Here is a 50,819-nt window from a genome sequence, read left to right as displayed (position 1 = left end):
GTGTTCGGGACTTGCACCCTATAGCTATCGCCCATGCTGGGCACACCGAAAAAAGCCCATTCCGCAATTGGAATAGGCTTCGATATCGTTCACAAAAAACCATACTCATCCCATTCCTTCATTGAAGCGGATAGTGAGAGTGATGAATATAGGTTCTTGGGGTTGGATTCACGCTGTGAATTTACAAATGTAAATGGCCTTACACAAGCCTATTTTACAAATGGCCAAAAGTTTCTGGTTTTGAGATTGGAAAGCGGGAACTAGGAAGCCTTTTGAGGCATCCCAAATTTCAAATAAATCAAATCTTGTTCCTTAGCGGAGATCAAACCTCTAGTAATCGACAAGTTTTCCTTTTGAATTCATCGGGTCAGGGTTTTAGCAAAAATCCCAAATTCCTCGGCGATTTCTTTTCTGGATTTTAAAAAAGGAATTCTATTTCTAACATTGAAATTAACAATTTTATTCCAAGAAATGCAGAGAAAGCTTCTACCATTCTTAAGTTACATTTTCTTCCAATTTTATTCTTGTGAAAACAATTCATTGAAAAATACCGAAAAATCTTCACCAAAACAACCCAATTTCCAGTTGCTGGCAGAACTTCAGGATAATTTATCTTTACTGGGAAGCCCTTTATCTTTTGACATCATAGAGGAGGGTAGGATTGTCCTGACTGATCTGAACTCGCCCAAAATGATCATTTACGATCAAGGTGGAAATCAAGAAAAAGTAATTCAGGCCGAAGGAAATGGTCCTTTGCAGTTTCAGAATCCCTCCATCGTAAAGTACTACAATGGGAAAATTTATCTTTGGTGTAGTCAACAATTAAAACTCATCACTTATACTCCAGACGGTGATCCGATAGAAGAATTTAAAATTTTTGATCGAGCCATTAGTAATTTTACCCCTTTTGAAGACAAACTCATCGCCTACACCAAAGGTGGCTATATGGACTCATATATCCAAGTCTATGATTTAGGTTTAGGGAAATTAGAAAAAAGCCTGGGTGAAGTCAGTAATGAACAAGTGTTGTTAGATATTTTTTCCTGCTCGGGAGGGATAGATTTAAAAAACAATGATTTGATTTACATCGCTTCGGATGAGCTTAAAATCAACAAGTTTGACCTTACTACTATGCAATCTATCGAAGAAACAAGCCTTACAGATGAGGAATTTCAGGTTGGAGAAATCAAAACCAACCCGGTGGATATGGTCAATTCGGATTTTAATCAGGCAGTGAAGTTCATCAATGAAAATAGCACTGTTACGGGGATTTACGCTTTAGATAAAGGGATGGTTTTGGTATCCGAAGTGGGATATTACGAAGGCGATGCTCAAAAGGGGATCACCAACAGTTCGAATAGATTTGATAAGTACTACGTCTTAAATGATAATTTTGACCTGACCCAAGTCTATAAATCCAATAAAATTTTGGGAGCAAGTCCTTGCCTGATGACTACAACAGGAAATTCCCTTTATCAACTTATACAAGGTCAAAAAGAAAATGATGAAGGTTTTGTAATCAAAACTATTGATTTTTAATTGATCCTTTCAGCATCAAAACCTAAGATATTGAAAGTGATTCAATTTTGATGGATTTTTACATCAAATAAAAGAACCATGGCAAGACAAAGTATTTCACTGACGGAACCAAATGATGAATGGCTAAAAGCACAAGTGGAAAATCAGGAATATAGCAGTAAAAGGGAACTGGTTAATGATTTGATTCGACAGGCAAGAAAGCAACAGGCAGAAATTGATTGGCTGAGAGCCAAATTAGAAAAAGCCGAAAATAGCGGCTTTACCAATCGTACCAAGGACCAAATCTTGAAGGAAGCCAAGAAATTGATCAATGGCTGAATATAAATTAAGCCAAGAGGCAAAAAACTATTCCAATTTATTTTTTGAATTAGAAAATTTGGCAGAGCTAAAGACGAGTGGATAGGAAAGAACTTTCTCAATTTCGTTAATAATGATACTTGCAGGCAATAATCAATAATTCTGAATTTTGATAAGAGTAAACCAGGCGGTGTTCACCATCAATCCTCCTAGACCAGAATCCCTGTAAATCGTGTTTGAGCGGTTCAGGATTTCCAATTCCATGAAAGGGATCTCTAAGAGACGCTTTAATTAGTTCATTAATACGTTTGAGTTTTTTCTTGTCGATTCGTTGCCAATACAGGTAATCGTTCCAAGCAGTAAGCGTCCAAACAATTCTCATTCTTCAATCAAAGGTCTTTCAATGATTTTTCCCGCTTTAGCTTCTTTAAGGGACTTCATAAGTACATCCCTGTTTTTACCACTGAGCAAATAGCTAGTTTCTTTGAGCGCATTGTATTCATCCAAGGATATCAAGACCAAGTCTCGGTTGTCTTTCCTTTTTATAATCACTTCCTCCAGATCATCTACCACCAGATCAAACCATTTCTTCAAGTTCACCCTCAAGTCCGTGTAGTTTACTACTTTCATAGCCAAATATTTTTATAAATGTACTTAATTCAGTACGTAAATAAAATAATTCAAGTTTCCTTAAAGATAGAATCACGCCCTTAAAGCAAATCAAACCCTTTCCGCATCGCAAAACTTTCCCGAATCCAAGCAGCCAATCGTGCGCTTTGCGCAAAATCTAAGGTCTGCTGTCCATCCGAATAGGCTTTTTCCGGTATTTCATGAGATTCATAGATGATACCATCAGCCCCAGCCATCACTCCGGCTAAGGCCATCTGTGGCACATAGGCACGAATCCCAATTCCATGAGAAGGGTCTACGATCACCGGAAGATGGGACTTGGCTTTGAGAATTGGAATAGCATTAAGATCCAAGGTGTTTCGAGATGCCTTTTCGTAGGTTCGGATGCCGCGCTCACATAAAATCAGCTTTTCATTTCCTCCGGAGAACACATACTCCGCAGACTGTAGCAATTCCTCAATTGTTCCAGAAATTCCACGCTTGATCATGACAGCTTTGTCCACTTTTCCAAGTTCGTCCAGCAGGTTGAAATTCTGAGAATTTCGCGCCCCTACTTGATAGATATCTACATACGGATACATTTCCTCGATTTGGGAAGTTTGCATCACTTCGGTGACGATCTTCACCCCGGCTTCGGAGGCGATAGAATGCCAAAGTTTCAAACCATCGATACCCATTCCCCGAAAGGCATACGGGGAAGTTCGGGGTTTGAAGACCCCGCCGCGCATCATACGGATTCCGTTTTCTACGCAATGGTTGACTACGTTACGAATTTGATCCTCAGACTCAATGGAGCAGGGCCCGGTGATGATGGCCATTTCTCCGTCTTTGATAAAAACTCCGTCTCCCAAGTCCACGGAAGTAGGTTTTGCTTTCCATTTTTTGGAGACCAGTTTATATTCGTCAGAGACGATATGAATATCTCGAATACCATCAAGCTGGCCGATTTTACGGATATCAAATTCTTTTTTTCCGATGCCGATGATGTAATCCCCCAGTTGGGTTTTTACTTCGGTAGTTTTATAGCCGATTCCATTGACCTTTTCGATCAGGGTTTCCTTTTGCTTGGAAGAAATATCGGGTTGTAGTTGGATAATCATGGGGAAATGTACGAGTTACGAATTTTGAATTACGAGATTGCAACTAGATAGTGAACTTTTCCAAAGTTTAAAATTTTGGAAAAGGTATTATCGAATTACTGATTGAATGTAATCCTGAATATCTTGAGATTGATTTTGTGATTCTTTGATTTTCTTAATGAACGCAGAACCGATAATGGCTCCGTGACTATAAGTTGAAGCGATGCTAAAGGTCTCTGCATCGGAAATGCCAAAGCCTATCAGCCGGGGATTTTTAAGGTTCATCTCCTGTACGCGTTTGAAATAAGCGATTTGCTCTTCGCTGATTCCACTTTTTGCTCCTGTGATCGAATGCGAGGAAACCATGTAAATAAATCCATCGGTGTTTTCATCGATTTCCCGAATCCGCTTTTCGGAGGTCTGAGGTGAAATCAGAAAAGTATTGACCAATCCGTATTCCTCAAATACGCTTTTGTACTCATCCAAATACTGCTGCATGGGCAAGTCGGGAAGAATCAATCCATCAATCCCGACCTCCTTGCACTTTTTGCAAAAGTCCTCCATTCCAAACTGAATAATGGGATTCAAATACCCCATCAAAACCACAGGAATATGGATTTTGGCACGGAAGCCTTTCAGTTGCTCAAAAAGCTTCCTCATGCTCATGCCATTATCTAAGGCAATCTTATTGCTATCCTGAATGGTCGGACCATCGGCAATCGGATCAGAATAAGGCACGCCAATCTCGATAATATCGGCACCGCCTGCCTGAATGGCTTCCATCACAGGAAGGGTATCTTCCAAATGAGGAAATCCAGCCGTGAAATAGATCGAGAGTACTCGATCCTTCTTGTTGTTAAATAAATAGTGTATGCGATTCATGGATTTTTTGTTTGATGTCCTGTGTCAGATGTCCGACGTATATTGTACTGGTATACATCGTTCATCCGAAATCCAACATCGGACTTTTAATCAGTATCCTCCCCACTTAATATACGTCTCCAGATCCTTGTCTCCCCGACCGGAAAGGTTGATTACAATCACATCGTCCTTTCGGTATTCAATCATATTTAGCGCATGGATAGCATGAGCGGTTTCGATGGCTGGAATGATTCCCTCGGTGCGGCTGAGTAAGATTCCAGCTTTCATCGCATCCTCATCCTCAACAGCCACAAATTCTGCCCGACCTATTTCATGTAAATGCGCATGAACCGGTCCGATTCCGGGATAATCCAATCCGGCAGAAATGGAATGTGGCTCGACCACTTGTCCATCTTCGGTTTGCATCAGAATCGTCTTCGAACCATGCAAAATACCCGGTGTACCCAAAATAGTGGTTGCCGCAGACTTCCCACTGCTAACTCCCAATCCTGCAGCCTCCGCGGCAATCAATCGGACTTCGGGGGTATTGTAATAATGATAAAATGCTCCTGCGGCATTGGACCCTCCACCGACACAGGCAATCACCAAATCCGGATTTTCACGTCCTTCTTTCTCTTTCAACTGCCATTTCATTTCCTCCGATATCACCGATTGAAAGCGAGCCACCATCTCCGGATAGGGATGCGGACCTACTACCGAACCAATGATGTAATGCGTATCCACGGGATTATTGATCCACTGACGCATGGCTTCATTGGTGGCATCCTTGAGTGTGCGCGAACCGGAAGTTGCCGGTACCACTTTCGCACCGAGAATCTTCATCCGTTCTACATTGGGTTTTTGCCGTTCAATGTCTAACTCCCCCATATAAACCGTGCAATCCATCCCCATCAAGGCACAAACCGTAGCCGTAGCCACACCGTGTTGACCTGCTCCAGTCTCAGCGATAATTCGCTTTTTCCCAAGCTTTTTGGCCAAAATGATTTGACCCACAGTATTATTCACTTTATGCGCTCCGGTATGGCAGAGGTCCTCACGCTTTAAGTAAATTTTGGCTCCGAATTTTTCTGAAAGCCGATTGGCAAAATAAAGTGGTGTCGGCCTTCCCACAAAATCTCGCAACAACAACTGAAACTCCTTCTGAAATTCCTCAGAAGCCACAATAGACTCGTAATTTTCCCTCAGCTCCTCGATATTGGGATGGAGCATTTCAGGAATGTACGCACCCCCAAAATTGCCATAAAACCCCTTTTCGTCCACTCTGATCATATCTTCTCCCGTTTAAATCGCCTCTAGTGAAAGAAGCTTTTGTTTAAATTTTTTCAGTTTTTCAATATTTTTCAAACCCGGTACATCTTCAAATTTTGAGTTCAAATCTACCCCTTCGAGTTGAGGGATTTGCTGGCGCAAAGCTGCAATTTCCTCCACACATTCTTCATCCAAACCCCCACTCAAGAGAAAGCCTTTGTCGAAGGGATAAGTTTCCAAAACAGACCAATCAAATTTTTGCCCGGATCCGCCATGCGCTTTTGTCGCTGTATCGAAAAGAAACTTACTCACATAAGGCAGGTAAGCTACCAAACTTTTCCAATCAATTTTTTCCGAAACGGAAACTACTTTCCAAAGCTCGCAGGAAGTTCGTTCCGAAAGTTTTTCGACAAATTCTGCCGATTCATTTCCATGAAGCTGAATGGCCGAAAGCTGAAATAAGCCTACTTTTCTGAGAATTTCATCTTCAGTCTCATTGACAAAAACCCCGACTTTTTTCACCGCAATTTCTTTCAATTCTGTCGCTCGATCCTCGGAAACATAGCGCGGGGATTTGGGATAAAAGATCAATCCCATCCAATCCGGCTTCACCTCAGCGATCAAGCTTTGGATATTTCCCAACTCACGCATGCCACAGACTTTGATTTCCATTAGGATTCGGAGAGTTCGCTAGCTGCCATTCGTTTAAATTCCTTGATAAAGTTAAAGGCGGCCTGCTCCGGACGACTGGATTTCATAAAGTTTTCCCCAATCAAAAATCCATCAAAACCCGCTTTTTTCAATTGGATCAAAGTCTTTGGATCAGAAATACCACTTTCGGAAATTTTGATAAAGGAATCCGGAATCGCAGTCACCAGCTCCAATGAAGTATCAATGGAGACTTCGAAAGTTTTCAGGTTTCGATTATTCACCCCCACCAAATCCACGCCATCATTCAAGCTTTTTTCTAATTCTTCTCCATCATGCACTTCGAGCAAAACCTCCATGCCCATGCTTTTGGCAAAATAGGCCAAGGACTTTAATTTCTCCGGTTCCAATGCAGCCGCAATCAATAGTATGCAGTCTGCACCGATGGATTTGGCTTCGATGATTTGATATTCATCCACCACAAAGTCTTTTCGGAGAATCGGACAGAAATTGAATTTTCTCGCAATTTTCAAATCATCATTACTACCTCCGAAGTATTCCTGATCGGTCAAAATAGACAAGGCCGAAGCTCCAGCCTGCATGTAACCGATACTGACCTGCTCCACTGAAGCTGAGCCATTTATCATTCCTTTGGAAGGTGATTTACGCTTAAACTCTGCAATAATTCCCGATTTCTCCGGGTCAGTCACATACTTTTTCATCGAAACCACCTTGCCATCAAAAAAGGCGCTTTTTTCCAGAAGTTTGACGGGAATCAAGCTCTTTCGCTCAGCTACTTCCTGATATTTATCTGTAATTATTTTTTCTAAAATATTCATAATCAATGTTTAAGCAAATGAAACAGAAGTTTTTGGATTGACTAACCCATTAAAGACATCAAGTGCCTTACCGCTCATCAAGACTTCTCTTGCCCGGACCACTGCCTCTGCAAAGGTTAACGATGGATTTGCAGTGACTAATGCAGCTGCCGAATTGGCTAAAACGACTTCATTTTGAGGGTTAGTTCCTTTTCCTTTAAGGATGTTTTCGAAAATTTTAGCAGATTCCTGAACCGTTGCTCCCCCTTTAATTTCTGCTGCCTTTAGCTTAGAAAGACCGATCTGCTCCGGATTAAAAAGCTTTTCCCCTGAATTAGAAATCATTTTAAAATCTCCTGTAAGCGAAATTTCATCATAACCATCCAAAGCATGAAGAATGGAAAATTGCGCATCACTTTCCTGATAGAGGTAAGCATAAAGACGGGCTAACTCTAAACTGAATACGCCGACCAATTGCTTTTTGGGAAAGCTCGGATTCACCATTGGACCTAGCATGTTAAAAAAGGTTTTGACGCCGAGTTCTTTTCGAATCGGAGCCACATTCCTCATCGCGGGATGGAATAGCGGGGCATGCAGAAAGCAAATCCCTACCTGGTCAAGCGAACGTCTGATTTCGCTAATATCATGGGTAAACTCATAGCCAAAATAAGCCAACAAATTTGATGAGCCGCAAATTGAAGAAACTCCTGTGTTGCCATGTTTGGCAACATGTTGACCGGCACCTGCGACGACAAAAGAAGAAAGTGTTGAGATATTAAACGTATCCTTTCCATCCCCTCCTGTGCCGCATAAATCCATAGCGTCATATTCAGAAATCTGGACTGGAACACAGAGTTCGAGCATAGCTTCCCTAAACCCACGCAACTCCTCGACCGTAATCGAACGCATCAGGTATACGGTCATAAATGCAGCCACTTGAGAGGAATTGTATGCCCCCGTCGCCAGGTTTTTGAGTACTTCCCTGGCTTGGCCTTGACTCAGTGTTTTATGCTCAATCAGTTGATTTAAAATCTCTTTCATTTTAGGAATGATTTTGGGCAGAATTCAGGATTCCAACCAGTTTTGAATGATTCTAACTCCATTTTCGGTCAGGATACTTTCCGGATGAAACTGAACTCCACGTACTGCAAACTGTTTGTGGCGAACGGCCATGATTTGTTGATCGGGAGTTCTTGCGATCACTTCTAAATTTGATGAAAGGGTAGATTCATCGATGACCCAAGAATGATATCTTCCAATGGGAAAAGTATTGGGGATTCCCTCAAAAAGCAAATCTTTTTCCACCTCCACAGCAGAAGCTACGCCATGTAAAACTTCAGAAAGATTAATCAAACTTCCGCCAAAAGCTTCGCCAATCGCCTGATGGCCTAGGCAAACTCCCAAGATAGATTTTTCGGCTGAATATCGTTGGAGCAGTTCAGGCATGATTCCCGCTTCCGAGGGGACTCCCGGACCGGGGGAAAGTAGAATTTTATCGTAATGAGCAACGTCTTCAATCGAAATTTTATCATTTCGAAAGACATCCATGTGATCTCCATAGCCCAGCTGTCGAATAATATACACCAGGTTATAAGTGAAGGAGTCGTAATTATCAAGTACCAGTATTTTCATGGTTCAATAGGTTCAAATAGTTTCAGCAGCTCGAAGGGCTACTCTTAATGCTTCCAATTTATTGGCTACTTCTTGAAGCTCGGAGGGGATGGAAGATTTGGCCACCACGCCAGCACCCGCCTGGAATCGCAGTTGATTATTTTCTGATACAAAGGATCTTATCAAAATGGCATGATTGAAATCACCGTTAAAACCTAAGTAACCAATCGCTCCTCCGTAAAACTGCCGGCTGATGTTTTCTAACTCATCAATGAGTTCCATTGCTCGGTATTTGGGAGCACCTGAGAGCGTTCCGGCAGGAAAAGTATCCGCTACAAGTTGAAGGGGATTGGTTCCTTCTGGCAATTCTCCGGTCACCTTGGATACCAAATGAATGACATGGGAATAGTATTGGATTTCTTTAAAAACGTCCACGTTAACTACATCTGAGGAACGAGAAAGGTCATTTCGGGCCAGATCCACTAGCATCACATGTTCTGAATTTTCCTTGGGATCATCAAAAAGCTTTTTTGCCAATTCTGCATCATCTTCATCATTTCCTGTGCGTCGGAATGTTCCAGCAATGGGAAAAATGGTGGCCTTTCGGTTTTTGACCACGATTTGTGCTTCTGGCGAACTTCCAAATACCTTGAAAGAACCATAGTCAAAATAGAATAGATAAGGAGATGGATTGACCGAACGCAAGGCACGATAGACATTGAATTCATCCCCTTTAAATTCAGTGGTAAAGCGTCTGGAAAGCACAATTTGGAAGACATCCCCCCGGAAACAATGTTCCCGACCTTGATTCAGGATTTTGAGAAACTCCTCGTCGGTGTAGTTGGAAACTTCCTCCCCTACTTTTTTGAAGGAATAGGCGGGAATATTTTTATTGTTAAGTAATTGCTCTATTTCAGGCATGTATTCGGGATTTTCCGCCCCAGCTACTCGATGCTCAAATAGATGCAATTCATTTTTGTAATGATCCACCACAATGATATTTTGATACATGGAGTAGTCCATCATCGGGATTTCATTGGGCTGAGTTTTACTTAGCTTGATATCCTCAAACCAGCCCACGGTATCATACTGGATGTAGCCAAAAAGTCCATTGGTACTAAACTTAAATTTATCCGGAGTAGGATCAAATTTATTCCCAAATGCTCTCAAATGATCCATTAGCGGTTTTTCTGAAGTTACTTCATAAGCTAATTCATCTCCATTAGGCAACTTCTCAGAGACCTTTCCATTGTTGAAAGAAAAAGTCGCCAGCGGGTTAAAGCAGATGTAAGAGTAACTATTCTCTTGACCATGATAATCGGAGCTTTCCAACAAAATGGGATTGGCAAATCGATCTCGAATTTGAAGATAAATACTCACCGGAGTGATCGTATCAGCCAGTCGCTTTTTGTAAGTGGTCAGAATCGGAAATTTAACGTGGTTCATGGGTGGTTAATTTTAGACATAAAAAAAGGCTTACCGGGGAAACCAGTAAGCCAATTATATAGTTCTTGCTTTCAATTTTAGGCAAGGGCTTTCTGTGCTTTCCCCGGGAAAGTTTCAGTATGCCACCACCAATAGTTGTTTGCAGTTGTTTTCATAAGACTTCGGCAAATTTAGGAAGGGAACCGAAAAGAAAAAGCAAATTCAACATATTTTGATCATTTTTTTTTCAATCCACAATCATGGACTTGAAATCCTCAATTTGGCACCGAAAACTTTCTTATTTGCTCCTGCGTAAAAACTTTGAATCCAAACTCTTTGACCATGAAATCCAAAACCATCCTCTCGACAGCTGTACTCCTTCTCTCTTGTTATTGGGTAAAGGCACAAAGTTCCTCTACTTGGGAAATCCCGATGATTGAAGTTAATTATCAAAATCCTAAAGGGGAAGAGGCTAAATTAAAAGTTGATCCGGGATTTCGCTATGCCGAATTGGAGTCAGAAGAAAAGAATTATCGTCTTTTTTACCATCGCAATAGGCCTTTCATTAAAGATATCCGTATCGTGGATCAAATGTCTGATCTTCAAGTTGCCCGAGGAAGGGGTGGGTTTTTCTTTGGCAATGCGAGAATTGAGTTTCAAGATGGTTCGGAGATCAAATTAAAGCGAAAAAAATCAGCTAATGGGTATGAAATTACTGGAACCTATGGACCGGTTTTTTTGGTCAAAAACCACGCTTTTACCCCTACAAAAACCTATGAGGAAAGTGATTTTTTAGCTCAGGCCATGTTTTTATTTCGAAGAATCCAAGAAACCCAAAATCCCCCTACAGCAGTCATTTATCAAAATAATGCGATCACATCCAATCGCTAATTTGTAGTTTTACAAGAAAATCATGGCCAAAGCGATTGCACAGTATTTTAAGCGCATTTTTGACGATTATCAGGTTTTAGTGATGGTGAACCCTGAAGATTTCACCGGAACCGAACTCATCGTCCATCCAGATGGGAAAATCGAAAAAACAGAAATGGAATTTGATGAAGAGATTTTTGAGGATTTAGCCGAGGATGAATTTCAGCCCTGCGGGGCATTGGAATTTCAGCTGCTTTTGGCGAAAAGTTGAACTTCAGAGGCTAATCAGGGCATTAAACCTCAAAATACCCTAACTTAAACCTGTAAAAAGAATCCTTTCCATGAAGAAAAGTCTATCCCTATTTGTTTTCTTGTTTTACATCCCTATTGCCTTAGCGCTAGGGCAAGAAAAAAAACTCAAATTAGCTGTTGCCGGCCTCACCCACGGCCATGTAGGCTGGGTCCTTTCAGCTATTGATCGGGGCGATTTTGAATTGGTAGGAATTTCCGAATCAAATCAGGAATTAGCAGAAAAATATGCTCGTCAATACGGGTTTTCAATGGATTTGGTCTTTGAGGATTTGGAAAAAATGCTGAAAGAAACCCAACCCGAGGCGGTGACTGCCTTTGGAAATACCTTTGACCATCTTAAAATCGTCCAAGCCGCTGCTCCACGAGGCATTCACGTCATGGTTGAAAAACCGCTTGCAGTCAGTTTAGAGCATGCCCAAGAAATGGCAAATCTGGCCAAAAAACATCAGATTCACCTACTCACCAATTACGAAACAAGCTGGTATCCAACCAATCACCAAGCCAAGGAAATCTTGGAATCAGGCGAATTTGGCAAAGCAATAAAAGTCATCGTCCGAGACGGGCACAGAGGTCCCAAAAAAATCGGGGTCGGCCCGGAGTTTTTAGAATGGCTGACCGATCCCAAACTCAACGGTGGTGGTGCTTTGATGGACTTTGGCTGCTATGGAGCAAATCTGATGACCTGGCTTACAAATGGGGAGCGCCCCCTGTCTGTCACCGCCATCACTCAGCAGCTCCAGCCTGAAAATAATCCTAAGGTAGAGGATGATGCCACGATCATCGTCAACTATCCGGACAAGCAATTGATCATTCAAGCTTCTTGGAACTGGCCCATGGGCAGAAAAGACATGGAAATCTATGCGGAAAAAGGCGCTCTTTACGCGGATAATCGAAATCAACTTCGAACTCGATTGGCAGAGGGCTATGATGGTTTTCAAGAAGAAACCGTTGAACTACCCGAACTCGACCCTCCTTATCCCGATCCTTTTTTATTACTAAAAGCTGTTGTCAGAAAAGAGATTCAACTTCCTGAATTTGACCTTTATTCCTTGGAAAATAACCTGATCGTGATGGAAATCTTGGATGCTGCTAAGGAAAGTGCCGAGAAAGGGAAAACGGTGTTACTCGATTAAAATAACTTAAATTTCAAAACCCAAACTCCCCACGCTTATGAAACTCGGCGCCTTTTCCATTAGCCTATCCGTCAAAAACCTCCAAGCCTCCAAGGAATTTTATGAACACCTAGGGTTTAGCGTTTTTGCTGGAAGCGAAAAACAAAACTACCTCATCATGAAAAATGAGCAGACCTTGATCGGTCTTTTTCATGAAATGTTTAAAAAAAACATCCTCACCTTCAATCCAGGTTGGGATCAAAATGCGGGACTAGTCGAAAACTTTGATGATATAAGAAGTATCCAAAATGAACTCCAATCCAAAGGCATCAAGCTCGCCCAAGAAACTGATCCAACTGTCAGTGGGCCAGGGAGTATTCTTTTCTTTGATCCCGATGGCAATGCCATTTTGATCGATCAACATATTTGAGAGCGGATCATTCTTTTTAACTTTACTTATGAAAGCTGTTTACCGGACAGAATACACTGATTTTTCAGCAATCTCCATTAAAGAACTCCCGATTCCCGAGCCGAAATCTGATGAAGTTCAAATCAAAGTTTTGGCCTGCTCGGTAAACCGAACAGACCTTGCAGTTTTGACAGGCTGGCCATGGATTATGCGGCTTTTTGTAGGATGGCCCAGACCCCGAAACCCGATTCCGGGAACCGATTTTACTGGTAAAGTCACTAAGGTGGGAAATCTAGTCAGTGACTTTGAAGAGGGCGAAATGGTCTGGGGAATGAAAGACAATGGGATAGGAAGTCATGCAGAGTATTTTTGCACCAAGGCTTTTAATCATATCCAAAAACTTCCAGCAGATCTAGATCCAATCATTGCCGCTGCGTGTATTGAAGGAGCCCATTACGCCATCAATTTTATCAATAAACTCGACTTACAACCTGAGGACAGAGCCTTGGTTATCGGCGGAACGGGTGGAATTGGTTCGGCTGCAATTCAGCTTCTCAAAGCCAAGCGTATCCATGTGACCGCGGTAAGCTTAGGTCAGGCGGATCGGGTGAAAGCCTTAGGTGCTGATCGGGTAATTGATGGATCCAAGGAAAACTTTTTGGAATGCGGAGAACAATTTCACGCCATTTTGGACTCGGTAGGGAAAAGTAGATTTACGATTTGCAGGCCCTTACTCTTTCCAAAAGGATCCTATCTTTCATCCGAGTTAGGCCCTAATTGGGAAAATATTTTCCTTTCACTGATTACCCCCATTTTAAGCAAGAAAAAAGTCATTTTCCCCATTCCGCAAGACCTACAAGGATCGCTTTCACTGATGAGCGAACTTCTGCTTAAAAAGCAGTTCAATCCCTTGATTGATCGGGTGATTTCATTGGCTGAAATCCAGGAAGCCTATTCCTATGTTTCTCAAGGAAAGAAAATCGGAAACGTCATCGTAAAAATGGACCCTGAAATTTGATCCTAGATCACAACCCGTTTTCCAATCTCCGCTGATTCCAGAATCGCCTCTACAATTCGAATATCCCGTTTTCCTTCTTCTCCGGGCACCTTCATGGGTTGATTGTTCATGATGGACAACGCATCCTGATCCATCTGATTGGCTTGCTGCCAAGGCACCTCATAGGGGAAATTGATCTCTCCGAGTGGGCTTTTCCCCTTGATTCCGGCATAGGCCTGAAAAGGGGCTATTTCAATATCTCCCTTTTCACAATGAATATTCAAGAAATTGATATTCTCTGCAAAACTCGTTTTTATCCAAGCGGTCACTCCATCGGGAAATTCCAATTCAGCTTCTACAATTTCACCTAAGCCATTTTGGTAAATTTCTGGTCGTTCGGTCCAAATTTTAGCGGATTTGACTGCGATGGGCTCGAGATCTGATCCCAATCGAGCTCCTTGAATAGAATAGACGCCCATGTCATAAATTACACCTCCTCCCATTTCACGTTTTTGCTTCCAGTGATTGGTTCGATTTTCCCGATAGCCTGCGGCACATTCTACGCGGTTTACAGAGCCTAACAAACCTTTTTTGACAATTCGCTGATACTCCAAAGTGTTTGGCTCGTGCTGACAGCGATACCCGATGGCCAAGCTCACCCCATTGGATTGGCAGGCATCGATCATGGATTGGCATTCCTCGGCAGTGACAGCCATGGGTTTTTCGCACCATACCTCTTTTTTTGCGGCAGCGGCACGCTCCACATATTCGCGGTGCATGGATGGAGGCAAAACCACATACACCACATCGATGTCCGGATTGTCCTTGATCGTGTCAAAGTTGGTGTAGTTGTACACGTTTTTCTCCGGAATCCCATATTTGTCCATCCAGATTTTCTCTTTTTCCGGTGTGCCCGTCACTATTCCAGCCAGGTAACAATGGTTGGTCATTTGTAAAGCAGGAGCTAAAAGATCCGTGCTGTAATACCCCAAGCCGACCAAGGCCACCCCAAGTTTATCTTTCATCTTCTTGTTTTTTGCTGGTATAAAAGACATCGGATTTAAATAGGTGACACCTGCTGCTAAACCAATGGTTTTGAGGCTATTTCTTCGGGAAAAATCAATCATGGCGGAAAATTTTCAGTAAGATGGAAAATACAATTCTTTTCGCTTTTAATCAAAAATTCAATTTTCCAACCCATGAAATAGGATGATTTCCTCTTCAAGAATTTCGCTTTGTCACTATCCATAAAGTGAAGGTTCAACTGGTAGGTTCATTTTAAATAAATAAATAATAAAAACACGTAATAATCAGCTTATTATGTGACTTTTATCATAGCAAAAGCCTTGGAATCAACTTAGCTTTAACTCAACAAAATGAAATAAAGCTATGGGCACGTTAGCTAAAAGAAACGGAGGTTTCTGGCCCAAAATGGTTCAGGACTTCTTTGGAGCAGAAAATCCCTTTGATTGGGAAGAGAAATTTTGGTTCCCGGATAAAACCGTGGAGGTTCCCTCTGCCAATGTGATCGAGAATGAAAAAGAATTCAAACTCGAACTATCGGCACCGGGATTTGAAAAGAAGGACTTTAAAGTAGAAGTCAACGAGGGCGTACTGAGTATTTCAGCCGAAAAGGAGCACAAAAAAGAAGAGGAAAAAGAAAACTATCGAAAGAAAGAATTCTCTTACTCCAGCATCCGTCGTGCATTTGCGCTACCAGAAAATATCCGGCAAGAAGCGATCGACGCCACTTATGAAAATGGACTCTTAAAAATCGTCCTTCCAAAAAACGCACTGAAAGTCAGTGAAAACAAAAAAGCAATCGAGGTCGGCTAAAAGGACTTCAAGATTTCTCATAGTAATATTTTTAATTGGTTTGAGTGAGCCCCGGTTGGAATAGCCGGGGTTTTCTTTTTTCAAGAAAGCATCCCATCCATCACATTTTCTTTGGAAAGGAACTGGATAAATCAAATATTCCGTACCAAATTGATCACCTATGAACACAAAATCGCTACTCTTCACGCCTCTTCTGATATTTTCTTTCCTGCTTTTTTCTTGTCAGAAACAAGAAAACAAAAACAGCATCCAAGGGCTAAAAGAGGAGGTCGAAGTTATCAGAGATGTGAATGGCATCAATCATATTTTTGCGCAAAACGAGGAAGATCTCTTCTTTGCTCAAGGGTATTTGGCGGCGAAAGACCGGCTATTTCAATTTGAGCTCTGGCGAAGACAGGCTACTGGAACGCTTGCTGAAATTCTCGGTGAGCGGGAACTGGAACGAGATCGGGGAGTGCGACTTTTCAAATTTCGAGGAGACAAGGAAACCGAACTCAGACATTATCATCCCCGCGGGGTGGAAATCGTAGATTCCTTCGTCGCCGGAATCAATACCTACATCGAGGAAGCGCGACAAAATCCAGAAAGTCTTCCGATCGAGTTTCAAATGCTGGGCATCCAACCCGAGCCTTGGACCTGGGAAGTGGTGATTTCCCGCCATCAAGGCTTGCTCGAAAATGTCAGCGATGAACTCAACATCAGCCGGGTAGTCAGTCAAATCGGTGCCGAAAAAGCCAAAGAACTTTACTATTTCCACCCCAATGAACCCGTCTTGGATTTGGATCCGGGAATTCCGGATGAATTGCTGATGAAGGATATTTTGGCGCCTTATCGGGCTTTTCGCCGAGGAATTCGTTTTCAGCCTGAGGATATACGTGAAGAATTCCGAAGAGAAGCCGAAGAATTTGAAAAAGCTACGGCCTACTTGGAAGAGGAATTAAACTTCACCTTGGAGTCAGACGCTTTTGCTCAGGGTAGCAATAATTTTGTGGTTTCCGGGGAAAAGTCAGAAAGCGGATTCCCCATGATGGCCAATGATCCGCATCGTCTGCAGGCCATTCCTTCCTTGCGCTACTGGGTACATTTAAATGCGCCGGGCTGGAACGTGGTGGGTGCAGGCGAACCTGTTATCCCGGGAGTTTCCATCGGACATAATGAACATGGGGCTTGGGGACTGACGATTTTCTCCACTGATAATGAAGATTTGCGGGTCTATGATATAAATCCCGATAACCCATCCCAGTACCGATACAAGGATGAATGGCTAGAGATGGAAAGCATCCAAGATACAATCCTGGTAAAAGGCCGAGAAGACGAGGTAGTTACACATTACTATACCATCCATGGTCCAGTGACCTTTATCGATGAAGAGCTGGATAAAGCTGTTGCTGTGGAATGCGCTTGGTTGGAACCCGGTTCAGCGCCTTATCTGGCGAGTCTAAGAATGGATCAATCCACCACCTGGGAGGAATTCAGAGATGCCTGTACCTACAATAATATTCCGGCCGAAAATATGGTTTGGGCAGATAAAAACGGAACGATCGGCTGGCAGGCAACCGGAATCGCACCGATCCGAAAAGGCTTTTCCGGATTGATCGCTACCATGGGGGACGGACGCTACGAATGGGAAGATTATTTGCCTATCGCCGATCGACCACATGCTGTCAATCCCGAATCCGGCTTCATCGCTACAGCCAATCAAAACGTGGCACCGGATGATTACGCATATCCTGAAGCCTTAGGTTTTGAATGGGCCGATGATTTCCGTGGAGAACGGATCGAAGAGGTACTGAGTCAGGATAAAAAATTCTCCCTCGAGCAATTGGGAGCTTTGCAAAATGATTATTTGGCTTTACCCGCAAGAAAATTGATCCCCCATCTCAAGGATGTATCCCTAGAAACTGAACGAGCAGATTCCTTAAATCAAGTACTACAGTCTTGGGATTTTGTATTGGACAAAAACTCAGTAGCAGCTGGAGTTTATGTCATGTGGGAGCGAATATTGCGAAGGACCATTTCCGAATTGATGATTCCTGATAAGGCGAAACCCTGGTTGGGAAGTATTCAATTGACCCGGGTTTTGGAATGGATGGACAAACCCGAAATGATGTATGACCGAAACCCAGTCGAAAACCGAAATCAGCTCTTGGTAGAAAGTTTTGAGCAGGCCATCGAAGCTTTGGAAGAAAAACTAGGGAAAAACCCATCAGTTTGGCAATACGGACAGGCAGACTACAAACATGCGAAAATCCGTCATCCCTTGGGCGAAGTGGTCAATGCCGAATGGCAAGCCAAACTTAATACCGAAACCTTGCCCAGGGGAGGATACAGCTTTACTCCGGGAGCCAATGCCTACGGAGACAATAACACTTCGGGGGCTTCCTTTCGCATCGTGGTGGATACCGAAGACTGGGAAAAAACCATCGGGATCAACAATCCCGGTCAGTCCGGCAATCCGGAAAGTCCGTTCTACAAAAACCTATTTCCTAAATGGGCCAATGATGAATTTGTGGGTATTCCCTTTGCCAAAGAACATGTGTTGACGCAGAAGGCGGAAGAAGTATTGTTGATTCCCAAAAGGGAATAGAAAAAGTCCGAGATTTCCCGGACTTTTAGTATGATTTCAATCTCTTTCCTTCCCAGAATCAAACCGATAATACAAGGTTAACCTTGTCGTATTTGTCCTTCGTTGTGATAACTCAGGAAGGGCATAGGGTAATCTGTAGATCCGTTTGTTTGTTCATATCCTATTAAAGTATCCAAAGAGATTTGAGAAGCGAACCATCTTTGCTCATCTACGAGTCCAAAACCCACTTTAAAACTCTGGGAAAAGACTGCCTGCCCGGCAATTAAAACCAGACAGGCAGTAAGTAAGAATTTGACTTTTACCATCTAGTTCTTTTCTTTCTTTTGCATTCCAAAAAAATAATATAAGCCGATTCTCGTCGATCGGATTCTTCTTTGGAAATTATAACTCTGACCATAAAGCTCATAATCCGTACTGATCGATCGACTCATATTTGCCGTACGGAAGAGTGTCAATCCAAAGCGTTTATATTCCACCGATATTCCATACTGATAGTTCATATAGAAAGGGTCTGGAATTGTTTCAACCGCATTAATTACATCCAGTATTTCCTGTGTCCAGTCTATTCCCTGTGGTACTTCGAGATCGAAGGGCTCAAAATCCTGAATCGACCAGACCGGAACTGCTGATAACTCTAAGAATAATTTGAATTGATTCTTCTGTACAAGTAAATAACTTATTCCAACAGGAAATTCGAAATTATTGACTGGACCAAGCCAACCTTTTGAACTATATGGGATATGTTCGGGGAATGATTTTGAAGTATATTTTGCCCTAAGGTCAACCCAAGATTGATAAAACTGAACACCAATACTCGAATAAAACCGTTTAGAAAATGGCAATTCTATTTTGATAAAAGGCATCAAATCAGAAGACCCTTGACGAGGATCTTCAAAGACAGTTACAGAATCGATCTGAACGACAGAATTGCTAAACGAAGTTTCATCGACAAGACCAAAGCCTATCCTTAGGTTTTGCCCAAAGGATTCAAAGCTCAGTCCTAAAAATATAAAAATTAGAAAATTAATCTTCATAGTATTAGTCAATTTGAAGATTTGAATTGACTACGCTCCAATTTTGAATACCAAAGGAAAATCTAAATTTAGCCCCGTGTGTGTATAATTGTTCATAAGATTAAAATTTGATTAAATAATGGCAGTAATCTAAATTTTATAATTTAAACGAACAAGAATTTATTCAAATATTTATAAATCTTTATTAGCTATTCGATGACGATTGAATAGTTTGCTATAAACAATCATTTAAAAAATAAGTTACTATCATTCAATAACCTCCTTCCACCAAAAATCCTATGCTTACTTCATTTTTTGGATTGAGGATGGCTTGAACTCATTGATTTTCTCTTTGAATCTTTTTAACATGTAGCAAATTCGCTACTTTTAACAAATGGAAGTAAAAGACTTGCTCAAATTACTTCATCAAAAAGGTTGGGTCATCAAAGCTCAAAAAGGCAGTCACCCTCAACTTATTCATTCCGAAAAGAAAGGAAAAATAACTGTTCCAGTTCATGGCGGAGATATCCCGATTGGGACATTAAACTCAATTTTGAAGCAAGTAGGACTCAAATAATAAACAGCCAATTCAGAAAGTATAAAAAAATGAAAATTGTTAAAATCCCGCTTATTATTGAAAGAGGCAAAGACAAATTACTCTGGGGCCGAGTAGTGTTTGAAGAAAATCTGATTACCGATTTTGGAAGTACCATTTCAGAACTCGAACAAAAAATCAAAAATCTGCTGCTGGAATTTGAAAACTTAAATCCGAATGCCGTTGAATTTGAGCACCATTTTGATATTTCAGCTTTATTTCAGCGCTTTAATTTTTTAAAGATTTCTAATGTGGCTCAACAAGCAGGAATGAATCCTGGACTTTTGAGGCAGTATGTATCTGGAATTAAAAATCCTTCACTCGAACAGGCTAAAAAAATCGAACAGACATTGCACAAATTAGCCACTGAACTCAAAGAAGCAAGTATTTTTGTTTAAAGAAATTAGTTGAATCAAACCCACCACCAGTCGGTCCCTTCCTTCATCCCGATCAACACCAGGTATTTATGGATTTCGATACGTTCTTTTTCAGCCGGATACACCGCCACCAAAAGCTGGGGATTCTCCAGTTTTTCGATACTTTCATAGTCTTCCAAATCCTGGATTTCAAATGCTACTCCTCTTTTTTTTAGAATTTTGGAAATCAACTTGGATTTGGGATTTTTTCCCCAAATGGCCAAAGGCCCTCCACGATAGTCCAGTTTTAAAAAAGCGTTGATTTTTAGCTCAAAAAATGCTTTTTGACTGTAGGCATTCGAATTTCTAGATGTTCGACCTGGATGCTCCCGCCAATAAAGCGTCAAGTCCTGAATGGCCTCAAACTTCACCCCTTTTTCATACCACTTGATCGCCAGATCGTAATCCTCAGGATAATTCAAACTCCCAAATCCCCCCACCAAATCGATATTCTCCCGATAAGTCAGCCAATTGGGCGAAGCAATTACGCATTCCCTATAGATATTGGCGTATTGATCACCGTGCATATTGATATCATTGAGCCAACTCTGATAGTCCAGATAGCCTGGACTTACTTCATGCTCGGAGAAGTAAAGCACCTTTCCGGTTACCACGGTACGCAAATCACATCGCTTCAAGCGATTGCTCATCAGCTCCAGTCGCCTCTCCGGCATGGTGTCATCGGCATCCATGCGGGTGATCATTTTTCCTTTGGATTGAGAAAAAGCAAATTCCAGCGCGGGAATAATTCCATCTCCTGGGTTTTGGAAGATTTGAAACCGAGCATCCTTGGTTGCATAGCGCTCAAAGATTTCACTACTCTGATCTATAGAATGATCGTCGATTCCTATGACTTCAAAATCCGTAGAGGTCTGAGCCAAGATAGAGTCCATGCACTCTTCAATCCAAGGATCGGCGTCTTTAAACGGAATTAAAATACTGATCAGCGGACTTTCCGATTTTGAAAAGGTCATTTGGGTTTTAAACTTTATCAAATTTAAGGTTTAGCCCTGTTAGAAAAAACCAGAAGATTTTAATCTTCATCCTCCACCTTTTGCCGGTAAATTTCACTTCTGTCAGTTTCCAAAATCCACCCATTTTGTGCAGCATGGGCACTTGCCTCCATCGTATCTTTGACCAGGACAAAAGGAACTTCCAACCTTTGATAATCCACCCGGAGTTGCTTGAGTTCTCGATTGGCTACATTTCGAATATAAACTGCCAAAATTCTACCCGGAAACTCCTCAATTATTTCCCGATAAATCACCGGGTCTTCTTGGCCACTATCCCCGATGAGGATAAAATTCAAGTCGGGATAAACGCCCAAAATATGGCGAATTTGCTTCAATTTGTGGTCTCGATGACTTCCCGCGATCAATTGATCTCGCGACAGGCCCAAGTCCCGCAGCATCAGTGGACCGGGAGGAATCTGATGAATTTCCATGAGTTCGGTCAGAAAATCATAGAGATTCCATGGACTGCTGGACACATAAAATAAAGGATTGCTGTCCACCCCATCCAAACCCTTCCGTAAAGCAGCATAAAAAGCTGATACCCCCGGAAAGGGAATTCTGGAATGGGCATTTTTGGCAAATGTGGTCTTCAACATATCCCAAAGTCGTTGGGCCCCTGTGGGCACGATCGTATCGTCAATATCCGAAATCACCCCAAAATCAGCCTGAGGAGTGGGAATAAAAATCACTCCCTCGGCAGTTACCTCTGCCTGCTTTTTGAGAACACCTCTCTCAAGCGAAAGGAAAATAGAATGCCATCCTGCTTCTGGGATGGCTCGAGGATGTATCCGAATTTCAAAATAGCCCTCCTCGTCTGTTTCGGTTGCAAAGGTTTTTTCTCCCCATTTTGCCAAGACTTTTTCTTCGGGAATCACAATGGTAAAAAACCGCTTTCGCATGGTCCCAAAATTCCTCCAAAACCGGTCCTCAGGTTTTGCCGGAGCGATCCCTCTATCCACCAAAACCCTTCCAGCTAGATAAATTTCTTTCTTGCTACCAAAACCCAAATAAGGCTGAATCATTACCGACTTGACTAAGCCTAGTCGGATCCACAGCCAAAGTTTGACTTGGGAAAATTTTCTTTTGAAAAAATAAAGCACGGGAAGCAGACCGGATAAATTCATTCCTTAAACAGCTAAGAATTTTGGAATTGAGCAAAATAGGAAGAAAAAATAAGTAGGATTTTGAAGTTTATTTTAGAAAAAATTAAAATCGATTTCGTTCTACCCTTTTGAAGGCCTTTACTAAGGCAGCCGCATTAACAATTGAAAAACAGCTTTTTACACCAATAATCCTGTTTTCCTACCTCCTATTTATTAAATTAAACCGATAGCTTTTTCCTACGTTTTAAAAAGGATTCTGAATTAAACCTAAAACTCACAAATTAACTCTTACACCTATGAAATTATTTAACATTTTAGTTATTGCTTTATCTACAGCTTTTACGCTAGAGACGGCCAAAATCCCTGCGACTGTTAATCTCTCTGAAAGCCAAGTCCGCTGGGAAGCTTCCAAAGTCACCGGCACGCATTGGGGCTACGTCCCGATAAAAAATGCCGAATTAGACTATTCGGATGGAAAAATCATCGGAGGAACCTTCGATATGGACATGGTCAATCTTACAGTCGAAGACCTCACCGATCCCAAGTCCAATGGCAATCTGACCAATCATCTGAAATCTGACGATTTCTTTTCCGTAGAAAAATTCAATACCTCCACCTTTGAGATTACCGAAGCAAAAACAAGTAATGGCACGGATTACACTATTTCGGGAGTTTTGACCATCAAAGGAATCAGTCATCCTGCTTCCTTTCCTGCAAAAGTGACTGTGGCTGGCACCACGATTACCGCAGTCGGAGCCCTGACTTTTGACCGAACCGATTATGACATCAAGTTTCGCTCAGGAAATTTCTTTGAAAATCTGGGAGACCGAATGATTTACGATGAAGTCAAACTGGACGTAAAGTTGGTGGCCACAATTTGATAGAAAAGAAATACGGTCTGGAGTGAATTCCAGACCTTACTTTTCTATTGGGATTTTACCTATTAAAACTCAATACCTCAAACTCTTCAAGTACGCAATACTTTTGGGTAAGGCTTCGAGTTCATGCTCGCTTTCATCTTCGATAAACATGTGCTTGATCCCGATTTTATTGGCTTCTCTCAAAATAGCGGGAAAATCAAGTTCCCCTTCACCAAGCGGCACATCATTTTCAGGCCCAGTTAATCCGGTCATATCCTTTGGAGCACCTTTTTTGAAATCTTTCAAGTGCAGGGAAACCCAACGATTTCCGTATTTTTTCAGCAATCCGGCGGGATCTCCTCCACCGAAATGTGTCCACATCACATCCATCTGTAGGGAAACGTATTCGGGATCGGTATTTTGCACCAAATAATCGAATAGCGTTCCATTTTCATAAGGCTGAAATTCATAGCCGTGCACATGGTATTTGAAAGTGATACCGTTTTCTTTGAGCACTTTTCCCCCTTCATTAAATGCCTTAATGGCCCGATCTGCATCTTCTTTGGAAAACTGTCCTCGCTGATGAGGAATCCAGGCGCACATCACATATTTGGCACCCAAGGCTTTGGCACGATCTGCTACCGCCTGAGGGTCGGATTCGATCTGTTCAAATCCTGCACCCGTTGATGGAATAGATATCCCTCGATCAGCCAGCATTCTTTTAAATGCGGCAGGCTCCACTCCCTGAGGGGTACCTCCTTCGAATTCCTTGAACCCCATTTCTTCAATGATATCAAGGGTCTTCTCCACTCCATGCTCCCAATGGTTTCTAAAGGTATAGGAAGCGATTCCAAGTGGAGCTTGGAATAAAGGTTCCCCTTTCTTCTGGGCTTGGGATTCGTTGGGTAAAATCATCCAAACAAGGGCCAGTAGTGCAAATAACAGGTTCTTTTTCATAGGTTTTTTGGGTTTGGTTTCCCACCAAATCAGCGGGAATAAGTTACAAATTAAGCTTATTCAATTCCTCCACTGCATAGTTTGCAGCCCGGGCGGTCAGAGTCATAAACATCAGCGTTGGATTTTGGGTACTCGTGCTCGTCATGCATGCACCGTCAGTGACGAAGACATTCTTGCAGTGATGCAACTGATTATGCTTATTGAGCAAAGAGGTTTTCGGGTCTTTCCCCATGCGCACGCCGCCCATTTCGTGAATATCCGATCCAGGAGGAGCCTGGGAGTCCGAAACGCTGATATTTTTAAAGCCCATTCGCTCGTACATTTCGGTCTGCTGATCGATAAAATCCTGCGTCATCTTATCGTCATTTTCGGTCCATTCGACAGACATGATAATTTTAGGAATGCCATATTTATCGGTTTCACTTTCACTCAAACGCATGTGATTGGATTCGACAGGAATCATTTCTCCTTGCATCCAAGCGGCCATGGTCCAAAGTCCATATTCCCGATTGAGGAGATTGTCACGCAACTGATGCCCAATCGCATCGGTATCTGATCTGAGTTGGCGACCTCCAGCCATCCCAATGGCGTAGCCTCTGAGGAAATCGGTATCCTGTTTGAAAACATTTCGAAACCGCGGCACATAGGCATGCCCTGGATGCTGTCCTTCAGTCTTTTTATCTTCAAATCCTTCAAAAGTAGCAAAGCCTTTCCCCCGATAATTATGGGAGGCCATAAATTTACCCATCAGGCCATTGTCATTCCCCAGGCCATTGGGAAAGCGATTGGATTTGGAGTTGAGCAAAATTGCGTTGGAATTAATCGTAGAAGCATTTACAAAGATGACTTTGGCATAAAACTCGATTTGCTCATTACTTAATCGATCGATGATACGCACACCAATTGCTTTTTCTTTTTGCTCGTCATAAATAATGGACTCCACCACCGAGTCCGGTCGAAGGGTGAGATTGCCGGTTTTCTCAGCCCAAGGAAGAGTAGAGGCATTCGCTGAAAAATAGCCGCCATACACACAGCCTCGATTACACATATTTTGATGCTGGCATTTATTTCTTCCCTGCTCCCGGTGAATATCCTGAGGGTCGGTGAGATGAGCACAACGCCCTTGAATCAAATGCCGGTCACCGTATATTTTTTTTAACTGCTCACTGTAGTGTTTCTCAATACAACTCAGCTCAAAGCCGGGTTGCACGATTTGATCGGGAAGCTCGGGCAAACCATCCCTACTACCTGCAAAGCCCACAAATCGCTCCACATGCTCATACCAAGGGACCAAATCCTGGTATCGAATCGGCCAATCCACCGCAAAACCATCCCGAGCCGGACCCTCGAAATCATAATCCGACCAACGCTGAGTACCTCTCGCCCAAAGTAGGGATTTCCCGCCTACGTGATAGCCACGAAACCAGCGGAAAGGTTTTTCCTCAATGTAGGGCTGTTCGTCTTCTGCCAACGCCCAGTGCATCGTTTCTTCTCTGCCCCAGCGGGCAGCACCGATTCCGGAGCGTTTTTCAATGGGTACAGTTCCTCGGAATTCAAATTCCCAAGGTGCTTTGGATGCGGTGGGGTAATCTTCAATATGGCGAACCATCCGTCCCCGCTCAAGAACTAGGGTTTTCAATCCTTTTTCGCAGAGTTCTTTCGCTGCCCATCCTCCACTAGCACCCGACCCGATGACAATGGCATCGTAGGTATTTTCTTTTTTGACCTTAAGGTTGAGGTTTGACATGGTAATTTTGGGTTTGAGAAAATATGGGAGAAGCAATTAAAAACAACACAAAACTCCCAGTAATTTCCATACAAAAGGTAAGAAATTGGTTTGAAAGCAGAAAGATGAGAGTTATTGTTAAAACTCCCCAAAAACAAAAACGGGAAGCAATCTTTCGATCACTTCCCGTTTCACAACTCAGGAATCGTAATTCCTAAACTGCGCCAAGCTACAGTTATTATGAATTCCCCCAGTTACCCAGGTTCTTCATCTTTTGACTGAAATCATCTCAAAAGAGAACGTCCGTCAGTTATATCAATCTGCATGTGCTTCTGTGGTTTCCCCTCTCAGACAAAATCATAACAATCTTGCCCCTTCGCTAGCATCATGAGTACTTCGGAGAAGTACACTTCAGGCCAGTCTAAATAACATTTCTGCGGTTGCCCGTCTCAAAAACTTACTCAAGAGTAAGCTTTCCTTCATGTCCGACTTCATATTTCAATCCAAGATGCAGGAGTCGTATCTCCTTTCTTTTATCTCTGACTTGGTATTTTAAATTTGCACTTTAATACCATGGAAAACAAGTTTTTACCTAATTTTTTATTAACAATTTTTCCCCACATAAACCTCTATAAAAACACAACTTATCAACATATTTTAGCGGTTTATACACAAAAAATAGATGTTTTATTCCTTCTCAGACTCAAAAAGCGGAAAAATCGAATTGGGCAGGTGGGCTTCTTTGATTTTTACCGTCAATTCCTCCACTTTCTCCGGAAAATCCTCCGCCAAATCCCGCTCTTCTCCCGGGTCTTCAGCAATATTAAATAGTTCTACCTTTGTTTCCTCCGGATTTTTCACATTCAACTTTATCAGCTTCCAGTCCCCTTGTCGAACGGCTTGCCTGCCACCTAGTTCGTGAAATTCCCAATACAGGTATTCATGCCCCTTCTGTCCTTCCTGATTCATTAAAGTTGGCAACAAAGAAATACCATCTGTTTTTGGAGGTTCCTGGCCAGTCAGTTCTGCTAAAGTAGGCAGCATGTCCCAAAAGGCTGACGGATGGTCACTTTCCCTTCCTCCATCGATTACCCCAGGCCAATTGGCGATCAAAAAAGTTCGAATTCCCCCTTCATACAAATCCCGCTTGTATCCTCGATAAATCCCATTACTATTAAAAAAATCCGGATCATGGCCGCCTTCCCGATGAGGACCATTATCGCTGGCAAAAAATATAAGCGTGTTTTCCCGAACTCCCAATTCCTCAAGTTTGGCAATAACTTCACCTACATAGCGGTCTATACGCTCCACCATGGCCGCATGTGTGGCGCGAGGATAAGGCTGGGATTGATAAGCCCCGATATTCATATCCGGACCGTAGTCTGCGGCTTTCCCTCCCAGGTGGGGCTTTTCTTCTCCGATCTTCCTTCGGTATTTTTCAAAGATTTCATCCTGTGGAGCTGCCAGTTCAGCATGAGGCATAATGATCGGTAGAAAAAGAAAGAAGGGATTATCCTGGTTTTCTTCCATAAACTCCAAAGACTGTTGATGAATCAGATCTGGGGCATAGGTGACTTTATTTTCCCAGCCATTTTCGGGAAGTTCCACTTTTTGATCATTATCCCAAATATGTCCCGGATAATAACGATGCGCATAGCGCTGGCAGTTGTAGCCATAAAACTGATCAAAACCCTGGCTCATCGGATCTCCACTTGTCCCGATAAATCCCAACCCCCATTTCCCAAAACCCCCAGTGACATAGCCTGCCTGTTTCATCAATTTGGGAATGGTCATCAACGTATCCGGCATAGGGTATTGTCCTTCGGGCTGAACTTCTTTATTTCCCCGAATCGGTGTATGCCCAGTATGCAAACCTGTAATCCAAGCCGACCTTGAGGGAGCACAGACGGTATTCCCGCTATAATGCTGGGTGAACACCAAACTCTCCTGAGCCAGCTGATCGATATTAGGTGTCTCAATGATTTCATTCCCCATAAACCCCACATCTCCATAACCCAAATCATCGGCTAAAATGAAAATAACATTGGGTTTGGATTGAGCTTGAGCTTTAGAGCTTGGCTTAGAATCACAAGAAAAAAGGAAACTAAGAAGTAAAACTAAAATTAATCGAAACATGATCGGAAGAATTAAAATTTCTCTGCTTTTGATAATAGAAAGGCCAAGATACTGAAACCTAAATCAACTTAGGGTATAAACCTTATTTACCGACCCCTGTCTTTATCTCCCCATTATCACCTGAAAATCAAATTTGATACAGAATAATATTGGCTTTAATCATTGGATAACAGATATTGAACAAGAAAACAAAGTTAAAGTAATCAACCCTGTACTTTTTATCAAGTCAGGATAGATTTAGTGCTCACACAAAATGCCTGAAAACAAAAACATTGGTTTATTTATTCCCTGTTACATTGATCAGTTTTATCCTCAGGTGGCCATAGCTACGTTGGAATTACTTGAAAAATTGGACTGTCAGGTAGGTTATCCGATGGGACAAACCTGCTGCGGACAGCCCCTGGCCAATTCAGGTTATGAACGTGATACCGAAGGAGGTTCCCGGTATTTCATTGAACAATTCCAGCATTTCGATTACATCGTAGCTCCATCCGGCAGCTGCGTTCTCCATATCAAGGAGCACTTTCCCGTTTCTGCAAAATCTCACCCATCTTTCCCTGAAATCAAAGACAAGATTTTTGAACTCACAGAGTTTCTTACTGATGTTTTGCAGGTGAAGATCCAAGGAAAATTCCCTCATCGGGTAGGCTATCATGCTTCCTGTCATGGGTTAAGGGGCTTAAGATTGGGAGCTAGCAGTGAATTAAATGTGGCCGATTTTAACAAGCCTAAGAATCTATTAAGTCAGCTGGAAGGGCTGGATTGGGTGGAACTGGATCGTAGAGATGAATGCTGTGGATTCGGGGGAACATTCGCGGTGAGCGAGGAAGCCCTATCCGTGCAAATGGGCAATGATCGTCTCCGAGACCATATTTCTCATCAAGCAGAAATCATCACAGCAGGAGATGTTTCCTGCCTAATGCACCTAGAGGGATTGGCCAAAAGACAGAATAAAGGACTAAAATTCATGCATATTGCTGAAATCTTAAACCAAGCTATATTGTGAGCCATTCGGAAAAAGCAAGCATATTTATCCAAGATGCCGAAAAAACCCAGTGGCATGATGAAACCTTATGGTTTGTTAGAAAAAAACGGGACCTGATCACCAAAACTATTCCAGAATGGGAAGAATTGCGGGAAACTGCCTCCCAAATCAAAGATCATGTACTAGATCACTTAGGGGATTATTTGGAGGAATTTGAGCGAAACGCAAGCAAAAACGGTATTCAAGTACACTGGGCAAAAGATGCGGAAGAACACAATCGAATCGTCCTGGATATTATCCAAAAAAATCAATGCAAATCCATCGTTAAAAGTAAATCGATCTTAACCGAGGAATGTCACCTGAATCCTTATTTGGAAAAAAACGGCATCGAAGTCGTGGACACGGATCTTGGTGAGCGGATCGTTCAGTTTCTCAATCAACCGCCCAGTCACATTGTTTTACCGGCAATCCATTTGAAAAAAAGAGAGATTTCTGAGCTTTTTTACGAAAAACTCCAAACCGAAAAAGGAAATGAAGACCCTTATTACCTCACACAAGCGGCCAGAATTCACCTCCGAGAAAAATTTCTCAACGCTAAAGTCGCCATTACTGGGGTCAATTTTGCAGTAGCTGAAACCGGGGAATTTGTCGTCTGTACCAATGAAGGAAATGCCGATATGGGTGTCCACTTGGCCGATACCCATATCGCCTGCATGGGGATTGAAAAAATCATTCCTCGCAGAAAAGATTTAGGCGTCTTTATGCGGATTTTGGCCAGATCAGCCACGGGGCAACCCATCACCAATTACAGTTCTCACTTCAGAAGTCCGGCATCAGGAAAGGAAATTCATTTGGTCCTTTTGGACAATGGAAGGAGTGCACAGCTCCAGAGAGAAAAGTTTCGAAACTCACTCAAATGTATTCGCTGTGGAGCGTGTATGAATACCTGCCCAATTTACAGAAAAAGTGGGGGGTATAGTTATGATAGCACAGTCCCAGGCCCTATTGGTTCCATTCTGTCCCCAGGCACTGATCTTAAAAAGCACAGCAGTTTGCCCTTTGCCTCCACCCTTTGCGGTTCATGTAGCGATGTATGCCCTGTAAAAATCAATATTCATGAGCAACTCTATGAGTGGAGGCAAGAAATCACCAAAGCCAATCCTGATCGAGCAAAAAGTCTAAGCATGAAATTGGCAGCAGGAGTGTTCAAAAGTCCACTTGTCTACCGATTCTCAGGAAGCTTAATGCGAAAAGCCATCAAATCGCTACCGGCTGCTATCCTCTATCACCCATTAAACAGTTGGGGAAAACAGCGGGATCTCCCCAATGTACCCAAAGAAAGCTTTCGTGAGTGGTTTAAAAAGAATAGATTATGAGCAGTAGATCGTTGATTTTAGACAAGCTGAGGCCATCAAAGAAGTCTGACAAAAAACCTTTACCCAATTGGGAAGGCAAACCCGAAAATGGGGATTTAGTCGAAAGTTTCTCCTCTGCTATCCAAGCCAATAAGGGCGAAGTCATGACGGCTCAAGAGTTTGAAAACTGGCTGAAAAGTCAGGAATTTGCGCAGATACTATGCAAATCTCACCATTTTCAGCTCCCCAATTCTATCCCAATCCCCTCAAATGCGCATGACTTGGCCCTTTTGAATTTAGCCATTCTGGACGGACAATTTGGAACTGCAGAAAACGGGGCTATTTGGCTGGAAGAGGAGGATTTACAGTTAAGAGCTATCCCCTTTATCACCGAGCATCTAGTCATTATCCTTAGCAGGAAGCGGCTTGTGGCAACTATGCACGAGGCCTATAACCGAATTCAAGATTCGAGCTCGGGTTTCGGGCTCTTTTTGGCCGGACCTTCCAAAACTGCAGATATCGAACAATCTTTGGTCATTGGCGCCCATGGTGCAAAAAGTCTTCGAGTTGTTTGGCGCGAGGATTAATTATTGGTTTTCACGAATAAGGAAGAAACAGTTCTCGCCTTTGATAGAGAGATCAAACCCCAGATGGATCCCCAGGCTATCGGCAATCTTTTTACACAAATGAAGGCCTAAGCCAGTACCTTTTTCCCGCTTGGTTCCAAAGGAAGATTTTACCTGAAATTCAAAGAGGTTTTTTCGAATTTCTTTAGGAATTGTTACGCCACTATTAATCACATTCCAACGGATTTGCTGCTTTTCTACACTCAATTGAAATTGAATTGTACTTCCCTCTGGAGAAAACTTGATGGCATTATCTAAGAGATTTTTGAGAATAATCCTGATTTCATTTGCCTCTAATTCAAGAATCCTATCTTGACCGGAAAGATGAAATTGAATGCGTTGATTTTTGCGATTAGCTTGAGTCTCCATGGTTTTGACCAGTTCCTCACTAAACTTCAATAGACTAGTGGAAACCAGTTCCGCCTCCAAATCGGATAATTCTGTTTTCACCCAACTTAAGGTATTGTTTAAAACATTGTTGAGATGAAAGCTTTGATTTTTAAGGTCTTTAAAAATAATTTCCAATTCTCCTTCGTCCATTTCCATAGAATCCATGAGCTCAAGGGTGGTGCTCAAAGTCCCAATCGGATTTTTCAGATCATGGGATAGCATGGCTAAGAGTTGGTTTTTCTTCCGATTGATATCCGACAGCTCTCTCAAATTCTGTTCATTGGATTTGCGGAGGTTTTCAAGTGTGACATTTTGTTTTTGATAATTACTTACAAAAACATACACCCCAAAGAATACAAACAACCCACACCACAGCAAAGTGACGATATGGTCCCAAAACAAATTTTCCAGACTGGAATAGTGCTGCTCTACGACGATAATATTTTTGATCTCTAAATAAAAAAATGCTGAATACAACAAAATCGCGCCAATAAGCCAACTAAACTGAGCTAGTTTTCCTTTGATAAAAATCCCAACAGATACGATCACAATAAAAATGGTGTAAATCGTGGGTCCCTGATATCCCTCATTATTGAAATAGTTTAAGGTCACCGTCAATAAACCCACTACTAAAAGTAACTGAATCACCAAATTATGACTCCCCTTTCTTTTCATCCAAAAAAAACCTAGAAAAAAGGGAAAAGCGAGAATAAACTTAACGGTAATAATGAAGACTCCTAGCCCGAGAAAGTAATCTGAAATTCCTAAAAAGAGCAATAAAATACCTGCAAGCAAGGCAAACGTCTCGGATATTTTAGCTTGTAAATCATGTAGTGAATCAGGCCAGTCAATTTTTGACAAATTCATAGATTAAAAATATTTGAACAGTTAAAACTAAGATATAAAAATCATTTTTGATAGTCTCAACGAAATTAAACTCTGATCAATTTTAGTGGATAAGTTTTACCGGCATTCCATTGGCAAACGTAGATGTTTTTGTCTTGGTCTATGCAAACGTCATGGCAATGCTGAAACACAGGGTTTTCCTGTTTAATTAACTGCAATTCTCCATTTACATAGGTAGGGGGCGTACCACCCGGATTGGAAACCACCTGGTTTTCTTGATTTAAAATAGTCACAAATCCCGAATTATCCATTTGCTCCAAATACTTAAGCCTGGACCAGCAAACGCCTGCATAGAGCTCATCCCCATCAATGACTGGGCGACAGACAAAAGCACCGGGTAAAAAAATCGTTTCCAAATAGTTACCTTCCATTGTAAAGCGCTTGAAAGAATTATGCCCTCTCGAGGTGCATAATAAAGTAGGCTCCTCTTTTCCTCGCTGATCAATGGTGATTCCGTGAGCGGTTTTAAATTGGTGATCTTCATGCCCATCCCCACCAAACTTCCGGATAAAATGACCATTCGAGTCGTAGTGTAAAAAGTATTGGGAACCATAACCATCCGCGATATACACATCCCCATTGGGAGCGACGGCGGTTTCGGTAGGCACATAGGGCATCGTCTGCTCATAAATCCCTTCCGAAACTGGAGAAGAAATTTGGCTAACCACTTTCCCACCGAGGGTAGTTTTGAGCACTTTCCCTCCATTGTCAGCGATCCACAGGTATTCAGCATCTCCCTCATCGACCAAAGTAAGTCCGTGGGCAGCAGGCAGGTTCAGCGTCCAAGAATCCAGGTACTTCCCAGATTGATCGTAAATAATCACATTATTTTTCGCTTCGTCGGTAAGAAGAATCATTCGCTTTTTTCGATCCATCACCATTTCATGACAATTATTTACCGGAAATTTACTCGAGTCGAGCACTCCCCAATTTTTATCTATTCGATAGGTAAAGTCACCATGACCTAAAATCATCGATGCATTCGGTAAAATAAAACTGGGTTTAATGCTCATGGCTAATCCAATAAGTGATGAGGTTTGAATAAACTGACGGCGGCTGGACATAATGAAAGCGTTTTTTGAAGTTAAGCTATTGGTGAAAAATTAACAAATCCCAATCGGACCCAAAAAACTGGGATAAATAATCAGGAATTCGCCTTTAAAGGCTACGAATTGATAGTGGCTTGCTTATCTTCGAGGCTTAATCTAAGTCTCGCAAGTATGAAATGGACCAATCAGCCGGAAGGAATCTTATTGCAGCGCTCCTTTTTATTTGGAATTACCGGAATTGTCTTGGGAACTATTTCCCTGCTTAATTCCCACTTTATATTTTATCAAGCGCCCATGGGCCCCCTCAATGGAGTGGCTATTTTACTGCAACTGATCGGTCTGAGTCTTGCTGTATTGGTGCTTCGAAAGCGAAAAATTACCAAAGAAACCCTAGAAAAAGCCAAAGTAATGACCTTGATTTTGGCGGTTTCGTTATTGTTTTTTATTCTGTCGATTTGAATAAAAGGAAGAGTTGTTAGGAATAAAAACTGCAGCCAAAAGGATTGGGTCCTAATCTGAATACCTTCAACGAAATGGCTATTAGGAAAAAATCCCTAAACTTCAGCAGTCTAGGGATTTTTTACTTTTGTCAAATTGACTATTATTCCTCAGCTTTCTCTTTCTTTTTCACAGAAATAGTTAATTCAGATCCTTCTCCCGGATAGTCAGCTGTAATTACATCTCCTTCGGACAAATCGCCTTTTAGGATTTCCTCAGCTACCGCATCCTCCAAATATTTCTGAATCGCACGATTAAGGGGTCTTGCACCGTACTGCTGATCGTAGCCTTTTTCGGCAAGGAAAGCTTTTGCTTTTTCAGTCAGCTCGATTTGATAACCCAAGTCAGTTATTCTATGGAAGAGTTTCTTCAAGGAAATATCGATAATCTTGAAGATATGATCCTGAGTCAGTGAATTGAATACTACCACATCATCCAATCGATTGAGAAATTCGGGACTGAAGGCTTTTTTCAAAGCAGACTGAATTGTGGACTTCATGATTTCATCTTGATTGTCCTGCTTTGCTTTGCTTGCAAACCCTATTCCTGCACCAAAGTCCTTTAAATCACGAACCCCAATATTAGAAGTCATGATAATGATGGTATTTCGGAAATCAACTCTTCTACCCAATCCATCAGTTAAAATGCCGTCGTCCAACACTTGAAGTAGAATATTGAAGACATCTGGATGAGCTTTTTCGATTTCATCAAGTAGAACCACAGAATATGGCTTTCTTCTCACCTTCTCGGTTAGCTGTCCACCTTCCTCATAACCCACGTATCCTGGAGGTGCTCCCACCAAACGGGAAACTGAGAATTTCTCCATGTACTCAGACATGTCAATTCGAATCAAGGAATCCTCCTTATCGAATAGGTAAGTGGCCAGCATCTTTGCCAATTCGGTTTTACCTACACCGGTTGGTCCTAAGAAAATAAAGGATCCGATTGGTTTTTTAGGATCTTTTAATCCAACCCGAGTTCGTTGAATGGCTTTGGTTAGCTTCTTAATCGCTTCATCCTGACCAATTACTTTATCGGAAAGCTCAGTATTCATGTTCAACAATTTCGCTCCTTCATTTTGAGCGATTCGCTTGGCAGGAATTCCAGTCATCATGGCGATCACTTCGGCTACACTGTCCTCATCCACCGTAAATCGTTTCGATTTACTTTCCTCTTCCCAGCGAAGTTTGGCTTGTTCAAGTTGCTCTAACAATTTTTTCTCTTTGTCTCGCAACTGTGCCGCTTCCTCATATTTCTGAGACTTGACTACTCGATTTTTCTCCGTTTTGATATTTTCCACTTCTTCTTCAAGCTTCAAAATATCTTCAGGAACGTGAATATTATTAATGTGAACTCGCGCCCCTGCTTCATCCAAAATATCAATGGCTTTATCCGGAAGGAATCGGTCAGAGATATACCTGTCTGACATTTTTACACAGGCTTCTATCGCTTCGGGCGTATAATTTACATTGTGATGATCCTCGTATTTATCCTTAATATTATTGAGGATTTGAATGGTTTCTTCCGGAGAGGTGGCGTCGACCATAACCATTTGAAATCTTCGTGCCAATGCTCCATCCTTTTCAATGTATTGACGGTATTCATCTAGCGTAGTCGCTCCGATACATTGGATTTCTCCACGGGCGAGTGCTGGCTTAAACATATTAGAAGCATCCAAAGACCCCGAAGCTCCACCTGCACCTACAATGGTATGCAGCTCATCTATGAATAAGATAACATTCGGAGACTTTTCCAGCTCGTTCATGACAGCCTTCATCCGCTCTTCAAATTGCCCCCGGTATTTTGTTCCTGCAACAAGTGAGGCCAAATCCAATGTTACCACTCGCTTGTTAAACAATACTCGAGATACTTTTTTCTGAATAATCCGAAGAGCCAAACCTTCAGCAATTGCCGTTTTACCTACTCCGGGTTCACCAATGAGGATTGGGTTGTTCTTTTTTCTTCGTGAAAGAATCTGCGCTACCCGCTCAATTTCTTTTTCCCGGCCAATAATCGGATCCAATTTGTCATCCTCAGCCATTTTGGTGAGGTCTCGTCCGAAATTGTCCAATACTGGAGTCCGTGATTTTTCTGCACCAGCTTTGGACGCTCCTCCCCCACTACCTGGATTTCCAAATAGCTTGGATCCATCGTCATCTGAATCCTCCGCCTCAGCACGTCCTCTTGGGTTCATTCCTGGGTCAGATTGCATTTCAAGCATCTCTTTCACGGCTTCATAGTTAATGTCAAATTTGTTAAGAATCTGCGTTGCAATATTTTCTTCATCTCTCAATATAGAGAGAAGCAAATGCTCCGTTCCAATCAATTGACTTTTAAAGATTTTAGCTTCCAGATACGTTATTTTCAATACCTTCTCTGACTGTCGGGTCAGAGGAATATTTGCCATGTTCTTTACATTATGGTTTGCTGTACCCTTCACGGCTCGTTCGATCGAAGACCGAAGCTCATCCAAAGGCACTCCAAGCTTTTTAAGAATGGAAACAGCCACACCTTCTCCTTCACGAATCATCCCCAGTAAGAGGTGCTCTGTACCGATATAATCGTGACCCAGGCGAAGCGCTTCCTCGCGGCTGAGTGAGATCACCTCCTTGACTCTGTTCGAAAATTTTGCTTCCATTAAATTCCTTTCTGATTGTTTAATAATCCTGTACGTATGTTACCGAATTTGTTTTAAAAACACAATCAATTTAACGATTGTTCATTCTTTTTTTATTGACTTTCGGATAAGACCTCCTGCGGAAGGCCCTTCACAAAAGAGCAAATCCAGCACAGAAAGATTTGGCTCAAAGTCTAAGCCAAATAGCTGCATGTAAGGCACTGCCCGATAGTATTTGCGCTCCAAAAAGTCCTCTCCTGGCCTAAAGAGCCCCCTAAGATCCCTATCCACCTCTGCAATCTGTTCTTTTTTGACCAGCCGCAATTTGACAGGTCGCTGGACAAGTTTAAGACAGATTGTCAGAAATTCCATATTGAGATCCCACAAATAGGCAGGTTTTTTTTCAAAAACATGTTCCAGATAAGGAAAAAAAAACTCAAAAAATGGTGCTTTGCCATACGCACTTTGAATTCCCCTGAGATGATTTTTTTGCCAATTTTGGCTATAGTCAATCGATACAGCATCTAAAGCAATTCTAGGCCTTCTTCCAACAATGGGCACCGAAAGGGTTTCTACTTTATTGGTCAGCTTAATTTGCGTTCGGTTAAACCAAGATTTCCGTTGATAAGTATCCTCAGGACATAGCCAAATTTCCTCAGCCTCCCAAATTGCACAAAAGAATTCGAGATTGGGCAGGTAATGAAGGTCAATGGCGAGGGTGGACATAGGTTTACTTTAGAACAGGTAGATCTGGATTTACAAAAATAAGGGGAAATTGAATAAAATAATCCGCGTCTCACAGAAGAAGAAGGGAGATAAAGTTTTGTGAGCTGAAAGCATAAATTTTAAAAAATTTAGCGGTTTAAATTCTCAAAAGAACTAATCCAACGCTTAAGGTGAACAGCCTAAATATGAGCTGCCAAAGAAAATGAATTTGATTCTTCATAGGATTCCATAGAAATGATGAATTGCGATTTATCTACTCGCATCAAACTATATCCTCCAATTGCCCCAAACCTTCTCGCTTGACCTCCACTTCTTCCCCAGTACAATCCAAAATGGTGGAACCTACATTTTGGCCGTAACCTCCATCAATGACCACATCGACAAGATTTTGGTATTTTTCGAAAATCAATTCCGGATCCGTGCTGTATTCGACGACTTCATCTTCGTCATGAATTGAGGTAGTCAAAATAGGTTGCCCTAATTCCTTGACCAACATTCTTGGTACATTATGATCGGGAACTCGTATACCCACCGTTTTTTTATTCATCTGCATGATTTTAGGCACTTGAGAACTCGCTTCTAAAATAAAAGTAAAAGGTCCTGGAAAGGCTTTTTTCATCATTTTGAAAATGGGTTTGTCTATCACTCGCGTGTATTGAGCGATATCACTCAAGTCGGCACAGATAAAGGAGAAATTATGTTTTTTTGGATTGATTCCCTTGATTTTTGCAATTCGCTCCACTGCACGTTGATTGGTGATATCACAGCCCATTCCATACACCGTATCGGTCGGATAAATGACCACTGCCCCGTCTCTGAGTAGCTCGGCAATATGTCTGATTCGCTTAGGGTCAGGATTTTCTTCGTACAATCGAATAAATTCAGCAGCCATTTTTTTGGGAATTTTAGTTTGTAAAGAATTCACTCCATATCTGCTTCAATTCCTGTACAATGGGAATATCTGCAGGAGCCCAATTTAGTTTAAAAAGTTCATTTTGCCCGAGCCAAGCAGCGTTTTCATGTTCTCTGAGAAGAATTTTACCTGACTTAATTCGTGCCAAAAATGGGATCAATTCTACCTGCTTTCCCGGATAATCAAAAATCACAGGAGTAAGTTTTGAGACCAACTCAATAGTCAAGTCAAGCTCTTCTTTAATTTCACGGACCAAGCATTGCGTTGGGTTTTCATCGCGTTCGACCTTACCTCCAGGAAATTCCCAAAATCCAGCCAAATCCATCTTTTTGGATCGCTTCACCGCCAAGACAAGTCCATCCTGGACAATCAGTGCACAACTTACCGCAATTGGTGTAATTTTATTGAGATACATTTGATAGAAAATAAATGACGGTAAAGAACAAACTTAGCCAAAAGAGTAAAACTTTATTCATTTCAATCAAATTCGAATGATCAAAAGCTCACTGACTGCGTTCTATTCAAGAGGATTATTTATTTTTGCCCACTATGCTTGAGGATAAAAAGAAAAAACTGCTACTCATCCTGATTATCACGTTTTCGGTACTCGGGATTTCCATGTCCTTTTATTTTTACCAGGTCTTTTTTAGCCCCAATGTCCTGACAAGAGGGGATCAACCCCAGGCTTTCCGAATTCCGAGTAATGCTAATTATCAATTTGTCTCCAATAAACTTTTTGAGGAGGAGTTAATCAACGATGCGGTTAGCTTTGCCTTTGTGGCTAAAATTTTGGATTATCAGGAATTAGTCAAACCGGGACTTTATACCATTCAGCCCAATATGACCAACCTTGAACTGGTTCGCCTGCTAAGATCCGGGAATCAAACGCCAGTCAGAATCACCTTTAATAACGTCAGGACCAAAGAAGATCTAGCGGAAAAAATTACTTCCAATCTTGAAATAACTGAAACTCAGTTTCTCGCTTTAATTCAGGATTCAGTCAATATCCGCAAATTTGGTTTTGAGGAAGAAACCATAATGAGCATGTTTATTCCCAATACCTACGAAGTCTGGTGGAATACCAGTCCAGAGGCGCTTTTTGACCGGATGTATCGAGAATATCAGGATTTTTGGACGGAAAATCGAAAAGAAAAAGCCCAAGCCCGAGGACTCAGCCTTACTGAAGTTTCAACGCTGGCTAGTATTGTGCAAGCAGAAAGTCAAAAAGCAGACGAACGACCGAGAATTGCTGGGGTTTACCTCAATCGATTGAGGCTGAATATGCCTCTACAGGCTGATCCCACTTTAGTGTTTGCCATGGGAGATTTCAGCATCAAGCGGGTGCTTAATATTCACAAAGAAACCGACAGCCCATACAATACCTATCGGTATACTGGCCTGCCTCCGGGGCCCATTAACTTACCGGATATCAATGCACTGGAGGCAGTGCTCAATGCAGAGGACCACAACTATCTTTATTTTTGTGCAAAAGAGGATTTTTCAGGATATCATGCTTTTGCTAGCAATTTGGCTCAACACAATGCCAATGCCCGAAGGTATCAGGCTGCCTTGAATGCCGCCAAAATTTATTAATCATGTATCAAGCCGAGACCGAATTACGAGTACGCTATGCTGAAACTGATCAAATGAGCTATGTGTACTACGGGAATTATGCAATGTATTTTGAAGTAGCTCGGGTGGAAGCTATGCGTAGTATCGGTTTTTCTTACAATCAAATGGAGCAAGAGGGCGTAATAATGCCTGTCTTGGAAAGCCACTTTCGTTATCTCAAGCCGGGAAAATACGATGAGCTTTTGAGAATCAAAACCAAAATCCCCCTGCTTCCAGGGGTACGCATTCGGTTTGAATATGAGGTATATAACGAACAGAATGAACTGATTACCGAAGGTTGGACTACGCTTACCTTTTTGAAAAAAGAAAGCCATCAACCAACAAGACCTCCAAAGAATTTGTTAGATTTATTGAAACCGTACTTTTAGCCGATTTACCCCGTGGTAAAACAAAAAATTGAAAACATCCAAGACCGTTTGTTGACTTGGGCCCAAAGCTTACGCCGTATTCACTTTGGGGACCCTGACAAAAATGTCTATGATGTGGGAGAGCTTTTTGTGAAGCAGTTATATAAAGATGATATCGCAGAACGGGCAGGTTCCATGGCCTTCAGTTTTACCATAGCCTTATTTCCCTTACTCCTTTTTTTATTGAACTTGATTCCTTATTTACAAGATTTGATTCCCTATGTGACAACAGAAAACATCCTGATGTTTGTTCAGGAAATTTTACCAGGAAACATGTACAATGAGTTGGAATCTACAATTATGGATATTGTTTCAAAGCCAAGACAAAGCCTGTTATCATTAGGTTTCTTTTTCGCACTTTTTGCCTCCACTCAGGGGGTCATGTCTATGATGAGCTCGTTTAACTCGGTCTATAGAACTAAAGAAAGTAGAGGTTTTTTAAGGAGTCGGGTAATTGCGGCAGGGATCGTTTTCAGCTTGGTAGCAGCGGTGGTGTTGGCAAGTTCGGTGATGATTCTGGGAGGCTTTGTGATTTCCAGGATTGAGGAGATGCAATTATTCAATTCAGAGTTTTTAATCTTTTTATTTAACTCGCTCAAGTTTCTTGTCCTCATTGCTGTATTTTATTTCACCTCTGCATTAATTTTCCGTTACGCACCAGCTGTGCATGATCGCTGGCATTTTTTCTCTATTGGAGCCAATTTAGCAGGTTTACTAATTACACTAGGTTTCTATCTTTTCACCTTTTACTTGAATAATTTCGCAAGTTACAACAAGCTTTATGGCTCGATTGGAACATTGATAGGCTTAATGCTGTGGCTTTATATCACTTCTTTGATTGTTTTAATTTCATTTGAGGTTAATGTAACCTTGGATTTGATTGATGAGCGAAAAAGCCAAAAAGACGAAAAGCATCCTGCTGACAGAGCACTGGATTAGGTTGAGATGTCACAAAATTGGCCCTGAATTGGTTTAACCTAGATTTTTTGAAAAAATTAAGTCCAAATGAATCAATCAGTTAAAAATATTTGACTGGAATTACTTTGCAAAAGTAGAGTTTCATACTAGTTTTGCATTCCGAATTGGACATCAGGTTCCTTTCGAAATAGAGGAGTGGCAGAGTGGTCGAATGCGGCGGTCTTGAAAACCGTTGTACCGCAAGGTACCGGGGGTTCGAATCCCTCCTCCTCTGCTTTTAGTTAATCAAATCTTTCGAAAAGCCCCAAAATTTAGTCATTTGGGGCTTTTTTATTTTTCGCTTGACTCATTTTTAATCATATTACTCGGATTTCTTGCGGAAAAATCGAGACCTATTGCAATTCCAATCGAGCCCTATTTTTTTTGATCTTTTCCCCAAAGCAAATTCCAAACGATTAAATTTCCTTCTCAGTGAGATTTTTATTAGTTTAAAGAGAACGAAAATTCAAAAAATGCCTCATCTGCTAAAAGCCATCGGAAAGATTACCACCATTTTTGGGCTGACTTATCTTTTTCCTCTATTCACTTTCGCCCAAAATCAACCCGGAATTCCCAAACCCAGCGGACCAGTAGATCTCAGCGAGGATAGCGATTTGGTGATCTATATTGTCATCCCTGTCATCATCCTTATTTTATTCCTGATCTTCCGGAAAAGAATAAACAGAGTCAAGGAAGAGAAACGAGAGCGATTTAGAAAAAAAATGGAGGAAAGACGCAAAATGGCCGATGACAGATTTATCGCTAGTAAATAACCTCACTTACCTAAGGCAAGTTTTAGCTCTCCCTTTTTCAATTTTGACTCGCTGTACATCTGACATTTCTGTGTGGAGCAATTGTAGGACCCTAATAGAAATAATAAGGTAAGGTGACTTAGACCGTTTAGATATTTATTTCAGAATCAACAGCGACTTGCAGGATATTTTACCCAAAGTTTTGGCGAATGAGAGACAATTTTCAACTCTTTTGAAAGTTAGATTCTTTGGGAATTTGGACTCTCACTCAGTAAAAAATTTTATCGAACAGGAATTTTGAATCCTAACTGAAAATGAAGTAAGTCTTAACTTTTTGTCCAAAATTTTTGGAACACAAGAAAGCCTAAATAAGCTCCCAACAATGCACTGGGCAAAACTAGTAAACCAACTAGTAAAAGTTCAAATGGGAATAAATTGTGAGAGGTAGAATCCCAAAATGTGATATCATAAAAAATCCGTAAAAACACCCCCAACAATACTCCTAGTGTTGTAAATAGAGCGATTTTGGATGGCTTCTCTTTCAGAAAAGAAAGGAGAATAAAGGCCACAAGAAATGTACCCATACTCTGAATAAGAAAGCTAGAAACCCCAAAAACGAGAGTAGAATTATAGGGTTGAAACCAATACGAGAGCGCTCCCACTCCAATTCCTGAGAGCAACGAAGTAATTTTGGCTTTATGTTTCATAGATTTTACTTATTTCTTGCTTGACTTTTAAAGATTCCCTTCAGACAATTCCACCTAAAGCACCGGTATCAATTGCATCTTTGAGAAGCATTGATTCCATTTATTTTATTGCACTTGAGCTTGGATCCACGACAAAACTTCTGTCAATGCCGTAGGGGAAATGGTTTGTTCGATGGATGCATACTCACTTGGAGAACCGGTCGTACTTTCCTGGAAAAGGTGGTTCAAATCAGGAAGCTCTTTAGTTGTTACTTGCTCATTTCCTCCCTTTTTCAGGGCTTCATGGATTGCCGATAAATTTTCCTTGGGAGGAACTTGTAAATCCTTTTCACCAATTATGGCCAACACGGGACATTTGACTTTCTGCAAAGCTTCCGCAGGATCATACTTTACAAAAAACTGCATCCATGGTGTGGCAATTTGGTCAGCTTGAAGCTTTGCAAATTCTTCAATCCCCATTCCCCCTGGTAGTGTAGGATTTGGATCATTCTCAAAGGTTTCGACAAGAAAGCTGTTTATATCGGAATTCAACTGATGGAGATTTGTGGAGCTTTTCACCATCGCAAAAAGTTCTTTGTTGATAGTCGCTCCTTTTTGTAAATTTTCCTCACTCATTCCAGAAGCCTTACCTACCAACTGCTGCTGCAATAAAAGTAATTGATCCCCCGGGATTCCCGTGCCGGCTAAAAGGACAATAAACGCCACGTCAACCGTTTTGCTGGCAACCATTGACGCGACTACCCCACCTTCACTATGACCGATTAATCCTATTTTAGTTGGAATAATTTCTTTTCTGCTTCTTAAATACTCAACCGCAGCTTTTGCATCCTCAGCAAAGTCTAAACTAGTTGCAGATCTAAAATCCCCTTCTGACAAGGCTGTGCCTCTATCATCATACCTCAAAACTGCGATTCCATTCCGTGTCAAAAAATCCGAAATCACCAAGAACGGTTTATGACCGAGCAACTCCTCATCCCGATTTTGCGGGCCACTTCCACTGATCAAAATTACCGCAGGAAAAACTCCCTCCTTTTGCGGTAAAGTCAAAGTACCTGCCAAGTCTATCCCTGCATTCGGGTTTTCAAAGGTCAAGTCCTCTGAATAATATGGAAAAGGCTTTTGGGGCTCCTGAGGCCTGGAGGGCTTTTTTTCTTCCAAAACCTCCTTGGATAAATTTAGCGGAAATGTCTGCCCTCCCTGTCGAAACTCACCACTGATGACCTGATCATCTCCCAGCTTACCTTCATATGCTATTTGTGGACCATCGAGCGTTATTTTTAAAATTGAATTCTCAAAACTCGTCGTAGTGGTGGGAATTCCTTTGACTCCTTGATCTGGACTGTCCATGGTCGAACTCAAACCTTCCGAAGTCTGGACAACATCAAATACAAGCCTGAGTCGCACTCCCTGCACCGTTAACACTCCATTCCATTGCCCTGTGATCTCCTGGGCATCTACTGCAAAAAAAAGAAAGGCCATCATGAAAACTAGTAGAAGTATTTTTTTCATCTTTAGCAGGTTTTTAAAATAGGGAAATTCCTTAATTAATCTTTTCTTAACTCAATCTAACTATCCTCACTCTTTATCCAATCTTTCTTTTTCCCAATAAAGGATAGAAATGCTCTTTGGCAGATGATCTGGTATTAACTTACCAACCCAACTTGTTGATAAATTCACAGGTAATCTTAGGCCTACCGATTTAGCAATTCGGTTAAAAACTCCCTGGTCGCTTTATCAAAAATACCGTTGCGGGTCAGGTCATTATTGGTAGACTGAAAATCAATCAATGCTTGATGCGTCTTTGGTCCAAAAACCCCATCCGAAGTTCCCGGATCGAAACCCAGCTGTTTTAGCGCATCCTGCAGATAAATCACCTCCTGTCCGGTATCTCCCTTTTCCAAATTTTTACGTGAAAATCCCACTGCCGAATCCGGCCTCAATCTTCGAAATCCCAGCAATTTACCTGCCCCATAAGCAGTGACTGAAACCTGATTTCCTTGATTTCCACCGAGGCAATAAATTCGTTTCAGATCATGGGAAAAACCCATAAATATTCCCACATGTCCGGTCCAAGAATTACGATCTCCCCTCCAAAAAACGACGACATCTCCTGGTTCTGGATTGGAAATTGGAAGTCCAAAATTCAACCAAGATCGAGCGGCTAAACTTTTACTCCGCTCCAGTCCTGATTTTTGTGCTACCCAGTTCATAAACAAACTGCACCAAGCTACATCATCGGAAACATAATCCGGAAAACCCGACTCTCGGGCATAGTTCAGGATTTGAGGATTGTTACCCGTTCCGGGAATTTCTTTAACGCCAATTTCATTGATGGCGATTTGAAGTAGATTTTCCATAAAAAGAAGTTAAGAAAGTAAACAGAAAACTTTGATCAAGATACAAGTAATTGATTGGTAGCACAATAGAAGATACGCTTACTTTTCCTTTATTTTCACGTAAAAGAAATAAAATGCTAACGTCCTCTTTTTCCTCATTCATTTGAAATTTTCCTGCGCTTGTTTTTTCTGGGTTTCTCCCCCCTTACCTCTCTCTTACTTTTGACTATCAATTTAAACCAACAAACACATGAACAAGGAACTTATCTTTCTTAGAACTTTTGCTGCCACAGCAGCGATCAGTTCTTCCCTTCTTTTCTTCTCCTCCTTCAAAGGAAGCGGTAATCAACAATTTGAAACCATCGATGTGCAGCGAATCAACATTGTGGAAGCGGATGGAACGGTTAAACTTATCGTGACCAATGCAGGGCTTTTCCCCAATGGAACAGAAAAAATCAACGGAAGACCGACCAACACCGATCGAAAAAAACGAGCAGGAATGCTATTTTTTAATGAAGATGGCTTGGAGTGCGGAGGATTGATTTACGATGGGGAAAAGAAAGAAAATGGTCATAGCGCAGGCCTTTCTTTAACTTTTGACCAGTACAATGGCGATCAGGTAATGCAATTATTAACCACTGATTCCCAGCAAGGCGATGAGCGATATGTGAGTTCCTCCTTGGTCTTCAATGATCGCCCAGCAAAAGAAACGCAAGAAAAAACAGCTGAAATTATGCGAGAATTGAGTGAACTCCGGAAAAATGATCCAGAGGCTTTCAAAAAGAAGTATGCCGAATATCAATCGCAGGAATTGATTGGAGGTGCCCCAAGAATTATGCTTGGCAAATCAAGAAGTCAAAACAACGGTTTATTTTTGTTTGACGATCGGGGAATGCCCCGCGCGATGTTCTATCTGGACAAAAACAATAATCCCAAATTGGAGGCTTTCGACCAAAACGGGAATGTTACCAGTTCGTGGCCAGAAAAATAAATAAAACTAAGTGAGGGGGAGAGATCTCCCCTTTTTTACTCCCAGCATGAAGCAATTATTCGCTCGACTCCAAGTAAGTCCAGGCTTTTTAGGCTTGGTTTTCCTATTTGCATACCTGGACTCCATTCGACATCGAGTAGCACCTGGACAGCTGATTGACTGGTATGTGCTTACTCCGGAATCGGCCTTGGTCACCATTCCTCAAGTACTATTGATTATCCTTTTTTTACGTCTTACTTTTCAGAAATTTCATCCTCCGTCCTGGATCCCTTTGGATTGGGGAAAAGTAGTACTGAGTTTTTTGGTGGGATTGATGGCTTACTTGATTATAATCACTATCATTTCCATGCTTATTGCCTTGGTATTTGATACTTGGGAGCGAAACTTCACTTCAGAAATTATCCTCAGCAGCATGGTTTCCCGAATTTTAGACTTCGTGATTTATGGGGGGTTTTACGTAGCCTTTTTACTCCTGCAAAAATCAAAAGCGCATCAAGAAGCCATTTCATCCTATGATTTGGCTTTGGCCGAATCCAAAATTCAATCCCTCAAGCAGCAGCTTAACCCCCACTTTTTATTTAATAATCTCAATGTCCTAGATCAGTTGATTGAGGAAAATCAAAAATCCGCAGCTACCTTTTTACAGAATTTTGCTGAACTCTACCGCTATGCCCTTGCAAAATCTGAAATGAAATTGGTTTCTTGGGAGGACGAATTGAGTTTTGCAAAAAACTATTTTAAGCTCATGGAAGAAAAATTTGGAGATGCCTACCGCTTGGAAATTATTTTAGAAAGCCCAACTGGAAAGCTTCCTCCTTTGACTTTACAGCTCTTGATCGAAAATGCCGTTTTTCACAATTTTGGCACCATCAAAAACCCAGTAACTATACAAGTTCGATTAAGTGATAATCTAATTGTCAGCAATAACCGAATCCCCTTTCAAAAGCCTAGACATACAGGAGGCAGAGGCCTAAGCAACCTTAAGAAACAAGTTGAGCTTATCAATGGCCATTCGCTGAAAATTAAGGAATCTGAAAATCAATTTACAGTCACTCTCCCGCTGACCCCATGATCCATATCCTGATCCTAGAGGATGAAATTCCTGCCCAAAAAAAACTAGTGCGTTACCTAAAAGAAATGCAGCAGCCTACACACCTGGTCGACTGCTTGGAGTCCGTGGCAGATGGGATTGAATTTTTGAGCAAGCGTCCAAAACTGGATTTGATCATCTCCGACATCGAACTGAGAGACGGAAATGCTTTTCAAATTTTTGAAGAGGTAAAGCTCCCCTGCCCCATTATTTTCACCACAGCCTATCATGAATTTTGGATGCAAGCCTTCCAAAGCCATGGAATCGCTTATTTACTGAAGCCTTTCAGCCTTGACCAATTCCAAAAAGCCTGGGATAAATTTCTTTTTCTCACTCAGAAACCCGCTGATCCATCCACTATGATAGCGCAGATCCATCAACTGATGGACGCCAGAGGAAAAACAAAACCTAATTTTAAAACGCGAATCACCGTGCCCTATGCTAAAGGAACCTACTTTTTGGAAATCGGTCAAGTGGTATTCTTTCTCGCAGAACATGGAGTCGTTTTCGCTGAGGACCGTGCTGGAAAAAAACATTTACTAAAAGAAACCACACTTAAACAAGTCCAGGCTTTTTTGGATCCTGCCCAATTTTTCAGGATAAACCGAAGTGAGGTAGTCAACAAAGGTTTTGTTCAGGCTACCGAGCGCTATTCCAAAAATTCGGTAGCCATCAAACTAATAGGAGTAGCTCGACTGCTGATCTGCAGTCAAAATCAAACCCCCGAATTCCTCCAGTGGATGGAAAAATAAAAATCACCCTTTTCAATTCCTATTAATTTAGGAAAGAATAATACCTCTTTTATACCCTCTTTTCAACATGTGAGTAAATACAAAATCCACTTGCCACAAGTTACTATTCATCAGTTTTACGTAAATTTTCAAGACCCAAACTACATAGCACTATGAAAATCACCATCCAAACTCAAATTACCGCTCCGATCAATCTCACTTGGACCGCATTTACGAGTTCAAGACATGTCCCCCATTGGAATTTTGCATCCGGGGATTGGCATTGTCCCTGGGCAAAAGGGGAGTTGAAAATCGGCGGCAAATTCACCCATCGAATGGAAGCAAAGGATGGCAGCATGGGCTTTGATATTAACGGAACTTATCAGAGCATTATCCCTAATAAAAAACTCAGCTACCTCATCGAAGATGGAAGATCGGTGGATATCACCTTTACTCAATCGGGTCAGGAGAGTATTGTAACTGAAACTTTTGAGACGGAAAAATCCCACTCTGAGGAACTTCAGCGAAACGGTTGGCAAGCAATTCTAGCTAATTTTAAAAACTATGTGGAAAAAATAGCTCCCGATGCCCTTCACTTTGAAATTGAAATTCAAGCGCCTGTTTCGCAGGTGACACCCCAGATGCTCGATAAGGCAACTTATCCTATTTGGACTGCACCTTTTTCTCCGGGCTCCTACTATGAAGGCAGCTGGGAAAAAGGAAGCCAAATCTATTTTTTGACCCAAGATGAGAATGGTGAGAAATCCGGAATGGTCAGCAAAATTCTTGAGCACATTCCCGATCACTACATTTCTATTGAGCATTTGGGCATGATTGACAAGGGAAAGGAAATTACCTCAGGGCCGGAAATCGAAACTTTTCAAGGGGTTACTGAGAACTATACTTTTACATCCAAAAATGGCAAAACCGTTCTTCAGGTCGATATTGAGTCTGTGGGTGAATACAAGGATCACTTTAATGCGATGTGGCCAAAAGCCTTGGAAAAGCTGAAAGAAATCTGTGAGAAATAAGAAAACTTCCGGTATGTTTTGAATTAATTCTTTTTGGAAACATATTTAAGGGTTAAAATTTTTTACTAATCAAAGAAAAAATATGACTCTTAAATATTCCGGACGGTGCAGTTTATTTGTTTTAATTCTTGCTTGTAGCAGCCCAAATGAGGAAAATATCTCCCGTGATTTCCCAACTTTCGAACTCCATGAGGGGGTTGTCGATAAGCCCGAAAATGTGCTTGCTTCGGTTGAGTTTATTCCACTAAAATTCCCTGAAGGAACTCCCGTTCAGTATTTTGGATTTGATCCATTTCTTGCTTTTGCTGAGGATAAGATTTTTCTCAACACCGATCCCTACATGAATCCTACTTTACACCTGTTTGATTACAGCGGAAATCATCTTCAAACCATCGATCGAAAAGGCGGTGGTCCCAATGAGTATGGGAACATTGATCAATTTGGTATTACCGTCGATAATCAATTGGCGGTGGTTTCGGATTTTACTTTGCTGGAATTTGACGATAAAATGGATATTATCCGGAGAATCAATCCCAATAAGGACGGAACCTTTTATTCGATTTCGGATTTGGAAGCTTTGGACGCTAAAACTTGGTTTTTAGCATTGCGGGGGACTGAAGCAGACAAAGACGGATTTACCCAAAACTTTGCGATTTTCGACAAAGATTCAATTACCTATGAATTTCTTCCTCTCAAAAGCTACCCTGCTTCAGGTTCTGGTGGAGATGGTGCGATTGCTCCATATCAAGATGGTTATTTACTTAACTTCGGCTTCTCGGATACCCTTTATCATTATGCTGATGGGAAGGTAAAAGCCTTGCTGGCATTGTCCTATGGAGACCGGAGATTACCCGAAGAGATGCGGATGAAAACTGAGGATCAATTGGATGAAGAATTAGCAGGAATGATTTCCACACAGGATTATGATCTCAATTTGGGCGATATTAATGTGGCAGGTGAAAGTATAAGTTTTCATGCTTTTGGAATAAAACCCGCTCCGATTCCCATGTCTGAATTAGAGAAAATGGAAACCTTACCTGATAATTTACCGCTTTTTGAAGTCTTTATTCATCCGGAAAAAAACGCAATCAAGGCCACTAAAATCGTAAAACAAATGTCTGGGAGATCTTTTTCAGACGGGGAATATTTTTATCGCTTACTCTACACTGAAGACTGGAATGGAATTTTGGAAGATCAGTCTCTTGGAGTGGAACTTGGTAAAAGACTTGAGGCAGCCTCACAGCAATTAAATGACGAGGAAGATCCTATATTAATCCGGTATCAGGTCAAGTGGTGATCATTAAATCAGTCCCAAAAAGCGGATAAAACTCAAAATTTATCCGCTTTTTATTCCCTCAATTTTCAGTGGACTTTTCTGGCTTTTATTCCTAAATCAAATTTTTAAGCTAATTTTCATTTCTGCCTTATCACCGCAACATGAAAAAAACAGCTTTCTCTTGCCTTATCGCTTGCCTACTCTTTCTTTCACTGTCGGTTCTAGCCCAAAAAACTTCCGATTTCTTACCAGTAAGCAAAGTAGTAGATGGGGATACTTTTTGGGTGATAAATCCTGATGGAAGAGAGGAAAAAATCCGATTGATCGGTGTGGATACACCTGAAGTCAGAAATACCGGTCGAACTCGAGTAGAGTATTTCGGAAAGGAAAGTTCAGATTTTGCCAAAAAGTTTTTGACAGGAAAAAAAGTCAGGTTGGAATATGATGTACAGCGAAGGGACCGGTACCAGCGAACTTTAGCCTATGTTTACCTTGAAGATGGGACTTTTTTCAATGCTTTACTAGTCAAGGAAGGCTATGCTACGGTAGCCACCTTCCCCCCAAATGTAAAAAACGAAAACCTTTTTGTCCAGCTTCAACGCCAAGCCAGACAAAAAGGCAAAGGACTTTGGAGAAAGTAATCTCACTCCAAGTACATTTCAAGCTCAATTACCAAATCGGCAAAATATCCCGCTTGTCTCTATCATCCTTAGGGAAGAGACTAA

52 protein-coding genes and 1 tRNA gene are annotated in these 50,819 nt (G+C 41.6%); 27 read left to right on the top strand and 26 right to left on the bottom strand.

Annotation, left to right across the window (positions count from 1 at the left end; genetic code table 11):
- Positions 1-540: 540 nt before the first annotated feature.
- Together Q0L00_RS17300 and Q0L00_RS17295 are read left to right on the top strand one after the other, a co-directional pair.
- The gene (locus Q0L00_RS17300) at positions 541-1,539 is read left to right on the top strand and encodes a 6-bladed beta-propeller (protein WP_297338149.1); all 999 of its coding nucleotides are present in this window, start codon (positions 541-543) and stop codon (positions 1,537-1,539) included.
- Between the two features lie 78 nt (positions 1,540-1,617).
- Positions 1,618-1,857, top strand: a complete 240-nt coding sequence (locus tag Q0L00_RS17295; protein ID WP_297338148.1) for a type II toxin-antitoxin system ParD family antitoxin — start codon at positions 1,618-1,620, stop codon at positions 1,855-1,857.
- A gap of 106 nt (positions 1,858-1,963) precedes the next feature.
- On the opposite strand, the gene Q0L00_RS17290 is transcribed toward Q0L00_RS17295, so the two are convergent.
- The 10 genes from Q0L00_RS17290 to Q0L00_RS17245 form a co-directional block, all read right to left on the bottom strand.
- Entirely contained in the window at positions 1,964-2,218 is a 255-nt protein-coding gene (locus Q0L00_RS17290; protein ID WP_297338147.1) for a Txe/YoeB family addiction module toxin, read from the bottom strand.
- Positions 2,215-2,466 carry a type II toxin-antitoxin system Phd/YefM family antitoxin gene (locus tag Q0L00_RS17285; RefSeq protein WP_297338146.1) on the bottom strand — a complete coding sequence of 84 codons (252 nt, stop codon included), beginning with the start codon at positions 2,464-2,466 and terminating at the stop codon, positions 2,215-2,217. The genes Q0L00_RS17290 and Q0L00_RS17285 overlap by 4 nt, the downstream gene beginning before the upstream one ends.
- An 80-nt stretch (positions 2,467-2,546) precedes the next feature.
- Complete coding sequence (gene aroF / locus Q0L00_RS17280) at positions 2,547-3,566, bottom strand: 3-deoxy-7-phosphoheptulonate synthase (RefSeq protein WP_297338145.1); 1,020 nt, start codon at positions 3,564-3,566, stop codon at positions 2,547-2,549.
- An 87-nt stretch (positions 3,567-3,653) separates the two neighbouring features.
- Positions 3,654-4,427, bottom strand: a complete 774-nt coding sequence (trpA, locus tag Q0L00_RS17275; RefSeq protein WP_297338144.1) for a tryptophan synthase subunit alpha — start codon at positions 4,425-4,427, stop codon at positions 3,654-3,656.
- 90 nt (positions 4,428-4,517) lie between these two features.
- Positions 4,518-5,696 carry a tryptophan synthase subunit beta gene (trpB, locus tag Q0L00_RS17270; protein ID WP_297338143.1) on the bottom strand — a complete coding sequence of 393 codons (1,179 nt, stop codon included), beginning with the start codon at positions 5,694-5,696 and terminating at the stop codon, positions 4,518-4,520.
- 12 nt (positions 5,697-5,708) lie between these two features.
- Positions 5,709-6,347 (bottom strand): phosphoribosylanthranilate isomerase, encoded by a 639-nt coding sequence (locus Q0L00_RS17265; RefSeq protein ID WP_297338142.1) that lies wholly within the window; start codon positions 6,345-6,347, stop codon positions 5,709-5,711.
- Positions 6,347-7,162, bottom strand: a complete 816-nt coding sequence (gene trpC, locus Q0L00_RS17260) for an indole-3-glycerol phosphate synthase TrpC (RefSeq protein WP_297338141.1) — start codon at positions 7,160-7,162, stop codon at positions 6,347-6,349. Before trpC ends, Q0L00_RS17265 begins: the two co-directional genes overlap by 1 nt.
- A 9-nt stretch (positions 7,163-7,171) precedes the next feature.
- Positions 7,172-8,182: an anthranilate phosphoribosyltransferase gene (gene trpD / locus Q0L00_RS17255; protein WP_297338140.1), complete on the bottom strand. Its 1,011-nt coding sequence runs from the start codon at positions 8,180-8,182 to the stop codon at positions 7,172-7,174.
- 24 nt (positions 8,183-8,206) lie between these two features.
- Complete coding sequence (locus tag Q0L00_RS17250) at positions 8,207-8,773, bottom strand: aminodeoxychorismate/anthranilate synthase component II (protein ID WP_297338139.1); 567 nt, start codon at positions 8,771-8,773, stop codon at positions 8,207-8,209.
- A gap of 12 nt (positions 8,774-8,785) precedes the next feature.
- A complete protein-coding gene (locus tag Q0L00_RS17245; RefSeq protein ID WP_297338138.1) occupies positions 8,786-10,198 on the bottom strand; it encodes an anthranilate synthase component I family protein in 1,413 nt (470 codons plus the stop codon).
- A 321-nt stretch (positions 10,199-10,519) separates the two neighbouring features.
- On the opposite strand from Q0L00_RS17245, the gene Q0L00_RS17240 reads away from it, so the two are divergent.
- The 5 genes from Q0L00_RS17240 (at position 10,520) to Q0L00_RS17220 (ending at position 13,898) form a co-directional block, all read left to right on the top strand.
- Entirely contained in the window at positions 10,520-11,068 is a 549-nt protein-coding gene (locus tag Q0L00_RS17240) for a hypothetical protein (protein WP_297338137.1), read from the top strand.
- Positions 11,069-11,090: 22 nt separating this feature from the next.
- Complete coding sequence (locus tag Q0L00_RS17235) at positions 11,091-11,318, top strand: hypothetical protein (protein WP_297338136.1); 228 nt, start codon at positions 11,091-11,093, stop codon at positions 11,316-11,318.
- A gap of 70 nt (positions 11,319-11,388) precedes the next feature.
- Entirely contained in the window at positions 11,389-12,492 is a 1,104-nt protein-coding gene (locus Q0L00_RS17230; RefSeq protein ID WP_297338135.1) for a Gfo/Idh/MocA family oxidoreductase, read from the top strand.
- Between the two features lie 37 nt (positions 12,493-12,529).
- Entirely contained in the window at positions 12,530-12,901 is a 372-nt protein-coding gene (locus tag Q0L00_RS17225) for a VOC family protein (protein WP_297338134.1), read from the top strand.
- Between the two features lie 28 nt (positions 12,902-12,929).
- Complete coding sequence (locus tag Q0L00_RS17220) at positions 12,930-13,898, top strand: NAD(P)-dependent alcohol dehydrogenase (RefSeq protein ID WP_297338133.1); 969 nt, start codon at positions 12,930-12,932, stop codon at positions 13,896-13,898.
- Positions 13,899-13,900: 2 nt separating this feature from the next.
- Here the strand turns inward: Q0L00_RS17220 and Q0L00_RS17215 are convergent, their stop codons facing one another.
- Complete coding sequence (locus Q0L00_RS17215; protein WP_297338132.1) at positions 13,901-15,004, bottom strand: Gfo/Idh/MocA family oxidoreductase; 1,104 nt, start codon at positions 15,002-15,004, stop codon at positions 13,901-13,903.
- A gap of 262 nt (positions 15,005-15,266) precedes the next feature.
- Here Q0L00_RS17215 and Q0L00_RS17210 point away from each other — a divergent pair, with 262 nt between their 5' ends.
- Both Q0L00_RS17210 and Q0L00_RS17205 read left to right on the top strand, forming a co-directional pair.
- Positions 15,267-15,713: an Hsp20/alpha crystallin family protein gene (locus Q0L00_RS17210; RefSeq protein WP_297338131.1), complete on the top strand. Its 447-nt coding sequence runs from the start codon at positions 15,267-15,269 to the stop codon at positions 15,711-15,713.
- Positions 15,714-15,873: 160 nt separating this feature from the next.
- The gene (locus Q0L00_RS17205) at positions 15,874-18,300 is read left to right on the top strand and encodes a penicillin acylase family protein (RefSeq protein WP_297338130.1); all 2,427 of its coding nucleotides are present in this window, start codon (positions 15,874-15,876) and stop codon (positions 18,298-18,300) included.
- A 305-nt stretch (positions 18,301-18,605) separates the two neighbouring features.
- On the opposite strand, the gene Q0L00_RS17200 is transcribed toward Q0L00_RS17205, so the two are convergent.
- A complete protein-coding gene (locus Q0L00_RS17200) occupies positions 18,606-19,334 on the bottom strand; it encodes a hypothetical protein (RefSeq protein WP_297338129.1) in 729 nt (242 codons plus the stop codon).
- Positions 19,335-19,707: 373 nt separating this feature from the next.
- Between Q0L00_RS17200 and Q0L00_RS17195 the strand changes: the two genes are divergently transcribed.
- Positions 19,708-19,890, top strand: coding sequence for a type II toxin-antitoxin system HicA family toxin (locus Q0L00_RS17195; protein ID WP_297338128.1), 183 nt, complete (start codon positions 19,708-19,710; stop codon positions 19,888-19,890).
- 29 nt (positions 19,891-19,919) lie between these two features.
- Positions 19,920-20,306, top strand: a complete 387-nt coding sequence (locus Q0L00_RS17190; RefSeq protein ID WP_297338127.1) for a helix-turn-helix transcriptional regulator — start codon at positions 19,920-19,922, stop codon at positions 20,304-20,306.
- 14 nt (positions 20,307-20,320) lie between these two features.
- Here the strand turns inward: Q0L00_RS17190 and Q0L00_RS17185 are convergent, their stop codons facing one another.
- Together Q0L00_RS17185 and Q0L00_RS17180 are read right to left on the bottom strand one after the other, a co-directional pair.
- Positions 20,321-21,298, bottom strand: a complete 978-nt coding sequence (locus Q0L00_RS17185) for a glycosyltransferase family 2 protein (protein WP_297338126.1) — start codon at positions 21,296-21,298, stop codon at positions 20,321-20,323.
- 59 nt (positions 21,299-21,357) lie between these two features.
- Positions 21,358-22,461 carry a phosphatase domain-containing protein gene (locus tag Q0L00_RS17180; protein ID WP_297338125.1) on the bottom strand — a complete coding sequence of 368 codons (1,104 nt, stop codon included), beginning with the start codon at positions 22,459-22,461 and terminating at the stop codon, positions 21,358-21,360.
- Positions 22,462-22,736: 275 nt separating this feature from the next.
- Between Q0L00_RS17180 and Q0L00_RS17175 the strand changes: the two genes are divergently transcribed.
- Positions 22,737-23,321 carry a YceI family protein gene (locus Q0L00_RS17175; RefSeq protein WP_297338124.1) on the top strand — a complete coding sequence of 195 codons (585 nt, stop codon included), beginning with the start codon at positions 22,737-22,739 and terminating at the stop codon, positions 23,319-23,321.
- Between the two features lie 69 nt (positions 23,322-23,390).
- Here the strand turns inward: Q0L00_RS17175 and Q0L00_RS17170 are convergent, their stop codons facing one another.
- The 3 genes from Q0L00_RS17170 to Q0L00_RS17160 all read right to left on the bottom strand — a co-directional run bounded on the left by Q0L00_RS17170 (position 23,391) and on the right by Q0L00_RS17160 (position 28,119).
- Positions 23,391-24,257, bottom strand: coding sequence for a sugar phosphate isomerase/epimerase (locus Q0L00_RS17170; RefSeq protein WP_297338123.1), 867 nt, complete (start codon positions 24,255-24,257; stop codon positions 23,391-23,393).
- A gap of 43 nt (positions 24,258-24,300) precedes the next feature.
- Positions 24,301-26,004, bottom strand: coding sequence for a GMC family oxidoreductase (locus Q0L00_RS17165; protein ID WP_297338122.1), 1,704 nt, complete (start codon positions 26,002-26,004; stop codon positions 24,301-24,303).
- Between the two features lie 666 nt (positions 26,005-26,670).
- Entirely contained in the window at positions 26,671-28,119 is a 1,449-nt protein-coding gene (locus Q0L00_RS17160; RefSeq protein WP_297338121.1) for an arylsulfatase, read from the bottom strand.
- 253 nt (positions 28,120-28,372) lie between these two features.
- Here Q0L00_RS17160 and Q0L00_RS17155 point away from each other — a divergent pair, with 253 nt between their 5' ends.
- From Q0L00_RS17155 to Q0L00_RS17145, 3 genes are read left to right on the top strand one after another with little or no spacing between them, the layout of a single operon-like run.
- Positions 28,373-29,125 (top strand): (Fe-S)-binding protein, encoded by a 753-nt coding sequence (locus tag Q0L00_RS17155; protein WP_297338120.1) that lies wholly within the window; start codon positions 28,373-28,375, stop codon positions 29,123-29,125.
- Positions 29,122-30,480 carry a lactate utilization protein B gene (locus tag Q0L00_RS17150; protein ID WP_297338119.1) on the top strand — a complete coding sequence of 453 codons (1,359 nt, stop codon included), beginning with the start codon at positions 29,122-29,124 and terminating at the stop codon, positions 30,478-30,480. Before Q0L00_RS17155 ends, Q0L00_RS17150 begins: the two co-directional genes overlap by 4 nt.
- Positions 30,477-31,046 (top strand): LUD domain-containing protein, encoded by a 570-nt coding sequence (locus Q0L00_RS17145; protein WP_297338118.1) that lies wholly within the window; start codon positions 30,477-30,479, stop codon positions 31,044-31,046. The genes Q0L00_RS17150 and Q0L00_RS17145 overlap by 4 nt, the downstream gene beginning before the upstream one ends.
- Here Q0L00_RS17145 and Q0L00_RS17140 read toward each other — a convergent pair whose 3' ends face one another.
- Positions 31,047-32,342: a HAMP domain-containing sensor histidine kinase gene (locus Q0L00_RS17140; protein ID WP_297338117.1), complete on the bottom strand. Its 1,296-nt coding sequence runs from the start codon at positions 32,340-32,342 to the stop codon at positions 31,047-31,049. It lies immediately after the preceding gene.
- A gap of 65 nt (positions 32,343-32,407) precedes the next feature.
- Complete coding sequence (locus tag Q0L00_RS17135; protein ID WP_297338116.1) at positions 32,408-33,445, bottom strand: 6-bladed beta-propeller; 1,038 nt, start codon at positions 33,443-33,445, stop codon at positions 32,408-32,410.
- A 156-nt stretch (positions 33,446-33,601) separates the two neighbouring features.
- Between Q0L00_RS17135 and Q0L00_RS17130 the strand changes: the two genes are divergently transcribed.
- The gene (locus Q0L00_RS17130) at positions 33,602-33,889 is read left to right on the top strand and encodes a hypothetical protein (protein WP_297338115.1); all 288 of its coding nucleotides are present in this window, start codon (positions 33,602-33,604) and stop codon (positions 33,887-33,889) included.
- 142 nt (positions 33,890-34,031) lie between these two features.
- On the opposite strand, the gene Q0L00_RS17125 is transcribed toward Q0L00_RS17130, so the two are convergent.
- The 4 genes from Q0L00_RS17125 to Q0L00_RS17110 all read right to left on the bottom strand — a co-directional run bounded on the left by Q0L00_RS17125 (position 34,032) and on the right by Q0L00_RS17110 (position 38,599).
- Entirely contained in the window at positions 34,032-36,566 is a 2,535-nt protein-coding gene (locus tag Q0L00_RS17125) for an ATP-dependent Clp protease ATP-binding subunit (protein WP_297338114.1), read from the bottom strand.
- Positions 36,567-36,647: 81 nt separating this feature from the next.
- Complete coding sequence (locus Q0L00_RS17120; RefSeq protein ID WP_297338113.1) at positions 36,648-37,271, bottom strand: WbqC family protein; 624 nt, start codon at positions 37,269-37,271, stop codon at positions 36,648-36,650.
- A 262-nt stretch (positions 37,272-37,533) separates the two neighbouring features.
- Entirely contained in the window at positions 37,534-38,163 is a 630-nt protein-coding gene (locus Q0L00_RS17115) for an L-threonylcarbamoyladenylate synthase (RefSeq protein ID WP_297338112.1), read from the bottom strand.
- A gap of 13 nt (positions 38,164-38,176) precedes the next feature.
- Positions 38,177-38,599 carry a (deoxy)nucleoside triphosphate pyrophosphohydrolase gene (locus tag Q0L00_RS17110; RefSeq protein WP_297338111.1) on the bottom strand — a complete coding sequence of 141 codons (423 nt, stop codon included), beginning with the start codon at positions 38,597-38,599 and terminating at the stop codon, positions 38,177-38,179.
- A gap of 134 nt (positions 38,600-38,733) precedes the next feature.
- Here Q0L00_RS17110 and mltG point away from each other — a divergent pair, with 134 nt between their 5' ends.
- The 5 genes from mltG to Q0L00_RS17085 all read left to right on the top strand — a co-directional run bounded on the left by mltG (position 38,734) and on the right by Q0L00_RS17085 (position 41,953).
- Positions 38,734-39,777 carry an endolytic transglycosylase MltG gene (gene mltG, locus Q0L00_RS17105; protein ID WP_297338110.1) on the top strand — a complete coding sequence of 348 codons (1,044 nt, stop codon included), beginning with the start codon at positions 38,734-38,736 and terminating at the stop codon, positions 39,775-39,777.
- Between the two features lie 2 nt (positions 39,778-39,779).
- Positions 39,780-40,184, top strand: a complete 405-nt coding sequence (locus tag Q0L00_RS17100) for a thioesterase family protein (protein ID WP_297338109.1) — start codon at positions 39,780-39,782, stop codon at positions 40,182-40,184.
- A gap of 12 nt (positions 40,185-40,196) precedes the next feature.
- Positions 40,197-41,162 carry a YihY/virulence factor BrkB family protein gene (locus Q0L00_RS17095; protein ID WP_297338108.1) on the top strand — a complete coding sequence of 322 codons (966 nt, stop codon included), beginning with the start codon at positions 40,197-40,199 and terminating at the stop codon, positions 41,160-41,162.
- A gap of 168 nt (positions 41,163-41,330) precedes the next feature.
- Positions 41,331-41,415 (top strand) — tRNA-Ser (locus Q0L00_RS17090).
- Between the two features lie 238 nt (positions 41,416-41,653).
- Positions 41,654-41,953 carry a hypothetical protein gene (locus Q0L00_RS17085; protein ID WP_297338107.1) on the top strand — a complete coding sequence of 100 codons (300 nt, stop codon included), beginning with the start codon at positions 41,654-41,656 and terminating at the stop codon, positions 41,951-41,953.
- A 305-nt stretch (positions 41,954-42,258) separates the two neighbouring features.
- Here Q0L00_RS17085 and Q0L00_RS17080 read toward each other — a convergent pair whose 3' ends face one another.
- From Q0L00_RS17080 to Q0L00_RS17070, 3 genes are all read right to left on the bottom strand, one after another.
- Positions 42,259-42,639 carry a hypothetical protein gene (locus Q0L00_RS17080; RefSeq protein ID WP_297338106.1) on the bottom strand — a complete coding sequence of 127 codons (381 nt, stop codon included), beginning with the start codon at positions 42,637-42,639 and terminating at the stop codon, positions 42,259-42,261.
- 105 nt (positions 42,640-42,744) lie between these two features.
- On the bottom strand, positions 42,745-44,148 hold the full coding sequence (locus tag Q0L00_RS17075) for an alpha/beta hydrolase (protein WP_297338105.1): 1,404 nt from the start codon (positions 44,146-44,148) through the stop codon (positions 42,745-42,747).
- A gap of 182 nt (positions 44,149-44,330) precedes the next feature.
- On the bottom strand, positions 44,331-44,996 hold the full coding sequence (locus tag Q0L00_RS17070) for a TIGR02594 family protein (RefSeq protein WP_297338104.1): 666 nt from the start codon (positions 44,994-44,996) through the stop codon (positions 44,331-44,333).
- Positions 44,997-45,225: 229 nt separating this feature from the next.
- Between Q0L00_RS17070 and Q0L00_RS17065 the strand changes: the two genes are divergently transcribed.
- The 6 genes from Q0L00_RS17065 (at position 45,226) to Q0L00_RS17040 (ending at position 50,735) form a co-directional block, all read left to right on the top strand.
- On the top strand, positions 45,226-45,966 hold the full coding sequence (locus Q0L00_RS17065; protein ID WP_297338103.1) for a hypothetical protein: 741 nt from the start codon (positions 45,226-45,228) through the stop codon (positions 45,964-45,966).
- A gap of 46 nt (positions 45,967-46,012) precedes the next feature.
- Entirely contained in the window at positions 46,013-47,038 is a 1,026-nt protein-coding gene (locus Q0L00_RS17060; RefSeq protein WP_297338102.1) for a histidine kinase, read from the top strand.
- Positions 47,035-47,808, top strand: coding sequence for a LytTR family DNA-binding domain-containing protein (locus tag Q0L00_RS17055; RefSeq protein WP_297338101.1), 774 nt, complete (start codon positions 47,035-47,037; stop codon positions 47,806-47,808). Before Q0L00_RS17060 ends, Q0L00_RS17055 begins: the two co-directional genes overlap by 4 nt.
- 152 nt (positions 47,809-47,960) lie before the next feature.
- Entirely contained in the window at positions 47,961-48,818 is an 858-nt protein-coding gene (locus tag Q0L00_RS17050; protein WP_297338100.1) for an SRPBCC domain-containing protein, read from the top strand.
- Between the two features lie 82 nt (positions 48,819-48,900).
- Positions 48,901-50,115 (top strand): 6-bladed beta-propeller, encoded by a 1,215-nt coding sequence (locus Q0L00_RS17045; RefSeq protein ID WP_297338099.1) that lies wholly within the window; start codon positions 48,901-48,903, stop codon positions 50,113-50,115.
- 140 nt (positions 50,116-50,255) lie between these two features.
- A complete protein-coding gene (locus Q0L00_RS17040) occupies positions 50,256-50,735 on the top strand; it encodes a thermonuclease family protein (protein WP_297338098.1) in 480 nt (159 codons plus the stop codon).
- The last annotated feature ends 84 nt before the right edge of the window (positions 50,736-50,819 follow it).

Origin of the sequence: Algoriphagus sp. (assembly GCF_024305035.1) — a bacterium.
In the GTDB taxonomy this organism is placed as follows: domain Bacteria; phylum Bacteroidota; class Bacteroidia; order Cytophagales; family Cyclobacteriaceae; genus Algoriphagus.
Note: the sequence above shows the minus strand (reverse complement) of the source record. Positions and strands in the feature narration are given on the sequence as shown.

Bases quoted from the DNA above. Each gene is read 5' to 3' on its own strand.
- Q0L00_RS17295 (WP_297338148.1), top strand. From the start codon at position 1,618: ATGGCAAGACAAAGTATTTCACTGACGGAACCAAATGATGAATGGCTA.
- Q0L00_RS17290 (WP_297338147.1), bottom strand. From the start codon at position 2,218: ATGAGAATTGTTTGGACGCTTACTGCTTGGAACGATTACCTGTATTGG.
- Q0L00_RS17285 (WP_297338146.1), bottom strand. From the start codon at position 2,466: ATGAAAGTAGTAAACTACACGGACTTGAGGGTGAACTTGAAGAAATGG.
- aroF (WP_297338145.1), bottom strand. From the start codon at position 3,566: ATGATTATCCAACTACAACCCGATATTTCTTCCAAGCAAAAGGAAACC.
- trpA (WP_297338144.1), bottom strand. From the start codon at position 4,427: ATGAATCGCATACACTATTTATTTAACAACAAGAAGGATCGAGTACTC.
- trpB (WP_297338143.1), bottom strand. From the start codon at position 5,696: ATGATCAGAGTGGACGAAAAGGGGTTTTATGGCAATTTTGGGGGTGCG.
- Q0L00_RS17265 (WP_297338142.1), bottom strand. From the start codon at position 6,347: ATGGAAATCAAAGTCTGTGGCATGCGTGAGTTGGGAAATATCCAAAGC.
- trpC (WP_297338141.1), bottom strand. From the start codon at position 7,162: ATGAATATTTTAGAAAAAATAATTACAGATAAATATCAGGAAGTAGCT.
- trpD (WP_297338140.1), bottom strand. From the start codon at position 8,182: ATGAAAGAGATTTTAAATCAACTGATTGAGCATAAAACACTGAGTCAA.
- Q0L00_RS17250 (WP_297338139.1), bottom strand. From the start codon at position 8,773: ATGAAAATACTGGTACTTGATAATTACGACTCCTTCACTTATAACCTG.
- Q0L00_RS17245 (WP_297338138.1), bottom strand. From the start codon at position 10,198: ATGAACCACGTTAAATTTCCGATTCTGACCACTTACAAAAAGCGACTG.
- Q0L00_RS17240 (WP_297338137.1), top strand. From the start codon at position 10,520: ATGAAATCCAAAACCATCCTCTCGACAGCTGTACTCCTTCTCTCTTGT.
- Q0L00_RS17235 (WP_297338136.1), top strand. From the start codon at position 11,091: ATGGCCAAAGCGATTGCACAGTATTTTAAGCGCATTTTTGACGATTAT.
- Q0L00_RS17230 (WP_297338135.1), top strand. From the start codon at position 11,389: ATGAAGAAAAGTCTATCCCTATTTGTTTTCTTGTTTTACATCCCTATT.
- Q0L00_RS17225 (WP_297338134.1), top strand. From the start codon at position 12,530: ATGAAACTCGGCGCCTTTTCCATTAGCCTATCCGTCAAAAACCTCCAA.
- Q0L00_RS17220 (WP_297338133.1), top strand. From the start codon at position 12,930: ATGAAAGCTGTTTACCGGACAGAATACACTGATTTTTCAGCAATCTCC.
- Q0L00_RS17215 (WP_297338132.1), bottom strand. From the start codon at position 15,004: ATGATTGATTTTTCCCGAAGAAATAGCCTCAAAACCATTGGTTTAGCA.
- Q0L00_RS17210 (WP_297338131.1), top strand. From the start codon at position 15,267: ATGGGCACGTTAGCTAAAAGAAACGGAGGTTTCTGGCCCAAAATGGTT.
- Q0L00_RS17205 (WP_297338130.1), top strand. From the start codon at position 15,874: ATGAACACAAAATCGCTACTCTTCACGCCTCTTCTGATATTTTCTTTC.
- Q0L00_RS17200 (WP_297338129.1), bottom strand. From the start codon at position 19,334: ATGAAGATTAATTTTCTAATTTTTATATTTTTAGGACTGAGCTTTGAA.
- Q0L00_RS17195 (WP_297338128.1), top strand. From the start codon at position 19,708: ATGGAAGTAAAAGACTTGCTCAAATTACTTCATCAAAAAGGTTGGGTC.
- Q0L00_RS17190 (WP_297338127.1), top strand. From the start codon at position 19,920: ATGAAAATTGTTAAAATCCCGCTTATTATTGAAAGAGGCAAAGACAAA.
- Q0L00_RS17185 (WP_297338126.1), bottom strand. From the start codon at position 21,298: ATGACCTTTTCAAAATCGGAAAGTCCGCTGATCAGTATTTTAATTCCG.
- Q0L00_RS17180 (WP_297338125.1), bottom strand. From the start codon at position 22,461: ATGAATTTATCCGGTCTGCTTCCCGTGCTTTATTTTTTCAAAAGAAAA.
- Q0L00_RS17175 (WP_297338124.1), top strand. From the start codon at position 22,737: ATGAAATTATTTAACATTTTAGTTATTGCTTTATCTACAGCTTTTACG.
- Q0L00_RS17170 (WP_297338123.1), bottom strand. From the start codon at position 24,257: ATGAAAAAGAACCTGTTATTTGCACTACTGGCCCTTGTTTGGATGATT.
- Q0L00_RS17165 (WP_297338122.1), bottom strand. From the start codon at position 26,004: ATGTCAAACCTCAACCTTAAGGTCAAAAAAGAAAATACCTACGATGCC.
- Q0L00_RS17160 (WP_297338121.1), bottom strand. From the start codon at position 28,119: ATGTTTCGATTAATTTTAGTTTTACTTCTTAGTTTCCTTTTTTCTTGT.
- Q0L00_RS17155 (WP_297338120.1), top strand. From the start codon at position 28,373: ATGCCTGAAAACAAAAACATTGGTTTATTTATTCCCTGTTACATTGAT.
- Q0L00_RS17145 (WP_297338118.1), top strand. From the start codon at position 30,477: ATGAGCAGTAGATCGTTGATTTTAGACAAGCTGAGGCCATCAAAGAAG.
- Q0L00_RS17140 (WP_297338117.1), bottom strand. From the start codon at position 32,342: ATGAATTTGTCAAAAATTGACTGGCCTGATTCACTACATGATTTACAA.
- Q0L00_RS17135 (WP_297338116.1), bottom strand. From the start codon at position 33,445: ATGTCCAGCCGCCGTCAGTTTATTCAAACCTCATCACTTATTGGATTA.
- Q0L00_RS17130 (WP_297338115.1), top strand. From the start codon at position 33,602: ATGAAATGGACCAATCAGCCGGAAGGAATCTTATTGCAGCGCTCCTTT.
- Q0L00_RS17125 (WP_297338114.1), bottom strand. From the start codon at position 36,566: ATGGAAGCAAAATTTTCGAACAGAGTCAAGGAGGTGATCTCACTCAGC.
- Q0L00_RS17120 (WP_297338113.1), bottom strand. From the start codon at position 37,271: ATGTCCACCCTCGCCATTGACCTTCATTACCTGCCCAATCTCGAATTC.
- Q0L00_RS17115 (WP_297338112.1), bottom strand. From the start codon at position 38,163: ATGGCTGCTGAATTTATTCGATTGTACGAAGAAAATCCTGACCCTAAG.
- Q0L00_RS17110 (WP_297338111.1), bottom strand. From the start codon at position 38,599: ATGTATCTCAATAAAATTACACCAATTGCGGTAAGTTGTGCACTGATT.
- mltG (WP_297338110.1), top strand. From the start codon at position 38,734: ATGCTTGAGGATAAAAAGAAAAAACTGCTACTCATCCTGATTATCACG.
- Q0L00_RS17100 (WP_297338109.1), top strand. From the start codon at position 39,780: ATGTATCAAGCCGAGACCGAATTACGAGTACGCTATGCTGAAACTGAT.
- Q0L00_RS17085 (WP_297338107.1), top strand. From the start codon at position 41,654: ATGCCTCATCTGCTAAAAGCCATCGGAAAGATTACCACCATTTTTGGG.
- Q0L00_RS17080 (WP_297338106.1), bottom strand. From the start codon at position 42,639: ATGAAACATAAAGCCAAAATTACTTCGTTGCTCTCAGGAATTGGAGTG.
- Q0L00_RS17075 (WP_297338105.1), bottom strand. From the start codon at position 44,148: ATGAAAAAAATACTTCTACTAGTTTTCATGATGGCCTTTCTTTTTTTT.
- Q0L00_RS17070 (WP_297338104.1), bottom strand. From the start codon at position 44,996: ATGGAAAATCTACTTCAAATCGCCATCAATGAAATTGGCGTTAAAGAA.
- Q0L00_RS17065 (WP_297338103.1), top strand. From the start codon at position 45,226: ATGAACAAGGAACTTATCTTTCTTAGAACTTTTGCTGCCACAGCAGCG.
- Q0L00_RS17060 (WP_297338102.1), top strand. From the start codon at position 46,013: ATGAAGCAATTATTCGCTCGACTCCAAGTAAGTCCAGGCTTTTTAGGC.
- Q0L00_RS17055 (WP_297338101.1), top strand. From the start codon at position 47,035: ATGATCCATATCCTGATCCTAGAGGATGAAATTCCTGCCCAAAAAAAA.
- Q0L00_RS17050 (WP_297338100.1), top strand. From the start codon at position 47,961: ATGAAAATCACCATCCAAACTCAAATTACCGCTCCGATCAATCTCACT.
- Q0L00_RS17045 (WP_297338099.1), top strand. From the start codon at position 48,901: ATGACTCTTAAATATTCCGGACGGTGCAGTTTATTTGTTTTAATTCTT.
- Q0L00_RS17040 (WP_297338098.1), top strand. From the start codon at position 50,256: ATGAAAAAAACAGCTTTCTCTTGCCTTATCGCTTGCCTACTCTTTCTT.